Origin of the sequence: Streptomyces inhibens (assembly GCF_003389455.1) — a bacterium.
Classification (GTDB): Bacteria; Actinomycetota; Actinomycetes; order Streptomycetales; family Streptomycetaceae; genus Streptomyces; species Streptomyces inhibens.
Genome location: NZ_QUAC01000027.1, coordinates 1 through 56,717 on the forward strand (window position 1 = coordinate 1; position 56,717 = coordinate 56,717).

The 56,717-nt window shown below is 70.9% G+C and carries 51 protein-coding genes, 1 tRNA gene, 1 pseudogene and 1 riboswitch (1 of these 54 running past the window's edge); of the genes and pseudogenes, 24 read left to right on the forward strand and 29 right to left on the reverse strand.

Going from position 1 to position 56,717, the window contains the following annotated elements:
• The 4 genes from DY245_RS04190 to DY245_RS04205 all read right to left on the reverse strand — a co-directional run.
• On the reverse strand, positions 1-821 hold an 821-nt coding region (locus tag DY245_RS04190), incomplete at its 3' end, for a COG1470 family protein (protein WP_128503598.1).
• Positions 822-866: 45 nt separating this feature from the next.
• Positions 867-1,577, reverse strand: a complete 711-nt coding sequence (locus DY245_RS04195; RefSeq protein WP_128503600.1) for an LPXTG cell wall anchor domain-containing protein — start codon at positions 1,575-1,577, stop codon at positions 867-869.
• Positions 1,578-1,889: 312 nt separating this feature from the next.
• On the reverse strand, positions 1,890-2,393 hold the full coding sequence (locus DY245_RS04200) for an ATP-binding protein (protein WP_128503602.1): 504 nt from the start codon (positions 2,391-2,393) through the stop codon (positions 1,890-1,892).
• Positions 2,394-2,566: 173 nt separating this feature from the next.
• The gene (locus DY245_RS04205) at positions 2,567-2,935 is read right to left on the reverse strand and encodes an STAS domain-containing protein (RefSeq protein ID WP_128503604.1); all 369 of its coding nucleotides are present in this window, start codon (positions 2,933-2,935) and stop codon (positions 2,567-2,569) included.
• Positions 2,936-3,185: 250 nt separating this feature from the next.
• Between DY245_RS04205 and DY245_RS04210 the strand changes: the two genes are divergently transcribed.
• Entirely contained in the window at positions 3,186-4,139 is a 954-nt protein-coding gene (locus tag DY245_RS04210; RefSeq protein ID WP_425329342.1) for an RNA polymerase sigma factor SigF, read from the forward strand.
• A 141-nt stretch (positions 4,140-4,280) separates the two neighbouring features.
• Here the strand turns inward: DY245_RS04210 and DY245_RS04215 are convergent, their stop codons facing one another.
• Genes DY245_RS04215 through hutU form a run of 5 tightly spaced genes read right to left on the reverse strand, consistent with a single transcriptional unit; the run spans position 4,281 to position 11,082 of the window.
• Positions 4,281-5,567, reverse strand: a complete 1,287-nt coding sequence (locus DY245_RS04215; RefSeq protein WP_244942819.1) for an SUKH-4 family immunity protein — start codon at positions 5,565-5,567, stop codon at positions 4,281-4,283.
• A gap of 52 nt (positions 5,568-5,619) precedes the next feature.
• Positions 5,620-6,810 carry an imidazolonepropionase gene (gene hutI / locus DY245_RS04220; protein WP_128503606.1) on the reverse strand — a complete coding sequence of 397 codons (1,191 nt, stop codon included), beginning with the start codon at positions 6,808-6,810 and terminating at the stop codon, positions 5,620-5,622.
• Between the two features lie 17 nt (positions 6,811-6,827).
• Entirely contained in the window at positions 6,828-8,186 is a 1,359-nt protein-coding gene (locus DY245_RS04225; RefSeq protein ID WP_128503608.1) for a formimidoylglutamate deiminase, read from the reverse strand.
• Positions 8,177-9,394: an allantoate amidohydrolase gene (locus DY245_RS04230; protein WP_244942823.1), complete on the reverse strand. Its 1,218-nt coding sequence runs from the start codon at positions 9,392-9,394 to the stop codon at positions 8,177-8,179. The genes DY245_RS04225 and DY245_RS04230 overlap by 10 nt, the downstream gene beginning before the upstream one ends.
• A 17-nt stretch (positions 9,395-9,411) precedes the next feature.
• A complete protein-coding gene (hutU, locus tag DY245_RS04235) occupies positions 9,412-11,082 on the reverse strand; it encodes a urocanate hydratase (protein WP_128503612.1) in 1,671 nt (556 codons plus the stop codon).
• 230 nt (positions 11,083-11,312) lie between these two features.
• On the opposite strand from hutU, the gene DY245_RS04240 reads away from it, so the two are divergent.
• From DY245_RS04240 to DY245_RS04260, 5 genes are all read left to right on the forward strand, one after another.
• Complete coding sequence (locus DY245_RS04240; protein WP_181923517.1) at positions 11,313-11,819, forward strand: hypothetical protein; 507 nt, start codon at positions 11,313-11,315, stop codon at positions 11,817-11,819.
• Complete coding sequence (locus tag DY245_RS04245; protein WP_128503614.1) at positions 11,816-12,199, forward strand: transcriptional regulator; 384 nt, start codon at positions 11,816-11,818, stop codon at positions 12,197-12,199. The genes DY245_RS04240 and DY245_RS04245 overlap by 4 nt, the downstream gene beginning before the upstream one ends.
• On the forward strand, positions 12,196-13,236 hold the full coding sequence (locus DY245_RS04250) for an ABC transporter ATP-binding protein (protein WP_128503616.1): 1,041 nt from the start codon (positions 12,196-12,198) through the stop codon (positions 13,234-13,236). Before DY245_RS04245 ends, DY245_RS04250 begins: the two co-directional genes overlap by 4 nt.
• Positions 13,237-13,325: 89 nt before the next feature.
• Positions 13,326-14,306 carry an ABC transporter permease gene (locus DY245_RS04255; protein ID WP_342354169.1) on the forward strand — a complete coding sequence of 327 codons (981 nt, stop codon included), beginning with the start codon at positions 13,326-13,328 and terminating at the stop codon, positions 14,304-14,306.
• Between the two features lie 123 nt (positions 14,307-14,429).
• Positions 14,430-15,764, forward strand: coding sequence for a type III PLP-dependent enzyme domain-containing protein (locus tag DY245_RS04260; protein WP_128503621.1), 1,335 nt, complete (start codon positions 14,430-14,432; stop codon positions 15,762-15,764).
• 106 nt (positions 15,765-15,870) lie between these two features.
• On the opposite strand, the gene DY245_RS04265 is transcribed toward DY245_RS04260, so the two are convergent.
• From DY245_RS04265 to DY245_RS45780, 5 genes and pseudogenes are all read right to left on the reverse strand, one after another.
• Positions 15,871-16,203: a type II toxin-antitoxin system VapC family toxin gene (locus DY245_RS04265; RefSeq protein ID WP_128503623.1), complete on the reverse strand. Its 333-nt coding sequence runs from the start codon at positions 16,201-16,203 to the stop codon at positions 15,871-15,873.
• 80 nt (positions 16,204-16,283) lie between these two features.
• Positions 16,284-16,541 carry a hypothetical protein gene (locus tag DY245_RS04270; protein WP_128503625.1) on the reverse strand — a complete coding sequence of 86 codons (258 nt, stop codon included), beginning with the start codon at positions 16,539-16,541 and terminating at the stop codon, positions 16,284-16,286.
• A gap of 81 nt (positions 16,542-16,622) precedes the next feature.
• On the reverse strand, positions 16,623-17,735 hold the full coding sequence (locus tag DY245_RS04275; protein WP_128503627.1) for a MurR/RpiR family transcriptional regulator: 1,113 nt from the start codon (positions 17,733-17,735) through the stop codon (positions 16,623-16,625).
• 157 nt (positions 17,736-17,892) lie between these two features.
• On the reverse strand, positions 17,893-18,471 hold a 579-nt coding region (locus DY245_RS45775; RefSeq protein WP_244942820.1), incomplete at its 5' end, for an aromatic amino acid lyase.
• 1 nt (position 18,472) lies between these two features.
• Positions 18,473-19,465, reverse strand: a pseudogene (locus DY245_RS45780) (aromatic amino acid ammonia-lyase); the annotation flags it as partial.
• A gap of 196 nt (positions 19,466-19,661) precedes the next feature.
• On the opposite strand from DY245_RS45780, the gene DY245_RS04285 reads away from it, so the two are divergent.
• The 5 genes from DY245_RS04285 to DY245_RS45785 all read left to right on the forward strand — a co-directional run bounded on the left by DY245_RS04285 (position 19,662) and on the right by DY245_RS45785 (position 23,468).
• Positions 19,662-20,852: an ABC transporter ATP-binding protein gene (locus DY245_RS04285; RefSeq protein ID WP_128503629.1), complete on the forward strand. Its 1,191-nt coding sequence runs from the start codon at positions 19,662-19,664 to the stop codon at positions 20,850-20,852.
• The gene (locus DY245_RS04290; protein WP_128503631.1) at positions 20,849-21,523 is read left to right on the forward strand and encodes an ABC transporter permease; all 675 of its coding nucleotides are present in this window, start codon (positions 20,849-20,851) and stop codon (positions 21,521-21,523) included. Before DY245_RS04285 ends, DY245_RS04290 begins: the two co-directional genes overlap by 4 nt.
• A gap of 7 nt (positions 21,524-21,530) precedes the next feature.
• Positions 21,531-22,202, forward strand: coding sequence for an ABC transporter permease (locus DY245_RS04295; protein ID WP_128503633.1), 672 nt, complete (start codon positions 21,531-21,533; stop codon positions 22,200-22,202).
• A gap of 46 nt (positions 22,203-22,248) precedes the next feature.
• Complete coding sequence (locus tag DY245_RS04300) at positions 22,249-23,175, forward strand: ABC transporter substrate-binding protein (protein WP_128503635.1); 927 nt, start codon at positions 22,249-22,251, stop codon at positions 23,173-23,175.
• A gap of 86 nt (positions 23,176-23,261) precedes the next feature.
• Positions 23,262-23,468, forward strand: coding sequence for an STAS domain-containing protein (locus DY245_RS45785; RefSeq protein WP_244942821.1), 207 nt, complete (start codon positions 23,262-23,264; stop codon positions 23,466-23,468).
• 8 nt (positions 23,469-23,476) lie between these two features.
• Here the strand turns inward: DY245_RS45785 and DY245_RS04310 are convergent, their stop codons facing one another.
• A complete protein-coding gene (locus DY245_RS04310; RefSeq protein WP_128503640.1) occupies positions 23,477-24,505 on the reverse strand; it encodes a sigma-70 family RNA polymerase sigma factor in 1,029 nt (342 codons plus the stop codon).
• Positions 24,506-24,716: 211 nt separating this feature from the next.
• On the opposite strand from DY245_RS04310, the gene DY245_RS04315 reads away from it, so the two are divergent.
• Positions 24,717-25,316, forward strand: coding sequence for a class I SAM-dependent methyltransferase (locus DY245_RS04315; RefSeq protein WP_128503642.1), 600 nt, complete (start codon positions 24,717-24,719; stop codon positions 25,314-25,316).
• Positions 25,317-25,392: 76 nt separating this feature from the next.
• Here DY245_RS04315 and DY245_RS04320 read toward each other — a convergent pair whose 3' ends face one another.
• Entirely contained in the window at positions 25,393-26,436 is a 1,044-nt protein-coding gene (locus DY245_RS04320) for a LacI family DNA-binding transcriptional regulator (protein WP_128503644.1), read from the reverse strand.
• Between the two features lie 130 nt (positions 26,437-26,566).
• Between DY245_RS04320 and DY245_RS04325 the strand changes: the two genes are divergently transcribed.
• The 4 genes from DY245_RS04325 to DY245_RS04340 all read left to right on the forward strand — a co-directional run bounded on the left by DY245_RS04325 (position 26,567) and on the right by DY245_RS04340 (position 30,104).
• Positions 26,567-27,484: an amidohydrolase family protein gene (locus tag DY245_RS04325; RefSeq protein WP_128503646.1), complete on the forward strand. Its 918-nt coding sequence runs from the start codon at positions 26,567-26,569 to the stop codon at positions 27,482-27,484.
• The gene (locus tag DY245_RS04330) at positions 27,481-28,038 is read left to right on the forward strand and encodes a cysteine dioxygenase (protein ID WP_128503649.1); all 558 of its coding nucleotides are present in this window, start codon (positions 27,481-27,483) and stop codon (positions 28,036-28,038) included. The genes DY245_RS04325 and DY245_RS04330 overlap by 4 nt, the downstream gene beginning before the upstream one ends.
• A gap of 198 nt (positions 28,039-28,236) precedes the next feature.
• Positions 28,237-29,649, forward strand: a complete 1,413-nt coding sequence (locus DY245_RS04335) for a purine-cytosine permease family protein (RefSeq protein WP_128503651.1) — start codon at positions 28,237-28,239, stop codon at positions 29,647-29,649.
• 41 nt (positions 29,650-29,690) lie between these two features.
• Complete coding sequence (locus DY245_RS04340) at positions 29,691-30,104, forward strand: hypothetical protein (RefSeq protein WP_128503653.1); 414 nt, start codon at positions 29,691-29,693, stop codon at positions 30,102-30,104.
• 334 nt (positions 30,105-30,438) lie between these two features.
• On the opposite strand, the gene DY245_RS04345 is transcribed toward DY245_RS04340, so the two are convergent.
• Entirely contained in the window at positions 30,439-31,827 is a 1,389-nt protein-coding gene (locus DY245_RS04345) for a cystathionine beta-synthase (RefSeq protein WP_128503655.1), read from the reverse strand.
• A 248-nt stretch (positions 31,828-32,075) separates the two neighbouring features.
• On the opposite strand from DY245_RS04345, the gene DY245_RS04350 reads away from it, so the two are divergent.
• From DY245_RS04350 to DY245_RS04360, 3 genes are all read left to right on the forward strand, one after another.
• Positions 32,076-33,089, forward strand: coding sequence for an SGNH/GDSL hydrolase family protein (locus DY245_RS04350; protein WP_425329343.1), 1,014 nt, complete (start codon positions 32,076-32,078; stop codon positions 33,087-33,089).
• 193 nt (positions 33,090-33,282) lie between these two features.
• Positions 33,283-34,503, forward strand: a complete 1,221-nt coding sequence (locus DY245_RS04355; RefSeq protein ID WP_128503657.1) for an acetyl-CoA C-acetyltransferase — start codon at positions 33,283-33,285, stop codon at positions 34,501-34,503.
• A gap of 682 nt (positions 34,504-35,185) precedes the next feature.
• Positions 35,186-36,160, forward strand: coding sequence for a hypothetical protein (locus tag DY245_RS04360; protein ID WP_128503659.1), 975 nt, complete (start codon positions 35,186-35,188; stop codon positions 36,158-36,160).
• Positions 36,161-36,188: 28 nt separating this feature from the next.
• On the opposite strand, the gene DY245_RS04365 is transcribed toward DY245_RS04360, so the two are convergent.
• Entirely contained in the window at positions 36,189-36,548 is a 360-nt protein-coding gene (locus DY245_RS04365) for a hypothetical protein (RefSeq protein ID WP_128503661.1), read from the reverse strand.
• A 98-nt stretch (positions 36,549-36,646) separates the two neighbouring features.
• On the opposite strand from DY245_RS04365, the gene DY245_RS04370 reads away from it, so the two are divergent.
• The gene (locus tag DY245_RS04370; RefSeq protein WP_006605171.1) at positions 36,647-36,874 is read left to right on the forward strand and encodes a DUF4287 domain-containing protein; all 228 of its coding nucleotides are present in this window, start codon (positions 36,647-36,649) and stop codon (positions 36,872-36,874) included.
• Positions 36,875-37,011: 137 nt separating this feature from the next.
• On the opposite strand, the gene DY245_RS04375 is transcribed toward DY245_RS04370, so the two are convergent.
• Positions 37,012-37,899 (reverse strand): Bax inhibitor-1/YccA family protein, encoded by an 888-nt coding sequence (locus DY245_RS04375; RefSeq protein ID WP_128503663.1) that lies wholly within the window; start codon positions 37,897-37,899, stop codon positions 37,012-37,014.
• Positions 37,900-38,406: 507 nt separating this feature from the next.
• Between DY245_RS04375 and DY245_RS04380 the strand changes: the two genes are divergently transcribed.
• Both DY245_RS04380 and DY245_RS04385 read left to right on the forward strand, forming a co-directional pair.
• Positions 38,407-41,253, forward strand: coding sequence for a bifunctional glycosyltransferase/CDP-glycerol:glycerophosphate glycerophosphotransferase (locus tag DY245_RS04380; RefSeq protein WP_128503714.1), 2,847 nt, complete (start codon positions 38,407-38,409; stop codon positions 41,251-41,253).
• Complete coding sequence (locus tag DY245_RS04385) at positions 41,253-42,422, forward strand: glycosyltransferase (protein ID WP_128503665.1); 1,170 nt, start codon at positions 41,253-41,255, stop codon at positions 42,420-42,422. Before DY245_RS04380 ends, DY245_RS04385 begins: the two co-directional genes overlap by 1 nt.
• Before the next feature lie 114 nt (positions 42,423-42,536).
• Here the strand turns inward: DY245_RS04385 and DY245_RS04390 are convergent.
• Positions 42,537-42,618: transfer RNA gene (locus tag DY245_RS04390), tRNA-Leu, on the reverse strand.
• A gap of 475 nt (positions 42,619-43,093) precedes the next feature.
• On the opposite strand from DY245_RS04390, the gene DY245_RS04395 reads away from it, so the two are divergent.
• Both DY245_RS04395 and DY245_RS04400 read left to right on the forward strand, forming a co-directional pair.
• On the forward strand, positions 43,094-43,879 hold the full coding sequence (locus DY245_RS04395; RefSeq protein ID WP_128503667.1) for an ABC transporter ATP-binding protein: 786 nt from the start codon (positions 43,094-43,096) through the stop codon (positions 43,877-43,879).
• A gap of 54 nt (positions 43,880-43,933) precedes the next feature.
• Positions 43,934-46,468 (forward strand): ABC transporter permease, encoded by a 2,535-nt coding sequence (locus tag DY245_RS04400; protein WP_128503669.1) that lies wholly within the window; start codon positions 43,934-43,936, stop codon positions 46,466-46,468.
• A gap of 109 nt (positions 46,469-46,577) precedes the next feature.
• Here DY245_RS04400 and DY245_RS04405 read toward each other — a convergent pair whose 3' ends face one another.
• The 9 genes from DY245_RS04405 to DY245_RS04445 all read right to left on the reverse strand — a co-directional run.
• Entirely contained in the window at positions 46,578-47,906 is a 1,329-nt protein-coding gene (locus DY245_RS04405; protein WP_128503671.1) for a class I SAM-dependent methyltransferase, read from the reverse strand.
• A gap of 199 nt (positions 47,907-48,105) precedes the next feature.
• Positions 48,106-49,497: an NAD(P)/FAD-dependent oxidoreductase gene (locus DY245_RS04410; RefSeq protein WP_128503673.1), complete on the reverse strand. Its 1,392-nt coding sequence runs from the start codon at positions 49,495-49,497 to the stop codon at positions 48,106-48,108.
• Between the two features lie 452 nt (positions 49,498-49,949).
• Positions 49,950-50,894 (reverse strand): Ppx/GppA phosphatase family protein, encoded by a 945-nt coding sequence (locus DY245_RS04415; RefSeq protein WP_128503675.1) that lies wholly within the window; start codon positions 50,892-50,894, stop codon positions 49,950-49,952.
• The gene (locus DY245_RS04420) at positions 50,891-51,442 is read right to left on the reverse strand and encodes a DUF501 domain-containing protein (protein WP_128503677.1); all 552 of its coding nucleotides are present in this window, start codon (positions 51,440-51,442) and stop codon (positions 50,891-50,893) included. Before DY245_RS04420 ends, DY245_RS04415 begins: the two co-directional genes overlap by 4 nt.
• A gap of 99 nt (positions 51,443-51,541) precedes the next feature.
• On the reverse strand, positions 51,542-52,006 hold the full coding sequence (locus DY245_RS04425; RefSeq protein ID WP_128503679.1) for an FtsB family cell division protein: 465 nt from the start codon (positions 52,004-52,006) through the stop codon (positions 51,542-51,544).
• Between the two features lie 131 nt (positions 52,007-52,137).
• Positions 52,138-53,421 (reverse strand): phosphopyruvate hydratase, encoded by a 1,284-nt coding sequence (gene eno, locus DY245_RS04430; protein WP_128503681.1) that lies wholly within the window; start codon positions 53,419-53,421, stop codon positions 52,138-52,140.
• Between the two features lie 354 nt (positions 53,422-53,775).
• On the reverse strand, positions 53,776-54,435 hold the full coding sequence (locus tag DY245_RS04435) for a transglycosylase family protein (protein ID WP_128503684.1): 660 nt from the start codon (positions 54,433-54,435) through the stop codon (positions 53,776-53,778).
• 7 nt (positions 54,436-54,442) lie between these two features.
• A riboswitch (cyclic di-AMP (ydaO/yuaA leader) is annotated at positions 54,443-54,611 on the reverse strand.
• 249 nt (positions 54,612-54,860) lie between these two features.
• A complete protein-coding gene (locus DY245_RS04440; protein WP_244942822.1) occupies positions 54,861-55,859 on the reverse strand; it encodes a transglycosylase family protein in 999 nt (332 codons plus the stop codon).
• 310 nt (positions 55,860-56,169) lie between these two features.
• On the reverse strand, positions 56,170-56,717 hold the end of the coding sequence (locus DY245_RS04445) for a cytochrome P450 family protein (RefSeq protein ID WP_128503688.1). Its footprint extends 793 nt past the window's final position; 548 of the gene's 1,341 nt are visible here — the last part of the coding sequence; its start codon lies beyond the right edge, outside the window; its stop codon occupies positions 56,170-56,172.

The following is a 56,717-nucleotide window of genomic DNA, read 5'->3' on the forward strand; positions in this document are numbered from 1 at the left end:
AGGCCGCCCGCCCCCGCCGCCAGGGCGAGCGCCGCCCCGGCGGTGGCGCCCCACGGGACCGCCGCGTACGAGGCGGAGGCGGACCCGTGCGCGCCGCCCCGCGCCGTCACCGTGAGCCGGAGGTCCACCACGTCCAGACCGGGCGGATCCGGCCATTTCTCCGTCAGATCGACGCCCTGTCCGGGCCGCAGCGCGAGCGGCAGGGTGCGGGCCGCGCGCCGCAGCACCGGCCCGAACACCCCGTCCGCGCGCACCGTGAGCCGCGGGGTGAGCACCGTGTTGCCCCGGTTGACCAGCGTGTACCGGATGACCGCCGCGTCCCCCTGCCCGCGCACGGACACGTTCTCGACGGTCAGCGCGGAGAGCGTCGGCCCGGTCACCCGCAGATGGACCGGTACGGCGGCTCGCCCGCCGCCCTTGCCGCCGCTGGTCGCGATGAGCGCGCCGGGGTGGCCGCCGGGGGCCGCGTCGCGCGGCACGGTCACCGTGAACGGGACGCTCGCCCGGGTACGCGGCGGGACCTTCACCTCCTTCGCCGCGAGCGCCATCCACGCTCCGCTGTCGGAGCTGTGCAGCCGTACGGTGACGGCCCGGCCGGTGGGGTTGCTGAGGGACAGCCGGTCGTTCATGACGGTGCCCGGCGCGCCCTCCAGGTAGAAGTACGGTCGGTGCTGCGCGCCCGGCCCGGCGCCGTCACCGGGTGCGGGCGCGGCGGACCAGCCCGTTTCCGCCGGTGCGGCCGCGGCCGCGGCGGGGCACAGCAGCGCGGCGGCGGTCGCAAGGACCGCACCGCTGACCGCTGCGCGAGTACGGAACGGCATCGGCGGCTCCTGGTGCTCGTACGCGTGATGCGGGGACCGGGCGCGTCAGGCCCGCTGGTGGCGGCGGGTCAGCCAGAGCACACCGGCCGCACCGGCCAGCAGCACGGTGCCGCCGAGGGTGCCCAGCGCGATCGCGGAGTCCGCGGGCCCGGTCTGCGGCAGCTGCCCGCCGGAGGAGCCGCCGGCGGCCGGGCCGCCGGTGCCGCCGCCCGAGCCGCCGGACCCCTTCACATCGAGGGTCAGCGACGGTTGGGGGTGGTTGCTGGGCGTGCAGGTGGTCGTGGTGCCCAGCGCCTTGATGGTGAGCGTGGCGGCGGTGAAGGTGACCTTGCCGCTGCCCTTGGGCGTATATGTACCGCTCAAGTCACTGATCTTGATGGGAGTGTTGGCCGGTATCGCCTTGTCGTTCGGGGGCCCGGAGACCGGCACCGTACCGCTCTCCGCACCGCCCAGTTTGATCAGCGCGCTCGGCTTCATCGCGCCCTTGCCCAGCTCCACGGGGCTGGAGGAGACGCCCTTCTGGAAGGACATGACGAGCTTGTAGGCACCGCCGCTGGGGGTGCTCTTGATGTCGATGGGCGAGACCGCGCCCTTGTTTCCGATGGGTGTCTTGCACTGGTAGTTGACGTCGACGACCTCGGCGTGGGCGGCCGGTGCGGTGAGCATCACCGCGGACCCCGCGGTCATCGCCACGGCAGCGGCGAGGCCGGCGGCCCGGCGCGGGCGCCTGCCGTGCTGTTCGTAGAAGCGGGCCACGTTCCGTTCCCCTTCTCCCGGTGAGCGCACCGCCGGGTGTTACTGACGGCACATCAGATTGGCCGCTCAAGGTACGCCGGGGACCTTGTCGAGGGAAGGCAAAGCACAGCCCCGATCGCGCCGGGCCCGGGGCGGCGGGGAAAACCGGCCTCGTATACAGCGGCGCGGCGTGCGCCGTACGGGGCGGCACGGCGGCGGGCGTACGGGGTCCGTAGACGCTTGTCCGTAAACGCTTCCGCAGACGACGAAGCGCGGGCCCGCAGGCCCGCGCTCACTTCTCCCCTGCCGCTCCCCGGCCGTGTCCGGCCGCCTTCAGGACGGCGCGGCGAGCTCCGCCCAGACGGTCTTGCCCGTGCCGTCGGCGTTGCGCACCACGCCCCAGTCCAGGCACAGCCGCTGCACGATGAACATGCCGTGGCCCCCGGGACGGCCCGGACGGTGCGGGCTGCGCGGCGCCGGGGAACCCGCGCCGAGGTCGCTGACCTCCAGGCGCAGCACCTTGGAGGTGCAGCGCAGCCGCAGCTCCTCGGGCCCTTCGGCATGCAGACAGGCATTGGTGACCAACTCCGAGACGACGAGCAGTACGTCCTCGGCCGCGGCACGCTGATCGGCGTTGGCGGCCGGCAGCCAGCCCCAGTCGTGCAGGGCTTCCCGGGCGAAGTCACGGGCGCGCGCCACGGCGCCCCGGGTGCCCGCCAGGCGCAGCCGGCGGATCTGGCCCGCCGGCGCGGTGGCGGCCGGAACGGCGGCGGAAGCACCGGCGCCGCCCGACTCCGGGCCGAGATCGCCCGGCGGGTACGGCCGGGTGGTGCTCATCAGCGCTTCACCTCACCGATTCGCCTATTCACGGAGAACAGATAACTGACTGATTGCAACGGATTCAGATGTCTCCTGCCCGACCGGACCGCGAGAACACCCACTTGTTGGGTACGGAAGTTGTGACACGTACTACGTGCCCGGAATGGAACGTTCCGGGCACTGGTGTCACGTCAGTCGGCCAAGGCCGCATCGAGCGATTCGTGCACCGTGAAGACCGCCTCCGCGCCAGTGATCTCGAAAACCCGGGCAACCACCGGCTGCATTCCCGCCAGATGGACCCCGCCCCCCTCGGCCTCCGCCTTGAGGCGCGCGCCGAGCAGAACGTTGAGACCGGTGGAGTCCATGAACTCAAGGGGTGAGCAGTCCACCACCAGACGTGCATAGCCGTCGTCGACACAGCCTTCGAGTGACTCACGCAACAGATCCGCGGTGTGGTGATCAAGCTCACCCGCGACCGTCACGACCGCGCTGGCGCCGTGATGGCGGATCTCGACGTGAAGCCGCCCCCGGCTTGCACTGCCGACCGTCCCGCGGTCCATGCGCGCGCACCCCTTTTGCTGTCTCGACAACGACTGATTGCTTACGACTGCGCTCGTCGAACCCTACGCCTTCCTGACGCGCGCGGGTAGCCGAACAATCCGCATATTGCCCAATATACGGACAACACGCACTTGCCATCTTCAGGCAAAGCCAGGTAGGCGTAGAAGGACACATTCGAAACGGCCGGCTTTGGAGGCGCCGCACACCGCAGCTTCACGTAGAGGCATCGGCAGCCATATGCCGAGAACGATGGAGGAGACCATGTCACCCCGGCTCGACGAACTGCGCACCGACGACAACATCCGGCAGTCCGCATCGTCGACACCCCTGTCCGACCCGACCGGGCACATCCCTTCCCAGCCCCTCCCTGCCGAATCAGAGTCGGCAGGAATGCCTGAGATCGACGGTCTGCCCGAGATCCCGCCGTTCGACGAGGTGGGCCCGGTGGACGCGAGGGCTCTGTCCAAGACCCTCTTCGAGCGGCTCGAATCGCTCGAAGAAGGCACGCACGAATTCGCGTACGTCCGCAACACCCTGGTCGAGCTCAATCTGGCCCTGGTGAAGTTCGCGGCCTCCCGGTTCCGCTCCCGCAGCGAGCCCATGGAGGACATCGTCCAGGTCGGCACGATCGGCCTGATCAAGGCGATCGACCGGTTCGAACTCAGCCGTGGCGTCGAGTTCCCGACGTTCGCGATGCCGACCATCGTCGGCGAGATCAAGCGCTTCTTCCGTGACACCAGCTGGTCGGTGCGCGTACCGAGGCGACTGCAGGAACTGCGCCTGGACCTTGCCAAGGCGGGCGACGAACTGGCGCAGAAGCTGGACCGCGCCCCCACGGTGCACGAACTCGCCCAACGCCTCGGCATCACCAATGACGAGGTCGTCGAGGGGATGGCCGCGAGCAACGCCTACACCGCGAGCTCGCTGGACGCCCAGCCCGAGGAGGACGACAGCGAAGGCGCGCTGGCGGACCGCATCGGCTACGAGGACCACGGCCTGGAGGGCATCGAGTACGTCGAATCCCTCAAGCCGCTGATCGCCGAACTCGGCCCGCGCGACCGCAAGATCCTCTCGCTGCGCTTCGTCGCCAATATGACGCAGTCCGAAATCGGCGAGGAGCTGGGCATCTCCCAGATGCATGTCTCCCGTCTGCTCTCCCGCACGCTCGTACGGCTCCGCAAGGGGCTGATGATCGAGGAGTGAGGGACCGCGGTCCCTGCCGGTCCCCCGTGACCGGCAGCCGCCCGCGCAGAGGAGGGCCCGCCCCGGGGTTTCTCGGGACGGGCCCTCCTCTGCTGAGCGGCCCGTCCCTGCCCGTGCCCCTGCCCGTGCTACTCCCCTGGGCTAGAAACCGTCCTCGTTCAACTCCGTGATGCCTGCGACGAAGTAACTCCACATCACTCCGCCGGGGCCGTCGGAGTCCACCGTGCCCGGCGCGAGGGCGTCCATCTCGTCGAGAAACGCGCTCGGCCCGCCCTCGCCCGGGTAGGGGTGCCAGCAGGCCTCCATATGGCGGCGTACGCCCTCCAGGACGCGGGTGAAGTGGCCGAGGTCCGGGGAGAGTTGGACGAGGTCATGGTCGTCCGAGACGATGTGGACACCGCCCTCGTGGCGGTGCAGATACAGCTCGCCGTGCTCGCTGGAGCCGAGGGTGAGCAGGTCGGCGGCGGCGAGACCGTCCGGTAGCGCGACGCGGTCCAGGGCGCCCTCGCCCGGCGGCGTCATCTTCCCCGCCGGGCACGGCTCGAAGGTCGTCCAGGCGCACGCCCACCACGCCGGAAGCCCGATATCGCGCAAATGGGCCCGGCTCGCGGGGTGTTCGAGGGTGGCCGGCAGCTCGTGCTCGGGGATGCGGACGACGTCGACGGGGGCGAAGGCCTCGTCCAGCCGCTCGGCGCTCAGCGGGCCGGTGGGGGCGGGGAAGGACGGTATCCGACCGGGCGTGCCCTTCTCCGACGACTCATGGTCGATCCCGCCGCGCGGCCAGTCGCGGAGCACCGACGGGTCGGTGTCCAGCAGCGCGAGACCGCAGGTGTCCGCCACCAGATACCGCATCCGGCCGTCCTCGCCGACGAGCGGTCTGGCGCCCGCCCAGGCCTCGGGCGCGGACAGCCGCCAGTCGTCCAGGTGTTGCCCGCTCTTCACCTCGTACCGGGAGCGCAGCTCGACCGTGGCTTCCTCGGGCGGACCCGGGACCTGTACCCCGGTCTCCAGATCGAGCCAGGTGTTCTCCCAGGCCGCCTTCGTATGAAGGAGCTCACGGCCGTTGTGCGTCTGCAGCCCGAGGGTCTCCAGATAGGTCAGATTCGGGTGCGGGACATACGTGCCCGCCGGCCGCCACCAGGCCCACACCGTCCGCCACGGCATCCCCGGCTCGGCGGCCGCCATGGCCTCGGCGTACGCATCGTGCCCGAGCGCCTTGGCCGCGAAGTGCAGCCAGGACGCGAACTCGGCGCGCGGGACCTTCGCGCCGCCGAATACCGCCTCGGCCTGCTGGAAGACCTCGCGTCCGACACTGCGCCGCCCGTCGGACGCGTCGATGTACGCCCGTACCGCCGCCCGCTCGCTGCCCAGCAGCCGCGCCGGGTCGTCCAGCACGCCGTCGGTCGGTTCCGTCACCCCGTTGCTCATGCAGCCCATCGTGCCGGCGGGGTCCGACAATCGCGGGCCGGGCCTGTGGCGGTCAGGGCTCTCGGACGAGAACTCCCTTGTGCCAGACGGCCGATACGAGCGGGACACCCGGCCGGTAGGCGAGGTGGACGTGCGAGGGCGCGTCCAGGAGGGCGAGGTCGGCGCGGGCGCCGGGGATGATCCGGCCGACGTCCGTGCGGCGCAGGGCGCGGGCGCCGCCCTCGGTAGCCGACCACACGGCCTCGTCGGGCGTCATCCCCATGTCGCGGACGGCCAGCGCGATGCAGAACGGCATGGAACTGGTGAAGGACGAGCCGGGGTTGCAGTCGGTGGACAGCGCGACGGTGGCGCCGGCGTCGAGCAGCGGGCGGGCGTCGGGCCACTTTGCGCGGGTGGAGAACTCGGCGCCGGGGAGGAGCGTGGCGACGGTGTCGGACTGGGCGAGGGCGTCGATGTCGGCGGCGCTGAGGTGGGTGCAGTGGTCGGCGGAGGCGGCGCCGAGCTCGACGGCGAGCTGGACGCCGGGGCCGTGGCCGAGCTGGTTGGCGTGCACCCGCGCCTGCAGGCCCTTGGCCTGGCCCGCCGTCAGGATGGCGCGGGCCTGGTCGCCGTCGAAGGCGCCCTTCTCGCAGAAGACGTCGACCCAGCGGGCGTGCGGGGCGCAGGCGTCCAGCATCGGGCCGGTGACCAGGTCGACATAGCCGGCCGGGTCGTCGGCGTAGTCGGGCGGGACGATGTGCGCGCCGAGGAAGGTGACCTCGTCGGTGTGCGCGGCGGCGATGCGCAGCGCGCGGGCCTCGTCCTCAACGGTGAGGCCGTAGCCGGACTTGGTCTCCTGGGTGGTGGTGCCCTGGCGGAGCGCCTCGGCCATGTAGCGGGCGACGTTGGCGTGCAGGGCGTCGTCGGTGGCGGCGCGGGTGGCGGCGACGGTGGTGCGGATACCGCCGGCGGAGTAAGGGCGGCCGGACATCCGGGCGTTGAACTCCGCGGTGCGGTCGCCGGCGAAGACCAGGTGGGAGTGGGAGTCGACGAAGCCGGGGACGGCGGCCCGGCCGCCGGCGTCGACGGCGTTGTCAGTGGCGGGTGCTTTGCTGGAGGCACCGACCCAGGCGATGCGGTCGCCGTCGATGACGACCGCCGCGTCCTGGATCAGACCGAGGGGGCCTTCACCGAGGGAGGGGTCGTTGGTGACGAGCTGGGCGATGTGGGTGATGGCGGTGGTGGGCGCGGAGGTCGTCGTCATCGCGGGGGTGTTCTCCTTCAGCCGCGTACGGCGGCGATGGATTCTGCGAGGGCGGTGGGTACGTCGGGGAGAAGCGTGTGCACACCGTCGCGGACGATCTGCCGGCCGCCGACGATGGTGTGCCGCACATCCGCCGCGGAGGCGGCGAATACGGCTGTTTCGGCGGCCAGCCGGGGCAGTGGTCCGGCGGTGCGTACGGAGTCCAGTGCGATCGTGGTGAGGTCGGCGAGCGCGCCGGTGGCGAGGGTGCCCGCCTCGTCCCAGCCCAGGGCGGCGTGACCGTCGGCGGTCGCGGCGCGCAGCAGGGCGTTGGCCGTCCAGTGCCCGCGGGTGCGGGTGCGCAGCCGCTCGTCGAGCTCCATGGCGCGGGCCTCTTCGAGCAGATCGATGACCGCGTGGCTGTCGCTGCCGAGGGACAGCGGGGAGCCGTGCGCCTGGAGCTGGACGGCCGGGCCGATGCCGTCGGCGAGGTCGCGTTCGGTGGTCGGGCACATGCATACGCCGGTGCGGGAGTTGCCGAGCAGCCCGATGTCCTCGCCGGTGAGGTGGGTGGCGTGCACGGCGGTGGTGCGGGGGCCCAGCACCCCGTGGTCGGCCAGCAGCTGGGTGGGGGTGCGGCCGTGGGCGTCGCGGCAGGCGTCGTTCTCGGCGGTCTGCTCGGAGAGGTGGATGTGGAGCGGTGCCTGCCGCTCGCGGGCCCAGTCCGCGACGATGCTCAGCTGCCCGGCGGGGACGGCGCGTACGGAATGGATCGCGGCGCCGATGCGGGCGTGCTCGCGGCCCCCCGCGAGCGCGTCGGCGCGCTGTGCCCAGGCGTCGGCGGTGCCGTCGGAGAAGCGCAGCTGGAGCTGGTTGGGCCGGGCGCCGAAACCGGCGGAGAGGTAGGCGGTGTCGAGGAGGGTGATCCGGATACCGGCGTCGGCGGCGGCCGCGATCAGCGCCTCGCCCATCGCGTTGGGGTCGTCGTAGCGGGTGCCGCCGGGCGCGTGGTGGAGGTAGTGGAATTCACCGACGCAGGTGATACCGGCCAGGGCCATCTCGGCGTAGACGGCGCGGGCGAGGGCGTAATAGGTGTCGGGGGTGAGCCGGCCGGCGACCTGGTACATGAACTCGCGCCAGGTCCAGAAGGTCCCGGAGCCGACCTGGACGGTGCCGCGCAGTGCGCGGTGGAAGGCGTGCGAGTGGGCGTTGGCGAGGCCGGGCAGGGTCAGGCCCCGCAGCACGACGGCGCCGGGCGGCGGGGTGCCGGCCCCGGTGTGGACGGCTGCGATCCGCCCGCCCTCGACGTCCAGCGCGACGCCCGGCTCGACGTGCGTGCCGAGCCAGGCGTGTTCGAGCCAGTACGTCGTCGGTGTTGCCTGCGGCGTCAGTGGCACGCCAGCCCCTCCAGTACGTCGGCGAGTGCGGTGACCCCGGCGGCGCAGTCGTCCTCGTTCGCCGCTTCGGCGGGTGAGTGCGAGATACCGGTGGGGTTGCGGACGAACAGCATGGCGGTGGGGATGGTTCCGGACAAAATACCGGCGTCGTGTCCCGCGCCGGTGCCGAGGACGGGCACCGTCCGCTCCCCCGTCTTGGCGAGGATCGCGCTCAGCTCGTCCCGCAGGGCGTGCTGGAACTCCACGACGGGGGTGAAAGATTCGCGGACCACGGTCAGGTCCACTCCGTCGCGGGCCGCGCGCTCGGCGGCCGCCCGTTCGATCCCGTTGATCACGGTGTCCAGGGTGTCCTGGTCGGGGGCGCGGGAGTCCAGCCAGCCGCGGACGAGCGAGGGGATGGCGTTGACGCCGTTCGGCTCCACGCTGATCTTCCCGAAGGTGGCCAGGGCGCCGGCCAGCCGGGCCTGCTCGCGGGCGGCGAGCACGGTCGCGGCGTAGCTGAGCATCGGGTCGCGGCGGTCCTCCAGGCGGGTGGTGCCGGCGTGGTTGGCCTCGCCGTGGAAGTCGAACCGCCAGCGGCCGTGCGGCCAGATGGCGGAGGCGATGCCGACCGGGTCGCCGGACAGGTCGAGGGCGCGGCCCTGCTCGACGTGGAGTTCGACGAACGCGCCGATCCTGGCGAGCCGTTCGGGGTCCGGGCCGATGGCCTCGGGGTCGTATCCGGCGCGCTCCATGGCCTGCGGCAGGGTGGTGCCGTCGCCGTCGCGCAGCTGGTGGGCGGCCTCGGTGGTCAGCGCCCCGGCGGCGAGCCGGGAGCCGACGCAGGCCAGGCCGAAGCGGGCGCCTTCCTCGTCGCCGAAGTTGACGATCGCCAGCGGCTTGTCGAGCTCCGTTCCCCGCCCGCGAAGTTCGTCCAGCGCGGCGAAGGAGGAGACGACGCCCAGCGGGCCGTCGAAGGCACCGCCGTCCGGTACGGAGTCCAGGTGTGAGCCGGTGACGACGGCGTCGCCGGGGGCCACGTCCTGGTAGCCGGTGGCGCCGAGCCAGGCCCACTGGTTGCCGTTGCGGTCCAGTTCGTAGGCGAGCCCGCGGGCCTCTGCCTGCGCCTTGAACCACGCGCGGCAGTCGGCGTCGGCGCCGGTCCAGGCGTAGCGGCGATAGCCCCCGGAGGAGGAGTTGCGGCCGATGGGCCGCAACTCCTGCCACATCTCGTGGAACGAGGCGGTCACGCGCCCTCGCCTTCGCCCTCGCGCATCGGGATGCGGACACCGCGCTCGGCGGCCACCTCGTCGGCGCGCTCGTAGCCCGCGTCGACATGCCGGATGACGCCCATACCGGGGTCGTTGGTGAGCACCCGGCGGATCTTCTCGCCGGCGAGCGGCGTGCCATCGGCAACGGTGACCTGGCCGGCGTGGATGGAGCGGCCCATGCCGACACCGCCGCCGTGGTGCAGCGAGACCCAGGAGGCGCCGGAGGCGACATTGACCATGGCGTTGAGCAGCGGCCAGTCGGCGATCGCGTCCGAGCCGTCCTTCATGGCCTCGGTCTCGCGGTAGGGCGAGGCGACGGAGCCGCAGTCGAGGTGGTCACGGCCGATGGCCAGCGGTGCGGCCAGGGTGCCGTCGGCGACCATCTCGTTGAAGCGCTCGCCGGCCTTGTCGCGCTCGCCGTAGCCGAGCCAGCAGATGCGGGCGGGCAGGCCCTGGAAGTGGACGCGTTCACCGGCCAACTTGATCCAGCGGGCCAGCGACTCGTTCTCCGGGAAGAGGTCCAGGATCGCCTTGTCGGTCGCGGCGATGTCGCGGGCGTCGCCGGACAGCGCGGCCCAGCGGAACGGCCCCTTGCCCTCGGCGAACAGCGGCCGGATGTAGGCGGGGACGAAGCCGGGGAAGGCGAAGGCCCGCTCGTATCCGGCGAGTTGGGCCTCGCCGCGGATCGAGTTGCCGTAGTCGAAGACCTCGGCGCCGGCGTCCATGAAGCCGACCATGGCCTCGACGTGCCTGGCCATCGACTCGCGCGCCCGCTGGGTGAAGTCGGCGGGCTTCTCCGCCGCATAGGCGGCCATGTCGGCGAAGTCGATACCGACGGGCAGGTAGGCCAGCGGGTCGTGGGCGCTGGTCTGGTCGGTGACGATGTCGATCGGGGCGCCCTCGGCGAGCATCTGCGGCAGCAGCTCCGCGGCGTTGCCGAGCAGGCCGATGGAGAGCGGCTTGCGCTGGTCACGGGCCTCGACGGCGAGCTGGAGGGCGTGCTGGAGGCTGTCCGCCCTCACGTCCAGGTAGCGGTGCTCGATGCGCCGCTCGATGGCCCGCGGGTCGCAGTCGATGCAGATGGCGACGCCGTCGTTCATGGTGACGGCGAGCGGCTGGGCGCCGCCCATGCCGCCGAGGCCGGCGGTGAGCGTGATCGTCCCGGCCAGCGTGCCGTTGAACTTCTTGGCCGCGACGGCCGCGAACGTCTCGTACGTCCCCTGCAGGATTCCCTGCGTCCCGATGTAGATCCACGAACCGGCCGTCATCTGCCCGTACATGGTCAGGCCGAGGGCCTCCAGGCGGCGGAACTCCTCCCAGTTGGCCCAGTCGCCGACGAGGTTGGAGTTGGCGATGAGCACCCGCGGCGCCCACTCGTGGGTCTGCATCACGCCGACCGGCTTGCCGGACTGGACGAGCATCGTCTCGTCCTGCTTGAGCGTGGTCAGCGTGCGCACCATCGCATCGAAGGAGCGCCAGTCACGGGCGGCCTTGCCCGTGCCGCCGTAGACGACGAGCTGGTCCGGATGTTCGGCCACCTCCGGATCGAGGTTGTTCTGCAGCATGCGCAGCGCGGCTTCCTGCTGCCATCCCCGAGCACTCAGCTCCGTACCGCGCGGTGCCCGCACGGGTCGCGGTCCCGACATGGGCCGTGCCTCCCTGACGTCGAATGGATTGAGCTATTCACATACTGGAGTCACTGAATAGCACTAGTCAACAGGGCGCGAGGAGCTACCGCCCACGAGACGCGGGAACCGGCCATCCGGCTCCGGAATTTTCGACTTGCCCAGCAGGAAAGTCTGCGTTAACTTTCCTAGTGAGCAAGTTGAGAAAGTCAACGGGGAACAGCTTGGACCGCCTTGGGGAGGCGATGATCATGAGCACATCGGTGGATGCCGAACGGGCCTGGCAAGATCTGCAGCGCATCCGAGTGCCACAAGAGCGGGTGTACGACGAGATCGAGCGCTGCGCGCACGGCGGAGCCGGGGCGACGTACACCACGGCCGGAATCATGTGGGTGTTCCTCGCCGTCTCGGGCCTGGATCTGCCGCAGTGGGCGTTCTGGCTGGCGCTCACCGCCTACGTCACGGTGCTCGGCTCACTGGCCGTGATCTACAACCGCAGAACCCGCATGCGGCTGCACCGCTCGCGCCACGACTGGCGATCGGTCGCCGCCTTCGTCGCGGGCATGGTGGTGACCGGCGTGACGGTCCTGGCCTCGGGCCGTCTGGTCGAGACGCTGGCGCTGCCGTACGGCAGCCTGATCCAGGCCACCGTCTCGGCGGGCGCGTTCGTCCTCTTCGCCGGCCCGGTGAACCGCTGGGCGGTCAGCTCACTGCGCGACCGCGGCGTCAGAGCCGCGCAGAAGGGGGCGGGGCAATGAGCACTCCGAGCGGCTTCGACGAGCTGATCCACCCGTCCACCCGGCTGTCGGTGGTGGCCCTGCTCGCCGCCACGGAATGGGCCGACTTCCCCTTCATCCGCGACAGCCTCTCGCTCAGCGACTCCGCGCTCTCCAAGCAGCTGCACACGCTGGAAGAGGCCGGATATCTGGAGATACGCAAGGAGGGCGGCGGCCGCAAGCGGCGCACCAAGGTTCGGCTGACGAGCCGCGGCCGCACCGCCTTCGAAGGGCATGTGGCCGCACTCCGCGCGATCGTCGAGGGCGCGGGGCCGACGGCCACACCTACATCGCCAACGGAGCCCGCCGCAAAGGCAGCGACCGGAGAACGACACCAGCACCACGCGGAGGCAGGCCGATGACCACACCCGAGCACAGCCCCGTGGCCCCGGCCACGCCCGCCGCGGCCACGACGCCCGGCGCAGCCACGGAATCCGCCCAACCCGTCATCCGGGTGAGCGACTTGAGGATGTCGTACGGCAGCACCGATGTGCTGCACGGCGTCGACCTGGAGATCCACCGCGGCGAGATCTTCGCGCTGCTCGGCCCCAACGGCGCCGGAAAGACCACCACCGTCGAGATCCTGGAGGGCTTCCGCCGGCGTTCCGCCGGGGAGGTCAGCGTCCTGGGTACGGACCCGACGCGCGGCGGCGACGCCTGGCGCGGCCGGATCGGCCTGGTCCTGCAGTCCTGGCGCGACCACCGCCGCTGGCGGGTCGCCGAGCTGCTCAAGCACTTCGCCACGTACCACCCGGCGCCGCGCGACCCGGCCGGACTCCTGGCCCTGGTCGGCCTCACGGAACAGGCCGACCAGCAGGTCGACCGGCTCTCCGGCGGCCAGCGCCGCCGGCTGGACGTGGCGCTCGCCATCGTCGGCCGCCCTGAGCTCCTCTTCCTGGACGAGCCGACCACCGGCTTCGACCCCGAGGCCCGTCGCGGCTTCCACGATCTGGTCGAACGGCTCGCCCGCGACGAGGGCGTCACGATCCTGCTCACCACCCACGACCTGGCGGAGGCCGAGCGGCTGGCCGACCGAATAGCGATGCTGGTCAACGGCCGGATCCGGGCCTGCGGCACCCCGTCGGAACTGGCCCGGCGGGCCGCCGCCCAGGCCGAGGTCCGCTGGACGACGGCCGACGGCTCGCCCCGCCGCGAGCGTACCGAGGACCCGTCCCGGCTGGTCTGGGAACTCCACCGGGACACGGGCGGACCGATCGGCGACCTGGAGGTCCGCCGCCCGACGCTGGAGGACACCTACCTGCACATGGTGCATCGGGAGGACCCGGCCGGGGCCGGAACCGGGGACTCCGCAGGCGCCGGGATCGGTGAGACCACCGGGGCCGGGGCCAGGGGTGAGAACGAGGCCGGGGCCTCGGACGGGGAGAAGCGAGCCGCATGAGGGGGACGCAAGTGACCGCGGTGACGAACACGACCAAGAACGTGACGGGGGGCATGCAGGGGGACATGGGGGAGGACATGAGGGGGGACATGAGGCAGGGCATCACGGGGGACATGGCCGAGGGGATCGGCACGACCGACGGGACCACGGGGCAGACCACCGGCGGGACCACAGGGCAGACCACCGACGGGGCCACGCGGCAGACCGGCCCGCGCCCGCACCGCCGCTACTGGCGCGCCGGATTCCTGCGCGGCGGCATCGAACTGCGCCACCTCGTCCGCAACCCCAAGGAGATGAGCGGCCATCTGGTCAATGTCGTCGTCGCGCTGCTGCTCGCCGGCTACATCAGCGACAAAGTGCCCGGCACCCACGTCCCGATGGCCCATCTGACGCTCTCGGGCTTCGCCGCCTATCTGCTGTTCCAGATCGGGCTGGTCAACCTCCCGCAGATTCTGGTGACCGAACGGGAGGAGGGCGCTCTGCTGCGGCTGCGCGCCACGCCCGGCGGCATACCGGCCTATCTCGTCGCCAAGTCGCTGATGGTGGTCGCCATGGCGCTGGGCACCCTGGTCATCCTGCTGGGAGCCGCCGCACTGCTGGTGGACGGGCCACTGCCGCACGGGCCCGGCGGCTGGCTGACGCTGCTGTGGGTCAGCGCGCTCGGTCTGCTCGCCGTCGTACCGCTGGGGGCGGCCATCGGGGCCGTGCTGCCCAATCCCCGCGAGGCGCTTGCGTTGATCATGCTGCCCGCGATGGGGCTGCTGATCACCTCCGGTGCGATGTTCCCGCTCACCCAGCTGCCGCTGGTGGTCCAGAAGATCGCCTCCGTCTTCCCGCTCAAGTGGATGGCGCAGGGTCTGCGCTCGGCCCTGCTGCCGGACGCCGCACGCGCCGCGGAACCGGCCGGCTCCTGGGAGCTGCCGACGGTCGCCCTGATACTCACCGCCTGGGCCGCCCTCGGCTTCCTCCTCGCCATACCCCTCCTGCGCCGTGCCGCCCGCCGCGAGTCCGGCTCCCGCCTCACCGAACGCCACCGCAAGGCAGGACTCGGCGGCGCCCGCACGGCGTAGCCCGACGCACACCGGCCGCCCGCCACCCCGACCCGCCCCATCCGCATCCCCTGGCCGCCCGCCCTCCCCTGGCCATCCGGTATCCCATGGCGCCGCACCCCCGCTCAATGATGGAGTTGGCTCATGACCTTCACGGATCGAGACCGTGCCGTACAGGCAGCCGTTGCGCGGGGGCTGGTGGGGGCCGGGGAGCCCGTTGTGGGGCTGCTCGATGTTGCCGGGATTCGGCGGGCGGCGGGCGAACTCCGGGCCGCCTTCGAGGAGTTCACGGCGCCCGGAACCCCGGTTCTGCACGCCTTCGCGGTGAAGGCCGCTTCGCTCGTGCCCGTCCTGCGGCTGCTTGCGCAGGAGGGGCTCGGCTGCGAGGTGGCCAGCCCCGGTGAGCTGGCGCTGGCCCGCGCCGCCGGGGTGCCGATCGCCCGCACGGTCCTGGACTCGCCCGCAAAAACCCTCGCCGAACTGCGTGAGGCGCTGGCCCTCGGGATCGCCGTCAACGCCGACAACCCCGAGGAACTGGCCCGTATCGACGGGCTGATGTCCTCCGCGCCGAGCGCCGCACCCCTCGGTCTGCGGGTCAATCCGCAGATCGGCGGCGGCAGCATCGGAGCGATGAGCACCGCCACCGACACCTCCAAGTTCGGTGTCGCGCTGCGGGACGAGGGCGCCCGCGCATGGGTCGTACGCGCCTTCCTCGCCCGCCCGTGGCTGACCCGGCTGCACGCCCATGTGGGGTCCCAGGGCATGCCGCTGGAGCTGATGGCCGCGGGCGTACGGAGCCTGTTCGATCTTGCCGAGGAGATCAATGAGCAGGCCGGCCGGCGCCAGATCGACACCCTCGACATCGGCGGCGGCCTGCCGGTCAACTTCTCCTCGGACGCCACCACCCCGACCTACCGCGAGTACGCCGCGCTGCTCCGCTCGGCGGTCCCCGGTCTGCTCTCCGGGCGCTATGGGCTCGTGACCGAATTCGGCCGCTCGCTGCTGGCCAAGCACGGCACGGTCCTCGCCCGCGTCGAGTACGCGAAGTCGGCGGGCGGCCGCCCCATCGCGGTCACCCATGCCGGCGCCCAGGTCGCCACCCGTACGGTCTTCGTCCCCGAGGCCTGGCCGATCCGGGTCGCGGCCTACGACGCCGAAGGCCGCCCCAAGACGGGCGAGCCGGTCGCCCAGGACATCGCGGGGCCGTGCTGCTTCGCCGGCGATCTGGTCGCCGAGAACCGCCCGCTACCCCTCCTGGAGTCCGGCGATCACGCCGCCCTCCTGGACACCGGCGCGTACTACTTCTCCACCCACTTCGCCTACAACTCCCTCCCCCGCCCGGGGATTTACGGCTATGCGGCCGCCGACGACGGCACCGTCCGCTTCGCGACCGTCCGCACCCCGCAGACCGTGGAGGAACTCACCGCGGAGAGCGGCGGGGCACATACGGAGGCACTGCGCGATCTGGGGAGGCCGTAGCCGGCAGTCGAGAGACGGCAGCCTGGCAGCCAGGAGGCGTTGGCGCGCGCCGCCACCCCTCAGCGGCCGACCGGGGAATCCGCCGGGCAGGGCGGCGCCGCGGCGGTCAGGGGAGCAAGGAGAACGCCGTGACGTGCTGCGGGCGGACAGCGGAGAAGTGGCGGCGGTCGATCGTGGCGATCTCGCTGAGCCCCAGGCGCTCGGCCACGGCGACGACAGACGCGTCGACGCTCCCCAGGGGGAAGTCGGCGTACTTGCGGAGGAGTTCGCCGACCCGCGTGTAGTCGGTGGGCTCCAGGTCCACCACTTCCAGCGTGCCGAGGGCGAACAAGTCGATGAAAATGGCCTCGTCCTGGGCGCCCAGCCGGCTCTCGATGAGCCAGGCGGTTTCCGTGACCACAGGAGCCGGTACGAGCAGGCGTCCCCGAAAGGCGCTCACCTATTCCGCGCACCGCCGGTGATCGTTGTCGCCGTCGTCGGCGATCGCATACAGCACGCCGGTGTCCAGAATCAGCGCCCTCACGTCAGGCGCCCCTCGTCGATCGCCTCCTGCACGATCTCACGGTGCCGCACAGCCGTATCGGAGTGGCCTGACCTGCCCATTCCCACGAATGCCGCGAACCCGGGCCGCTCAATGGAGGGCGGCAGCTGGTCCTCTTCCACGAACGGGGCGAGCTCCGGATCGGCATCAGCCAGCGCGCGCACATGCCGGATCTTCTCCGCGGGAAGCCGGTCCAGCAGGTCACATAGGTGTGCGTAGTCTTCCGCTGCGGTCATATGCCGAACGTACGCCGAGCCGCCCGGGCCTCCCCCGGATAAAACGGCCGCCACCCGAACGGGTGGCCCCCCGCCGCCCCCTCACTCCACGAACAGCCCCCGCGCCGCCGCCTTCGCGTCGAACTCCTCCAGGCGGGCCTGGGCGTCGGGGAGGGCGTCGCACATCGCCTCCAGGAGGACGCGGCCCAGGAGCATGGGGGCGCAGGCCGTGTCGAAGGCCAGGCCGGTGCCGACCGGGGCCGGGAGGAGGAGGTCGGTGTGGTGGGCGACGGGGGCGAAGACGCTGTCGGCGACGGTGACGACGGTCAGGCCGGCCGTGCGGGCGTATTCGAGGGCGTCGACGACCTCGCGGGGATGGCGGGGCAGCGCGAAGCAGAGCAGGGCGCTCGCCCCGGCCCGTACGGCGGCGTCAACGCGGTCGGCGAGCATGGTGCCGCCCTCGTCCAGGAGGCGGACGTCGGGGTGGACCTTGCGGGCGAAGTAGGTGAAACCGGCGGCCTGGGCGGTGGCGGCGCGCAGGCCGAGGACGGGGAGCGGGCGGGAGGCCGCGAAGAGGCGGCCGGCCTCGATCACCGGGGACGGGTCGGCGAGGGCGGTGGCGAGATGGCGGAGGTTGTCGATCTCCGCCTGTACGGCCTGCTGGTACTCGTTGTACGAGCCGGTGTCACCGGGCTTCTCGGCGGGTGCGACCTCGCGCAGATGACGGCGGAGCGCCGGGTAGCCGTCGAAGCCGAGCGCGACGGCGAAGCGGGTGACGGACGGCTGGCTGACGCCGGCCAGTTCGGCCAGTTCGACGCTGGAGAGGAAGGGCGCATCGGCGGCCCGGCGGACCATGCAGTGCGCGATCCGGCGTTGGGTGGGTGTCAGCCGGTGGCCCTCGAAGAGTTTTTGCAGACGGGCGGCGGTGCCGGTGGCCGCACCGGCGGCGGTGCCGGTGCCGGTACCGGTGGCCGCTTCGGTGCCGGTACCGGCCTCCGTGCCTGTGCCGGCCTCCGTGACGGTCACCGCCTTCGTGGCAGTCACCGCCTCCGTGACGGTCACCGCCTCCGCGGCCGGTGCCCGGTCGCCCCCGCCCTTCGACTCGTCACCCCGCGACGCGCGATCCCCCGACGCGCGATCCCGCGACACGTCACCCCTCGACCCGTCGTCGGCCGCGCCGCCGATGCCACCGCCGTTGTCCCCGTCCCCGCTCATCGCCTCTTCTTCCCGGCCCGTTCGTGCGGGGCCTTGTCCTGTGTCGACCGACTGTACGGAATTCCTGGCCCGCGCCGGTCCGGGCTACGCGTACGGTTCCGGCCGTACGGGATCATCCCGGCCCGCGGACGCCGCGACGCATGCTCCCCGGCACCTCTCACAACCCCGCCAGCTCGTCCAGCAGCCCCGTCGCCACCGCGACATCGTCCGTCAGCGGGCGGTCCTCCATCCGCGGGTCGAGGGCCTCGGCGGCCAGCGCGAAGGCGGCGGCGAGCGGGAGGCCGGGCTCGGGTTCCAGGGAGCGCATGCGCAACGCCCTTACCGCGGCGACCAGTTCGCAGGCGAGGACCTGGCGGTAATACGTGCAGGCGCGCAGGGTCTGACGGGCGCCCAGTGAGGCGAAGCTGGCCTGTTCCTCGACGCCGCGGGAGAGGACGGCGTGGCCGAGCGAGGCGGGGTGGGAGACCGCGCGCATCTCGCCGAGCGCCGCGCCGGCCGCGTACTCCAGGATCATCACGCCGGAGCTGGCCGGCGCGGCATCGCCCAGGAACGGGCGCAGGCGGGTGAAGTCGGGCTCGGAGAGCGCGGCGAGGCGGGCGGTGGACAGCCGGGCGGTCTGCAGCACGGCCAGCCGGAAGGCGTCCAGGGCCAGCACCGCGTGTGCGGCGTAGAAGTTGCCGTGGTGGTAGGCGGCCTGGTCCTCGATGCTGATCAGCGGGTTTTCGGCGGCGGCGTTNCAGCACCGCGTGTGCGGCGTAGAAGTTGCCGTGGTGGTAGGCGGCCTGGTCCTCGATGCTGATCAGCGGGTTTTCGGCGGCGGCGTTCACCTCGACGGTGAGTACGGCGTCGAGGGTGTCGGCCGCGTCCAGCGCCGGGCCGTGTATCTGGGGGATGCAGCGGAAGCCGTAGGGGTCCTGGATGCGGCCCAGGGGCGGGGTGGGGCGGGGCGGGATGCCGGAGAGCGTGCGGATGCGCTCGGCGGCGGCCGCGGAGCCGGGGTGCGGGCGGGCGAGCATGACCGGCTCGGCGAAGGGTTCGTACGAGCCGCCGACCGCGAGGAGGGAGAGCGCGGCGATGGGGAGCGAGGCGGCCAGCAGCCGGCGCAGTTCGTCGAGGGCGAGCGCGGACTGGCCCAAGGTGAGTGCGTTGCTGCTGATCAGGGCGAGGGCGTCGTTGTTGTCGAGGGCGATGGGCGCGGGGGCCCGGCCGCCCCGGTCGCAGTGCCAGGGGTGTTCGCCGGCCAGTGCGAGGCCGGTCTGGGCGAGCGCGGCGAGGTCGCCGGTGCCGACCGCGCCGTGTTCGTTGACGACGGGGTGCGCGCCGGAGTCCAGGGCGGCCAGCAGGGAGGTGATGACGGCGGGGTTGAGGCCGGCGCCGCCCGCCAGCAGCTGGTTGGCGCGCACCGCGAGCATGGCGCGGACCTCGCGGCCGGGCAGCGGGTCGCCGATCGCGCCGGCGTGGCTGCGCAGCAGCCGTAGTCCGTGTTCGGCGTCGGCGGCCCCGACGTCCTCCGTACGGTTGGCCCCAACGCCGGTGCTGCGCCCGTAGACCCGGCCGGTGGCGGCGAGGCGGCGGGCGGTGTCCCAGGATTCCTCGGCGCGGGCAAGTGCCTTGGGGTCGGGCGCCGCGGGGTGCGCGGTGCGCTCCGCGAGGGCGGCGATATCGGCGGTGTGCAGCCCGGTGCCGTCGAGTGTGATGCGCCGGCCGGCCCGTCGACCGCTGTCCAGCATATGAGAAACCAAGGGGCTCAACTCCCTCTTATAACGCGCTTTGTGGACGGAAGTCCGACACCTCGTTCCGTACGGTGAATCGAAGTAACAGGCAATTAATGGGCGATGTAACAGGCGATTTACCCGCGCCTATTGACTTCTATTCACGCGCCTAAGACTCTGCATGACACTATGCAGGCCGGGCAAGGGGCAGCGGATGATCAAGTTCGACGCAGTCAGCAAGCGATACCCGAATGGCACAACCGCCGTGGACGATCTGTCCCTGGATCTCCCCGAGGGCGGCGTCACCGTCCTCGTCGGATCATCCGGATGCGGCAAGACGACCACCCTGCGGATGGTGAACCGCATGGTCGAGCCGACCTCCGGCACCATCAGCGTCGGCGGCCGCGACATCCTGGAGGCGGACGCCGCCGAGCTGCGCCGCGGCATCGGCTACGTCATCCAGCAGTCCGGCCTTTTCCCTCACCGTACGATCCTGGACAACATCGCGACGGTCCCGCTGCTGCTGGGCTGGGGCAGGCGCAAGGCGCGCGCCCGGGCCGCCGAGCTGCTGGAGCTGGTCGGTCTGCCGACCGACGCCGGCAAGCGCTATCCGCACCAGCTCTCCGGCGGCCAGCAGCAGCGCGTCGGCGTCGCCCGCGCACTCGCCGCCGACCCGCCCGTCCTGCTGATGGACGAGCCCTTCGGCGCGGTCGACCCGGTCGTGCGCACCCAGCTCCAGAACGAGCTGCTGCGGCTCCAGGAAGAACTGCGCAAGACCGTCGTCTTTGTCACCCACGACATCGACGAGGCGGTCCGCCTGGGCGACCGGATCGCGGTCTTCCGCACCGGCGGCCGGCTCGTCCAGTGCGCCGAGCCCGCCGAGCTGCTGGCCCGCCCCGCCGATGATTTCGTCGCCGACTTCCTGGGCGCCGAGCGGGGGCTGAAGCTGCTCTCGCTCACCACCCTCGCGGAGGTGCCGTACGCGCCCGGCCAGGCGATACGCGCGGACGAGCCGGTCGACAAGATCTCCCGCGACGGGGCGCGCTGGCGTCTGGTGACCTCCCCGCGCGGCGAACCGCTGGGCTGGCTGGACACCGACACACTGCCCAGCGGCGGGACGGCCGGCGAGGCTCGTCTGGAGGCCGTACGGGCGCTGCGGGACACCGACTCGCTGCTCTCGGCGCTCAACGAGGCGGTCTCCTCCCCGGCCGCCGCCGTCGCCCGGGTCACCGCCGACGGCATCCTGACCGGCCTCACCTCGCGCGACGCCATCCACGAGCGGGCCGGCCGCAGCCACGCGGAGGCAGGACGGGCGGCGGCCACCAAGGAAACCGCCCCTGACGCGCCCGCCACCAAGAACGCCACGCTCCGCAAGACCGCCCCCACCGCGGAGCGCCCCGCATGACCATCGAATGGGGCTGGTTCCCCGACCATGCCGACGAGATGACCCGCCTGACCGCGGACCACCTCGCCACCGCCGTGCCCGCCGTCCTCCTCGGCCTGCTGATCGCGCTGCCGCTGGCGGTCCTCGCGCACCGCGTACGGCCGCTGCGCGGCTTCGTCCTCGGCGCGTCCAACATCCTCTACACCATTCCCTCCCTCGCCTTCTTCGTCCTGCTGCTGCCGATCACCGGTCTGACCCGCACCACCGCGATCGTCGGTCTGACCGCATACACCCTGGTCGTGCTCGTACGGAACACCGTCGAGGGCCTGGACGCGGTCCCGGTCAAGGCCCGCGAGGCATCGAAGGCAATGGGGACCAAGCCGCTGCGCACCCTGCTCACCGTCGAGCTGCCGCTCGCCCTCCCGGTGATCATGGCGGGCGTACGGGTCGCCACGGTGATGTCCATCTCCCTTGTCAGCGTGGCGAGTTACATCGGATACGGCGGCCTCGGCCAGCTCTTCACCGACGGCTTCCAGCGCAACTACCCCACCCCGGTCATCGCCGGCGTGATCCTGACCCTGCTGCTCGCCCTGGTCGCCGACGCGCTGCTGGTGACCGTCCAGTGGCTGTGCACCCCCTGGCGGCGCGGCACCTCCCGGCAGCGCACCTCCAAGCTGTGGAAGCGGGCGTGACGTACCGATGCTCGAACTCCTGAAGAACCTCGCCTCCTGGCTGACCAGTCCGGCCCAGTGGTCGGGCCCCGAGGGCATCGCCACCCGCGTCCTGGAGCACCTGGAGTACTCGGTGCTCGCCACCCTGGCCGCGGCCGTGATCGCGCTGCCGATCGGTCTGCTCATCGGGCACACCGGCCGCGGCGCCTTCCTCGCCGTCAACCTCTCCTCCTTCGGCCGGGCGCTGCCCACCGTCGGCCTGGTCACCCTGGTCTTCCTCGCCGGCGGACTGAGCGTCTGGCCGGTGTATGTGTCCCTGGTCGCGCTCGCCGTGCCCGTGATCATCACCAATACGTACGCGGGCATGGCCGCCGTCGACCCCGAGGTCAAGGACGCCGCCAAGGGCGTGGGACTGCGCGGCCGCCAGATCCTGTGGCAGGTCGAACTCCCGCTGGCCCTCCCCTTGATCATGACCGGCGTACGGCTGGCGACCGTGCAGGTCGTCGCCACCGCCACCATCGCCGCCTACGTCAGCTTCGGCGGGCTGGGCCGCTATGTCTTCGACGGGCTGGCGCAGCGCGACCTGGTGCAGGTCCTGGGCGGTGCGGCCCTGGTCGCCGTGCTCGCCGTCGCCGCCGACCTGGCCCTGGGCGGCCTGACGCGGCTGCTGTTCCGCGGCCGCCCGGCCGCCGCCCGCTGAGCATCCGCCGCCCCCGCCCCTACGTACGTCCCGAGGAGCTCCGCCCATGAACCGTCGTACCGTCCTGACCGCCCTCCTCGCCGGCGCCTCGGCCCCGCTGCTGGCCTCCTGTTCCTCCGGCATCACCTCCCTCAAGGGGGACGGCGCCGGCGGTGACAGCGGCAACAGCAGCGGCGGACTGACCATCGGCACCGCCAACTTCACCGAGAACCAGATCCTCGGCTACCTGTACGCGGGCGTGCTGAACGCCGCCGGGGTCAAGACCACCGTCAAGCCCAACCTCGGCTCCCGCGAGATCGTGGTGCCCGCGCTGCGCTCCGGCGATATCGATCTGCTCCCCGAATACCAGGGCAGCCTGCTGCTCTATCTCGACAAGAAGGCCACCGAGACCGAGGCGGGCGCGATGCAGAACGCGCTGGCCACCGTGGTGCCGGACGGTCTCGAAGTCCTCCCGTACGCGGCCGCCGAGGACCGCGACAGCTTCGCGGTGACCCAGGAGACCGCCGACCGCTACGGCCTGAAGACGCTCGCCGATCTGCGCAAGGTCAACGGCAAGCTGGTGTTCGGCGCCGCCGCCGAGATGAAGAAGCGGGTCGTCGGGGTCGTCGGCCTCAAGGACCAATACGGCGTGGAATTCAAGGAATTCAAGGCGCTGGACTCGTCCGGGCCGCTGGTCAAGGGCGCGCTGAAGAAGGGCGATATCGACGTCGCCAATGTCTTCACCACCGATGTCGACATCGTGGAGAACGGCTGGGTGCTGCTCGCCGACCCCAAGAATCTGATCCCCGCCCAGCACATCGTCCCGCTGATCGCCTCCCGCAAGGCCGACTCCAAGGTCCGCAAGGCGCTCGCCCGCCTCGGCAACACCCTCACCACGCCCCAGCTCACCGAGCTCAACCGCCTTGTCGACAAGGAGAAGCGCGACCCGGACCGGGTGGCCGACGCCTGGCTGAAGAAGCACAAGCTGGGCTGAGGCGGGGCGGGCGGCCGGATCACCGTCCGCCGGCGGACGGCCGGGCTGCCGCACGATCCGGCTCCTACGCACACCCGCGCACGACGGTGCTCTGCGACGTACGCGCCCTGAAGGCCCCCGGCACCACCACCGTCGAGGCCCTGCTCCGCCTCCAGCTCACCGCCCGTCGGCTGGGGCACGGCATCCGGCTGCGCCACGTACCCGAAGCGCTCCGGACTGTCCTGACGGTGACGGGGCTGACCGAAGCCCTGCCCGTCGACCGCGCCCGGAAAGCGCCGCCCATCCCTCCCTGAACGGGCCGCTATGCCTCTTCGGCCTGGCCGCCGTACCGGAGCGGCAGACCGAACAGCGGGAACAGCCGCTCGGTGTCCAGGAACGAATTGAGTGCGGTGATCCGTCCGTCCGCCGTGTCGATGACCTGGATCGCCCAGGGCTCGCCGTCCGCGCGGTACTGCCCGAACGCCGGCCGGCCGTTCGCGGCGGCGACGGCCACCAGATGCGACCCCTCGCAGCCGTGGCCGGGACCGCGCAGCCACTTCAGGATGTCCTCGCGGCCGCGCAGCCACAGTGCGTACGGCGGCATGGAGAGCGTGGAGTCCTCGTGCAGCAGGGCCGTGAGGGCGTCCATGTCGAAGCGTTCGAAGGCGTCGACATAGCGGCCCAGCAGGGCCTGCTGGGCGTCGTCCAGGGGGCGCGGCGGTTCGCCGGCGGTGTCGCCGGACGCGGCGAGGGTGGCACGGGCCCGCTGCAGCGCACTGTTGACCGAGGCGACCGAGCTGCCCAGCAGCTCGGCGACCTCGCTCGCCGACCAGCTGAGCACCTCCCGCAGGATCAGCACCGCCCGCTGCCGTGGCGCCAGCCGCTGGAGCGCGGAGATGAACGCGAGCCGGACCGACTCCCGGGCGACGGCCGCCTCCGCCGGGTCCCCGGCGGACGCCAGCACCCGCTCGTCCGGGACCGGCCCGATCCAGGTCGCCTCGGGCAGACCCGCCCCGACCGGTGTGTCCACGCTCGACGGGGAGGCAAGATCCATCGGCCGGGCCCGGCGCCGGCTCCCCTTGAGCAGGTCCAGGCACACATTCGTGGCGATCCGGTACAGCCACGACCGCAGCGACGCCCGGCCCTCGAAGCGGTCGTAGCTCCGCCAGGCCCGCACCATGGTCTCCTGCACGGCGTCCTCGGCCTCGAAGGCGGACCCCAGCATCCGGTAGCAGTAGCCGGTCAGCTCGGTACGGTGCGCCTCCAGCCGGTCCGCCAACTCCCCGGCGGGCGCGCCCTGTTCGGCAGCGTCCGCCGCTGTGTCCCGGCTCGCCGCCGTGGCTTCGCTCATCGAGGACCGCTTCATCGAGGACCCGCCCCTCCGCCCGTCGGCCGACCACCGGCACCGCGCCCCGACGGTACCGGAGCACCCCGCACCAGTCTGCTCCCCCGGCGGGAGGCCCGCAGCCGGAGACCCACTTCGGAGACGTACGGCCAAAGACGTACAGCCGGAGCTTCGCATTCCGGGGCCCGCCCGCGGCACGCCGCCCTAAGGTGCGCGCATGACCGACCACACCGCCACCACCCGTGACACATACGACGCCATCGCCCCCGCGTACGCCCGGCGCTGGCGCTCCGCCCCGCCCCAGATAGCGGCCGAGGCCGACCGCCTCGTCGCACTGCTCCCCTCGGGCGCGAGGATCGCGGACATCGGCTGCGGACCCGGCCACCACACCTGCCTGCTGCGCGACCGGGGCTTCGAGGTCACCGGCTTCGATCTCTCCCGCGAGATGCTCGCCGCCGACGCCGTCCCCGGCCTCGTCCAGGCGGATATGCGCGCCCTTCCCCTGGCCCGTGCCGCCGTCGACGCGGTCTGGTGCGTGGCCGCGCTGCTCCATGTCCCGCGCCCCGAAGTCCCCATGGCACTGGGCGAGTTCGCCCGTGTCGTACGACCGGGCGGACCGCTCGTCCTGAGCCTCGCCGAGGGCGACGGCGACGGCTGGGAACCCGTCCCCTACGCCCCGGACCTCCGCCGCTGGTATGTCCAGCACCGCCTGGCCCCGCTCACCGCCCAGCTCGCCACCGCGGGCTTCACCGTGACCGGCCACACCCGCTGGTCCACCCACCGCGACTGGCTGATGGTGCGGGCGCGACGGGTATGAGAACGCGGGCGCCGCACCCAAAAGCCCGCTGGGCACCGCGCCCGAAGACTCGCCGGTCACCGCGCCCGGAGGACCGCTACTCCGCCACCCGCAGCGCCGACCCCCGCTCCGACAGGCGCGGGGCGCACAGGATGCGTTTACGGCGGACCCGGCGGCCCTCGATCGCGGCGACCGCGAGGCGGGCGGCCTCCTTGGCGATGTCGGTCAGACCCCAGTCGACGGTGGTCAGGGGCGGGGTCAGGACGCGGGAGACGGGGTGGTCGTCGAAGCCGACGACGGAGATGTCGCGGCCGACGGTCAGCGAGGCCTCGGCGGCGGCCGCGTAGACGCCGTACGCGATGGAGTCGGAGAAGCAGAAGACGGCGGTGGGCGGGGCGAGGCCGGCGGAGGTCTGCCGGCGGCCGTCCGGGCTGTTGGTCAGCACCCGGCGGGCGATCGCGGTCGCCTCGCCCAGCTCCTGGGCGCAGGGCAGGACTTCGACCTCGATACCGAGGCGGTCGGCGGCCTCGCGCACATAGACGTCGGCGGGCCGGTCGGGGGTGGAGGGGCCGGTGGGGGTGAGGACGGTGACGCGGCGGTGGCCCAGGCCGCGGAGGTAGTCCAGGACGGCGTCGATGCCGGCGCGGTTGTCGAAGAGCACCTCGCCGGCCGTACGGGCCCGGCTCAGCGCATCGCCGATGGAGACCACCGGCACGGCGTCGGCGATCTTCGACCAGCCTTCGGCGGACGGGTCGACGGGCGAGACCAGCAGACCGTCCACGCGCTGGTCGCGCAGCTGCTTGGCGAGCGCGAGCTCGCGCTCGGGGTCGCCGCCCGCGTCGAGGATCAGCGCATAGCGGTCGCCGGCCAGCAGCTCGCGCCCTATCGCGGCCATCAGCTGCTGCTGCCAGAGGTCCTGAAGATCGCCGGCGAGTACGCCGACCGTGCTCGTACGGCCGCTGGCGAGGGCGCGGGCGATCGGGTCGGCCTCGTAGCCGAGCTCGGCGGCGGCCTTGCGCACCCGCTCCTCGGTCTCCTTGGAGACATGCTTGCCGCGCAGCGCGTAGGAGACGGCTGCGGTGGAGAGTCCGGTGGCCTCGGCCACCTCGCGGAGGGTGGTGCGCTTATTGGGCCTGGCCATGTCCGGAAGCCTACCCAAGGAGGGCGCGGCACCTCGCCACCGAGCCGTTACGCCCTTGACAGCGAAGCCTGTTAACCGCTTCACTTAAACGCATCAGTTAAGCGGTTAAGTGAAGCGGTTGAGGAGGCTCGTGCCCACCGACGTCCACCAGCACATCTGGCCGCCCGAGTTCGTCGCGCTGCTGCGGGCGCGCACCGCCCCACCGCGGCTCGACGGCTGGACGCTACACCTGCCCGGGGAACCTCCGTACGCCGTCGGCCCCGCCGACCACGACATCGCCGCCCGCGCCCGGCTCGCCCGCGCCGACGGCCTCGATCTGGCCCTGGTGTCGCTCTCCAGCCCGCTCGGCATCGAATATCTCCCGCCCGAGGAGGCCGCACCGCTGCTCGCCGCCTTCCACGACGGCGCGCTGGACCTGCCCGCCCCCTTCGGCGTCTGGGCCTCGGCCTGCCTCTCGGCCCCCGAACCGGACACCGAGGCGCTGCGGCGCGAGCTGACCCGCGGCTGCGTGGGGCTCCAGCTGCCGGCCACCGCGCTGCTCGACGCCGCGGGCTGGGCCCGCTGCGCGCCGCTGCTGGATGTCACTGCCGAGCTGGACAAGCCGCTGTTCATCCACCCCGGCGCGGCCCCTCCCGCCGACGCCGGCGCGCCCGCCTGGTGGCCCGCCCTGGTCCCCTACCTCCAGCAGATGCACGCCTCCTGGTTCGCCTTCCGCGCCTTCGGCCGGCCGCGCCACCCGGATCTGCGGGTCTGCTTCGCGGCGCTGGCCGGTCTGGCGCCGCTGCACGGCGAGCGGCTGGTCGCACGCGGCGGCGGCCGGGACCGCGGCCGGGTGGACGCAGGCGCCTTCTACGAGACGTCCTCGTACGGAACCCGCGCGGTGGACGCACTCGTACGGGCCGTCGGCATCGATGTGGTCGTCAGCGGCAGCGACCGCCCGTACGCCGAACCCGTGATCCCCGACCTCGGCGCGGATGCCGCCGTCCACGCCCTGCGTACCGCCAACCCGGCCCGCCTGCTGGGCCCGATGAAAGGAGCCCGTTCATGACGTACCGCACCTCCCAGGCCGACGCCGCCCGTGAGGTCCCCGACGGCGAGCAGCCGTTCACCACACTGCCCGAGCGCAATCTCGAAAAGCACGAGCTGCAGGCCCTGGTCGACGAGCTCGCGGCCCGCCCGGACCTGTGGCGCGAGCAGGTCGCGTTCTCCGACAGCGAGCGCCACTACGCATCCCTGTACCGCGATGAGTTCGTCGACGTCTGGCTGCTGTGCTGGACCCGGCAGAACGACACCGGCTGGCACGACCACGACATCTCCTCCGGGGCGGTGCGCGTCGTCCAGGGCGTACTGACCGAGTCCAACCCCCGGATCGGCGGCGAGCATCTGGCCACCGCCGTCGGCGCGGGCGCCTCCTTCTGCTTCGGCCCCGACCACATCCACCGCCTCACCGGTGCGACCGACGACGCGGTCTCCGTCCACGCCTACTCGCCGCCGCTGTGGCGCCTGGGCCAGTACGACATCACCGGGGACGGGCTGATGCGACGGGTGTCGGTCTCGTACGCGGACGAGCTGCGGCCGATGGGCGAGGTGCCGGCGGCCTGAGGCCCGGCCTCGCCCCGGGGCCTGACGCTCGGCCCCTCCTCGCGGCCTGACGCACGACCCCCGCCCCCGGGCCCGACGCGCGCCCCCGCCCGGGGCCGGACGCCGCTCGTTACCTCTAATTAACTCCCACCTATTGACCTTCCATTCATCGCCGTTGATCCTGCATGAATCCATACAGGCAAACGCGAGGCGGCATTCATGGCAGGTGTGGTGGAACAACGCTCGATCGACGTCGTCCCCGACGACGAACGGCACGGCAGCGCGGTCAGCCAGTTCACGCTCTGGCTGGGCGCCAATCTCCAGATCACCGCCGTCATCACCGGCGCGCTAGCCGTCGTCTTCGGGGCGAACGCGTTCTGGTCGCTGATCGGGCTGCTGCTCGGCAACCTCCTGGGCGGTGCGGTGATGGCACTGCACTCCGCGCAGGGACCGCGGCTCGGACTGCCGCAGATGATCACCTCGCGGGCGCAGTTCGGCGTCCGCGGGGCGGTGGTCCCACTGGCGCTGGTGATCGTGATGTACATCGGCTTCTTCGCCAGCGGCAGCGTGCTGGCCGGCCAGGCGGTCGGTGAGCTGACGCACCTCGGCGAGACGCCCGGGATCGTGCTCTTCGCCGCGGTCACCGCCGTCGCCGCGGCCATCGGCTACCGCCTCATCCACACCCTCGGCAAGATCGCCGGGCTCGTTTGCGCACTGGCCTTTGTCTACCTCGGCATCCGGCTCGTACAGCGCGCCGACATCGGCGCGCTGCTGCACGACCACCGCTTCGGGCTGCCGGTCTTCCTGCTCGCCGTCTCGCTCTCGGCCTCCTGGCAGCTGGCGTTCGGCCCGTACGTCGCCGACTACTCGCGCTACCTCCCGCGGCACACCTCGACGCGCGCCACGTTCTGGTGGACGCTGTCCGGCTCGGTGATCGGCTCGCAGTGGTCGATGACGTTCGGCGCGCTGGCGGCCGCCGCGGCGCCCGCCGCGTTCGTGGGGCACGAGGTCGGCTACATCGTCGGCCTCGGCGGCGCCGGGCTGATCGCCTCGTTCCTCTACTTCGTGATCGCCCTCGGCAAGCTCACCATCAACATCCTCAACACCTATGGCGGCTTCATGTCGCTGGTCACCAGCGTCAGCGGCTTCCGCGGGCAGCGCACGCTCTCGCCGCGCGGCCGCGCCGCCTACATCGCCGGGATCATGGTGGCCGGCACCGCCGTCGCCCTCCTGGGCAAGGACTCCTTCCTGACGTCCTTCAAGGACTTCCTGCTCTTCCTGCTCACCTTCTTCACGCCCTGGTCGGCGATCAACCTCGTCGACTACTACCTGATCTCCAAGGAGCGCTACGACATCCCGGCGCTCAGCGACCCCGGCGGCCGCTACGGCGCCTGGAACGCCCGGGCGCTGACGGTCTACGCCGTCGGCGTGCTCGCCCAGCTCCCGTTCCTGGCCACGCACTTCTACACCGGCCCGCTGGTGGAGCCGCTGGGCGGCGCCGATATCTCCTGGCTGATCGGACTCGCCGTACCGGCCGTCCTGTACTGGCTGGCCGTCCGCCGCGACACCGCGCGCATCCCGGAACCCGCAGCGCACGACGGCGAAGCGGCCCCCGCCGCATTGGGGGGCTAGCCCTACCGCGCCGCCCGCCCGCCGACCGTAATCTCACCACCATGGCGACACACGACCCCGATCTGCGGAAAGAACTCGACGCGACCCTTCAGACCCGCAAGGAGCTGGGGCCGGAGTACGAGTCGGAACTGGTGGAGTCCTTCTTGGAGAAGCTGGACAAGAACGTCGACCGGCGGGTGCGGCGGCAACTCGCCGAGCAGCAGGTGCAGGTGGCGCGCGGCGACCGGCCGCCGCGCCGGGAGGTCGCCGGCCGGGACTTCTGGGAGCGGTTCGGGGTCGCCGCCCTCTCACTGGTGCTGGCCGTCCCGCTGTCCGCGATCGCCGCGGTCAATGCCGGGCTGCCGGGTCTGCTGGTGTGCTGGGCCGGGATCGTCGGCGTCAACGCCGTCCACAGCGTGGGCCTGCGGAATCTGCTGCGGCCGCGTACGAACCACCAGGACGGGGAGTGGGACTGACGCTCCGCCAGGACGGCGAAGGCAAGAGAGGTGTTGCGGGGACCGCCGGCACCCCGGCGGAGCCGGGGGCGGGACGACGGCGGTCCCCGCAAGGGACGCGATCCGGGTCAGGGCCGGTCTTCGCATCCGGGTGGCGATCATGGAGGTCCGGGAGCCGCTCCGGAGGTCCGTATCGCCATGGACATCAATGTGCCTGACGAGTGTTAAGCCCGTGCTGCGAGCACATGACGCATACGTACACCTTGCGGCGACGGCCCGTTTCCTGACGGCCACTTGACGCCGTGCCGGATCCGGAAGGGGCGGCCGCCACGCGGGCGGCCGCCGGGGTCCGCCGCTACTTTCCGGCTTCGCGCGCCAGGTAGGCCAGCAGGTCCTGCCGGCTCACCACGCCCTTCGGCTTGCCCTCGACGAGGACGATCGCCGCATCCGCGTTCTCCAGGACCGCCATCAGGTCGGCGACCGGCTCGCCCGAGCCGACCTGCGGCAGCGGCGGGCACATGTGCTTCTCCAGCGGGTCGCTCAGCGAGGCGCGCTGGGTGAACAGCGCGTCCAGCAGCTCCCGCTCGACGACCGAGCCGACGACCTCGGCGGCCATCACATCAGGGTGCCCGGCGCCCGGCTTGACGATCGGCATCTGCGAGACGCCGTACTCGCGCAGGACCTCGATCGCCTCGCCGACGGTCTCCTCCGGGTGCATGTGCACCAGCGAGGGCAGCGCGCCCTCCTTGTGCGCCAGCACCTCGCCGACCCGGGCGGCGGGGCCGCCCTCCTCCAGGAAGCCGTAGTCGGCCATCCACTCATCGTTGAAGATCTTGGACAGATAGCCGCGGCCGCTGTCGGGCAGCAGCACGACCACCACATCGTCCGGGCCCAGCCGCGAGGCGACCTCCAGCGCGGCCACCACGGCCATCCCGCAGGAGCCGCCGACCAGCAGGCCCTCCTCCTTGGCGAGCCGCCGGGTCATCTGGAAGGCGTCCTTGTCCGAGACCGCGACGATCTCGTCCGCGACCGTACGGTCGTAGGCCGTCGGCCAGAAGTCCTCACCGACGCCCTCGATCAGATACGGGCGCCCGGAGCCGCCGCTGTAGACCGAGCCCTCCGGGTCGGCGCCGATGACCCGGACCGCACCGTCGCTGGCGTCCTTGAGATAACGGCCGGTGCCGCTGATCGTGCCGCCGGTGCCGACGCCCGCCACGAAGTGGGTGATCCGCCCGTTCGTCTGCGCCCACAGCTCGGGTCCGGTCGTCTCGTAGTGCGAGCGCGGATTGTTCGGGTTGCTGTACTGGTCGGGCTTCCAGGCACCGGGCGTCTCACGCACCAGCCGGTCCGAGACGTTGTAGTACGAGTCCGGGTGCTCGGGGTCCACGGCGGTCGGGCAGACCACCACCTCGGCGCCGTACGCCCGCAACACATTGATCTTGTCCGTGGACACCTTGTCCGGGCAGACAAAGATGCACTTGTAACCCTTTTGCTGGGCCACGATCGCGAGCCCGACGCCGGTGTTCCCGGACGTCGGCTCGACAATCGTGCCGCCCGGCTGCAGCTCACCCGACTGCTCGGCGGCCTCGATCATCCGCACCGCGATCCGGTCCTTGACCGAACCGCCGGGGTTGAAGTACTCGACCTTCGCCAGGACGGTGGCCTGGATGCCTTTGGTCACGTTGTTGAGCCGCACGAGCGGGGTGTTGCCGACTAGCTCAATCATCGAATCGTAAAACTGCACGGTGGTCTCCGCGGTCGGGGGCACGCTCTCCTGCGCCCGTGCCGCCAGCCTATTGCCCGGGTCCGTTCGGGCGTGTCTTTCGGCCCGGGGAGCGGACCCGCCGTGAGCTGATGGACACGCCGGGGAAGGATGCGTTGCGTTCCGTGCGGGAACGGGCAACACCCTGTGGAGGAGTTCTTGCTGTTTCAAGAGCGCGTCCGGCCCCCGGGCCGTGGCGCGCACGCGCTGCACGGGGAGGTGCCCGGCCCATGCCGATGACGATGTCCAGGGCGAGAGTGGCCCGGCGGATCGCCACCGCCGCCGCGTTCGGCGGGGGCGGGGTCGGCCTGCTCGGCGTCGCCACCGTGGGAGTGCTGCTGACCGAGGTCCGGCTGGCCCGCCGTACGGTCGGCGGCTCCAGCGACATTCCGCCGTGCGCCGACGGCCGCTACGGCGCCGCCTTCGGCCACCGCACCGACCGGCCACCGCTCCGGCTCGGCTTCCTCGGCGACTCCACCGCCGCGGGCCAGGGCGTGCACCGCGCCTCGCAGACGCCGGGCGCACTCCTCGCCTCCGGCCTGGCCGCGCTCTCCGAGCTGCCCGTCGACTTCCGCAATGTGGCGCTGCCCGGCGCGCAGTCCGACGATCTGCCGCGTCAGGTGGCCCTGATGCTGGCGGACGGCACCGGGACCCCGGACGTCTGCGTCATCATGATCGGCGCCAACGATGTCACCCACCGGATGCCGCCCGCCCAGTCCGTACGCCATCTGTCCGAGGCGGTGCGCGCCCTCAGCGCGGCCGGCTGCGAGGTGGTCGTCGGCACCTGCCCGGATCTGGGCACCATCGAGCCGGTCTATCAGCCGCTGCGCTGGGTGGCCCGGCGGCTCTCCCGGCAGCTGGCCGCCGCCCAGACGATCGGTGTGATCGAGAGCGGCGGCCGGACGGTCTCGCTGGGCGATCTGCTCGGCCCCGAGTTCGAGGCGCATCCGCGGGAGCTGTTCGGGCCGGACAACTACCACCCGTCGGCCGAGGGCTACGCCACCGCCGCGATGGCTCTGCTGCCGACGCTGTGCGCCTCGCTCGGCCTGTGGCCGGAGGAGGAGCGTCCGGAGCCCGCCCGCGGCGAGGGCATCCTGCCGGTCGAGCAGGCGGCCGCTGAAGCCGCTTCCGAGGGCGGTACGGAGGTCACCGCCTCCCGCGCGCCCTGGGCGCTGCTCAAGCACCGCAGGCGCCGCCAGCTGCCGACGGAGGAGCCCACAGACCGGTCGTCCGTCACGGGATGACGGGGCGGCCGCCGGGCAGGCGCGAAGCGGTACGGGAGGGCCCGTACGGGAATACCCGGCGGCCCTTCCCCGTTCCCATAAGCGCCCGCTTAGAAAAGAGGTCCGCATCACAGCACGGACCCCGTGACCTCAGCACTACGTGCAGGTAACTTCCCTCACAGTCCGCCCTTTCCCGCGCACTTGGAGCCGTGTGATGCCCGAAGCCGTGATCGTCTCAGCCGCCCGCTCCCCGATCGGCCGCGCCTTCAAGGGCTCGCTCAAGGATCTGCGTCCGGACGACCTGACCGCGAAGATCATCGAGACCGCCCTCGCCAAGGTCCCCGAGCTGGACCCGAGGGACATCGACGACCTGATGCTCGGCTGCGGCCTGCCCGGCGGCGAGCAGGGCCACAACCTCGGCCGCATCGTGGCCGTCCAGATGGGGATGGACCACCTCCCGGGCTGCACCGTCACCCGTTACTGTTCCTCCTCGCTCCAGACGACCCGGATGGCGCTGCACGCCATCAAGGCCGGCGAGGGCGATGTCTTCATCTCGGCCGGTGTCGAGATGGTCTCGCGCAGCGTCAAGGGCAGCTCCGACGGTCTGCCCGACACCCACAACCCGCTGTTCGCCGACGCCGAGGCCCGTACCGCGGCGCGCGCCGCGCAGGAGGGCGCCGACTGGCACGACCCGCGCGAGGACGGCCTGATCCCGGACGCGTACATCGCGATGGGCCAGACCGCGGAGAACCTCGCCCGTCTCAAGGGCGTCACCCGCCAGGACATGGACGAGTTCGGCGTGCGGTCCCAGAACCTCGCCGAGAAGGCCATCAAGGACGGCTTCTGGGAGCGGGAGATCACCCCCGTCACGCTGCCCGACGGCACAGTCGTCTCCACGGACGACGGCCCGCGCGCCGGTGTCACCGTCGAGGGCGTCTCCGGCCTCAAGCCGGTCTTCCGCCCCGACGGCCTGGTGACCGCCGGCAACTGCTGCCCGCTGAACGACGGCGCCGCGGCGCTGGTCATCATGTCCGACACCAAGGCGCGCGAGCTGGGCCTGACCCCGCTGGCGCGGATCGTCTCCACCGGCGTCTCGGGCCTGTCCCCCGAGATCATGGGGTACGGCCCGGTGGAGGCCAGCAAGCAGGCGCTCCGGCGCGCCGGCCTGTCGGTCTCCGACATCGACCTGGTCGAGATCAACGAGGCGTTCGCCGCCCAGGTGATCCCCTCCTACCGCGACTTGGGCATCGACCTGGACCGGCTGAACGTCAACGGCGGCGCGATCGCCGTCGGCCACCCCTTCGGCATGACCGGCGCCCGCATCACCACCACCCTCATCAACTCCCTTCAGTGGCACGACAAGCAGTTCGGCCTGGAGACGATGTGCGTGGGCGGCGGCCAGGGCATGGCGATGGTCATCGAGCGGCTGAGCTGAGCTGCAGCGGAGGGTAGGGGGCGGGCGCGAGGAACGAGCGCCCGGCACCTGCCCGCAGCGGAAGCGAAGCTCAGCGCGACCAAAAGCACGAGCGGCTGAGCTGAGCGGAGGGCGGGGACTCCGCCCCCCGGCTCGTTCGAAGGGTGTGCGCGGGAAAACGGACCAACTTCCGCCCCGCGCACACCCTTCGCTGTCGTATGAACACGGGCGGCGACACGGCGTGACCTGCGTCACGCGTTAACAAGATCGCGACCCAATCTCCCCCAGGATTGTGACCAACGCCCTGGGGGAGAAGCGTTCTTGCAGGTCAGCATGGGGTCACCCCAATGTATGAGGCCTGTCGCCCCCAGCATTTCGGGACATAGTGCACTGGGAGCGGTCGCCGACGCCCGGCAGCCTGATGTAGGAAGTCGGAGAACATTCTGCTAACGGGAGTACGCCGGTGAGCGAGCCGCCACCAGGAGTAGCCCCGTGAGCGAGCGCATCAAGGGGCTCACCCCGACCCAAGGCCGGGGGAAGTCCGTTCGGCGATGCGCGGCCCGTGGGATCCGGGCCGCCGAGCGAAGTGGGGAGGACGCATGAGCGAGCGCCACATGGGGGTCACCCCGGCCGAAGGCTGGGGGCCAATCACCGAACGGTGCGCGTCTCGCACATGCGAGACCGAACAAAGAGAGGTTTCGGCATGAGCGTCACCACCCTCGTCCTGCTGCTGGCCGCGGTCGTCGCCGTCACGCTGGGCGCCGTCGCCCTGCACACCGCCCGCGCGCTGCGCCGCCAGATCGCCGAGCTGCACGCCGAGCTCGTCGCCGCCCGTCAGGACGCCGCCGCGCGCACCGGGACGGCAAACGCAGCAGACGCAGCCACCGCGACCATCCCGGCCGCCCGCACCACCCCGGCCGTCGAGACCCCGCTCGCGGACATACGTGCCGCGGTCGCGGACGCACTCGCCGAGGAGCGGGAGCGCGAGCTGGCCGAGGCGCGCGCCTTCTGGGCCGCGCAGGAGGCCAGGGACGCCGCCGACGCCCCGTCCCTGCTGGGCGGTCTGGTCGGCCTCGGTGACGAGGGCCCGCTGGACGCCCGCGCCGACCAGCGCGAGCTGCCCGAGCGGCCGGAGCTCGACCGGTTCGACACCCAGCCGTTCCTGCCCCGCCAGGCGGACCTGGCCGGCCTGGAGCCGCTGCTTGGTCCGGACGCCCTGGAGGCGATGGACACCCTGGAGTCCATGGAGGCGCTGGAGGCCCTGGACGCTCCGGAGTTGGAGCCCGTCGAGGAGACCGAGTCCGCCGAGCTGGCCGCCGCGCGCCGGCGCCACCCCTCGCACCCGGACTTCTCACCCTCCCCCGTGATCGGCGACCACGAGCGCACCGTCGCGCGCCTGGAGGAGCTGGCCCGGCAGGCCACCCCGCTCGCGGACGTCCGCCCCGGCCCGCTGGGCACCCTGGATGTCTACGTCTTCGCCGACGGCACCACGCTCTGTCTGACGCCCGGACAGCGCGAGACCGCGGACCGCGTCGCCGGCGCACTGCACTCCGGCCGCGCCCCGGTGCTGCTGGGCGGCTCCGGTATCTCCGGCGCGTACGCGCTGACCTTCTCCTGGGGCGAGAGCCGCGACGAGAGCGTCTACATCCTCGCCGACCGCGTCATCGCCTCGCTCTGACCCGGCGCGGCGGCGCGAGAGGCGCGCCCTAGCAGCGTTCCGCCGCCGCCCTGACCCCTCGCACGGCCTCCGCCAGCTCTTGGGCGGGGGCCACTTTCGCGTCAGAGTCGGCCGGCGCGTCGGCCACCCGGGCCGCCGCGGCCCGCAGCGCCTCGACCAGATCATGGCCGGCCACCGCCAGCTGATCACCGGCCGCGAACATCCCGGCGTCCGGCAGCTCGCGCGGCGGCTCCCCCGGCCGCTCGATCAGCTGCGCACGGGTCGCCAACTGCCGCGCCAGCGCAAGCCCTTCGGCCGCGGCGCCTTGGCCGAGCCTGCTCTGCGGCATCGACCTGAGGCGGTCGGCGAGGGCGTCCACGGCGGTCTGCAAGGGGGTCACGTCAAGCACGCAGTGAGCCTATGCGCCACTCCCGGGTGGTTGCCAACGGCGGAACGCTCAGGCACGGTGTGCTGAAGAACCAGCATCGACCGCGTCCGGAGGCGCCGATGTCTCAGCTCTTCTCCGAAGAGACCCACCGGAACATGCTCTCCCGTATCCCGCACTGCACCGGCCGGGAAATCTCCGACTGGCTCCGCACCGTTGACGAAGGCCCCGCTCTCTTCCGTTTCGACGAAAAGGTCAGCTGGCTCCGTGGCGAGCACAACCTCGCCTACGGACATGCCAAGGCGATCGTCCATGAACACGACCTCAGGCGCGCCGCGCGCAAGTTCTGATCCGCGGTGACGGGCTCAGCGCCCCTTCCGGCACTGAACGCGCCGCACGCACCATACTCAACCCACTCAACGACGAAGGGCCCGCAGGCTGCTGCCCGCGGGCCCTTCGTCGCGCGCAGCGAGCGCGCCGTGCGAGGTCAGTCGCCCCGGAGGATCGAGATCAGCCGCAGCATCTCCATGTAGATCCACACCAGGGTCAGCGTCAGACCGAACGCCGCGAGCCAGGACTCCTCGCGCGGCGCACCGTAGGCGATGCCGTCCTCGACCTGCTTGAAGTCCAGGGCCAGGAACAGCGCGCCGAGGACCACGCCCACGACGCCGAAGAGGATGCCCAGGCCACCGCTGCGGAAGCCGAGGCCCTCGCCGCCGCCGAACACCATGAACATCAGGTTGACCAGCGACAGCAGGACGAAGCCCATGGCCGCGATCATCACGAAGCGGGTGAAGCGGGCGGTGACCCGCACGATCCGCGTCTTGTAGGCGACCAGCATGGCGACGAAGACCGCCATCGTGCCCAGCACCGCCTGCATGGGGGCGCCGTTCATCTTCGGCAGGTCGTTGATGAAGCCGCTGAGCGCGCCGAGGAAGAGACCCTCCAGCGCCGCGTACGACAGGATCAGCGCGGGCGACGGCTTGCGCTTGAAGGACTGGACGAGCCCCAGCACCATCGCGACCAGGCCGGCGCCGATGGCGAAGCCGAGGTTCTCGGTCAGGAACAGCCAGCCGACGGTGGCGCCCGCGACGACCGTGCCGAGCGTCATGCCCGTACGCGCGACGACATCGTCCATCGTCATCGGGCGGGTCTGCGGGGTGTACTGCGGCGGTGCCTGGGTGACGGGCTGCTGGCCCTGGGCGTACGGGTTGTCCGTGCCCTGCGCGTAGGGGTTGCCGCCCTGCGCGTAAGGGTTCGTGCCGGCGTACGGGTTCGCGGTGGGGCCCCCGGCCTGCGGCGGTGCGTTGAAGCCCGCGTAGCCGGTGTCGCGGCTGAACCCCCGTCGCGAGAAGACCGGGTTGCTGCTCCTCATCTCACTCCTCCATGGCCGCCCTGCGCGGCCTTGACGGCAAGCGTAATGGCTTGGCAAAGGCGCGTCGCTAGTTCTTGAGCAGGATCTTTCCCTGAGCCCGGGCTGACGCCTCCGCCATGGGGAGGACGTATGGGAGGCCCCGGACGTGCCCGGACCGGGGGCTGACGACGCCACCGTTGCCGTCTTGTGTTGTCGTCGCGTACCGCCGATTGCCGTCGTGCGCTGGCGTCGTGACGGAATCCGATGAATGTCTGATCGCAACGGACGTCACATACCCCGCAGGCAACCGATTCACGGGAGCGGCCGTCTTCCCTGCTGGCCCGGAACCAGCCCTGGTGGGCGGATCTCCAGAGATGACGCATGGTCAAGATCCGAACACCGGAGTGCCCCTTCCCGGTGCGCCGACAGCTCACTGTCCGTAGCGCTATGGGTGCGATCGGTTTATCGCGAGGGTACAGATGGGGCTATTCTGGCGGGAAACAGCAGCGAAAGAGGGTTGAGGTGCCTGTGCCTGACGTCTCAGTAGTCGTCATCGTCTACAACGACGCCGACCGGTTGCCGACCGCGGTCCAGTCCGTGCTGGATCAAACGCTCCGGGACGTCGAGGTGGTGATCGTCGACGATTGCAGCACCGACCGTTCTTTCGAAGTGGCGCAGCACCTCGCGGCCGCCCATCCGGGGCGCGTCAGAGCCTTCCAGCTGCCGGAGAACAGCGGTGCCGGAGGCGAGCCGCGGAACGTCGGCATCCAGCACACCGAGGGCCGCTACGTCATGTTCCTGGACAGCGATGACGTCCTGGAGGTCAACGCGTGCCGGAATATGCTGGAGGCCGCGGAGGAATCCGGGTCGGACATCGTTTCCGGTCTGTGCGTCCGGCTGCACAAGGACACCCGCAACCAGAAGCGGGACGAGTGGTATTCCTGGCTGTACTCCACGACCCGCACGCTGGAGTCCGTCACGGAATTGCCGGACCTGTTTGTGTGGGACACCCTTTCCACCAACAAGTGCTACCGCCGGGATTTCCTTGTCGAGAACGATCTCCGATTCCCCAAGGGGATGTTCTACGAGGACCTGATGTTTATCGCCGATGCCTATCTCGCGGCGCGGCGCATCACCTTGATTCCCAATCAGGTCTATTTCTGGCATGTGTTCGAGCGGGCCGCCGTGAAGTCGGTGACGAACCGGCGCCACGAAATGACGAACTATGCGCACCGGCTGGAGATCCACCGGCGTATCGACGCTCTGCTGGCCGAGCGCGGGCTGACCGAGATGAAGCTCGCCAAGGACGTCAAATTCCTCAAGCACGATCTGGTACTGCATCTGCGGGATCTGCCGTTCCGGGACGATTCCTACCGCCGGGAATTCGCCGAACTCTCCCAGGAATACCTCGCAAGCATTGCTCCCGAGGCGTATGCGCGCGTCCAGCCGATACAGGCCATCTGCGCGTATCTGCTCCAGCAGGGTGACTGGGACAATCTGATCCCGGCCGTGGACACCCTCATCAACCGCGACAAGGTCTCCTCGCCGCTCGCCGAGCACGACGGCCGGATCTACTGGTGCGACGGCCACTTCGATGACGCGTTCGGGCGCGACGTGCTGGACGTGACCGACATCGGCTACCACGAGAAGCCGGTCAACCAGCTGTTCCTGCGCAATCAGCTGACCCGCTTCAGCGCGTCCGGCAGGACCGTCTCGCTGGCCGGGCGGATCACCAATCCGCTCGGCGTCATCCCCGCCGGCGCGCAGCTGAAGGGTGAGCTGGAGTTCAGCGCACGGCGGCGCAGTCTGCAGTCCTTCCAGTTCCCGGTGCGGGCGCTGCGCCATGAAGGTGACACCGTCTTCTGGGAGACCGCGGCGGACCTCACCGCCAAGCTGCGCCCGCTGGGCATCGTCGACACCATCTGGGACGTACGTCTGCGCCTGGCCGTGGACGGGGCGCGCACCACGACCCGGCTCACCGTCGCCGACACCGAGCTGTCCGGCGGGCTGCCGGTCCGGCCGCGGCTGACGCGGATGGTCGCCGATCATCTGGAGCCGCATGTCTCGGCCAAGGGCCATCTGGCGTTCCGCCTGGTCAGCGAGGGCCGCAACGGCGAGCGGGTGCAGGAACTGATCACCCGCGGAGTGCGCGGCAAGCCGGGGACGCTGGCCAAGACCGGCTATCGCAAGGCGAAGGAGCTGCGCAAGAAGGTCACCTCCGGCGACAACAAGCTCCGCGCCTATCACGAGGTGTTCAGCCGGCTGCCGATCAAGAAGCGCACGGTGGTCTTCGAAAGCCACCTGGGCAAGCAGTACAGCGACAGCCCGCGCGCCATCTACGAGGAAATGCGCCGGCAGGGCCTGGACTTCGAGGCGATCTGGTCGTACAGCGGGTCCCCGAAGGCGTTCCCGAAGGACGTCACGCTCGTCCGGCGCTGGTCGCTGCCGTATCTCAAGGCGCTGGCGCAGGCCGAGTTCTGGGTGGACAACCAGAGTTACCCGCTCAAGCTCACCAAGCGCCCGGAAACCACCTACATCCAGACCTGGCACGGCTCGGCGCTGAAGAACATGGGCTTCGACCAGCCGACGCTGAAGGCGCAGACCCGGCAGCAGCAGGCGGAGCAGCAGCGTTCGCTGGACCGCTTCGACCGTTTCCTGATCCGCTCCGAGCACGATGTGCACACCCTTGCCCGGGCCTTCCGGCTCAAGGAGAAGACGCTGCTGCGGGTGGGTTACCCGCGCAATGACGCGCTGGTGCGTACCCGGAAGCGGGAAGCGGAGCTGGGGCAGCGTGAACGCGGGCCGCTGGCCGCGCAGTTGGGCATTCCCGACGACAAGACCGTACTGCTTTACGCGCCGACGTTCCGCAAGGCGGGGGGCCGGCACGGGCGCTTCGAATTGCCCTTCGACGTGGAGCGTTTCGCCGACCAGTTCGGCGACCGCTATGTCCTCCTGGTGCGCTCGCACTACCTCAATCATGTGGTGCTGCCACCGACCGTGGAGGGCCGGGTCATCGACGTCTCGGCACGCCACGATGTGACGCCCCTGCTGGCGCTGGCCGACGGGCTGATCACCGACTATTCGTCGGTGATGTTCGACTATGCGCTGCTCGACCGGCCGTTGGTGTTCTTCACCTACGACTACGACGAGTATGTGCACGAGGGCCGGGGCACCTACTTCGATCTGCTGGAGCATGCGCCGGGTCCGGTGGTCCATACCGAGGACGATTTCCACGAGACGATCAAGTCGTTCGAGACGCAGGCTCTGGAATACGCGAAGAGCCGCAAGGAATTCGTCGCCAAGTTCGGAGAATACGACCAGGGCGACGCCGCTCAGAGCATCGTCGATCAGTTCTTTGCGCAGTGGAGCCGTTGATGACCGAGTCGTACGCAGCCGAGCCGCGGGACATCTTCTTCGTCTCCAACAGCGTCAACGAGCTGGGCGGCATCACCAGTTGGTCGCACCAGATGGCCCATCTGTTCAGCGAGCGGGGCCACCGGGTGCACATCGTCGGCGTGGTGCCGCCGCCCGAGGGGCGGGTCCACGAGCTGGCCGACGATCTGCCGTTCCAGACCACCACGCTCTACGCCGAGCACCCGCCGACGGTCCGCCCCGTCCGCGGCCTCAAGGGCCGGCTCAACGTGGCCGAGCAGCGCCGCCGGGCCGCCCGGGAGGCCGGGATGCACGAGCAGGCGGCCAAGATGAGCGCGCTGTTCCGGGCGGCGAAGCCGGGCGCAGTGGTGATCGTCACGCAGGTGTGGGCGATGGAGTGGGTCGCGCTGGCCGACACCGCGGGTCTGACGGTGATCGGGATGAGCCATGAATCGTTCGACACCTGCCGCAAGTCGTCCCGCTTCGGCCGGGTCAAGCGGTTTTACCAGGACGTCGACCGGATGCTGACGCTCACGCGTGAGGACGCCGACCGCTGGATCAGGCAGCGGATGGACAATGTCGGCTTCATGCCGAACCCGCTACCCTTCTTCCCTGACGTCCCCTCAAGCCGGTCCCGCAAGTGCGTGGTCAGCATCGGCCGGCTGCACGAGGAGAAGGGCGTGGACCTGCTGCTGGAAGCCTGGGCGAAGGTCGCGCCGCAGCACCCGGAGTGGACGCTGCGGATCTACGGCTCCGGCGAGGAAGAGGGGGCGCTGCGCAAGCAGGCCGCCGAGCTGGGCATCGTCTCCTCCGTCGACTGGATGGGGCGCACGAGCGATGTGCCCGGGGCGCTGCGGGAGAGCGCGGTGTTCGCGCTGAGTTCGCGCGGTGAGGGCTTCCCGCTGGCTCCCATGGAGGCCATGGCGACCGCCGTGCCGTGTGTGGCCTTCGATGTGGCGCCGGGCGTCCACGAGATCATCTCGGACGGCGAGGACGGCTTCCTCGCTCCCCCGGGCAATATCACCGAATTCGCCCGGCATCTTGACGCCCTGATGTCCGACAAGGACCTTCGGGACGCGATGGGCGAAGCGGCCCGCGAGAACATCCAGCGGTTCTCCACGGATGAGATTGTCGGCCGCTGGGAGAGCTTGTTCGCACTCGTGGAGCGCTGAGCCGAGAACACACAAAGCGAGGAGAGGCCCGCCGGCTTTCACCGGCGGGCCTCTCCTCGTTGAATTTTCAGGTAAGTCGTAAGCCCTGTCTTTGACCCCGCTGCTCGCGGGGAGTGCCCGGAGCCGGACTTGAACCGGCACGGCCCGTAGGCCAGCGAGGTTTAAGCTCGCCGTGTCTGCATTCCACCATCCGGGCCTGGGATCCCCCATGCCGCCTCAAAGAGGGCAGCACGAGCGTAGCCCGCAGCGCACGACGCAGATCGGCCGCTCTTCCCGAGGTTGTCTTATTTTATTGGCAACTGAGGGTGCATCAGCGCCAGGTACACGCCTTCGGCACATGCCTGAAGCCCACCTTCGCCATGGCGCGCCCGGACACAAATTCGGGCCCGAATTGACGGAAACTCGACGCCCCCTCGACGACCCCGTCACCGCTGCGAGGCCACCCGCCCGGCCGACCCTGACGCGCCATCGGCATCAGGGGCGGTCTCCTCCCCAGGTATGACCACGCGCAGCGCGGCTACTTCCCAGGGGTGGTCAAGGACGGTCACAGGGGTTGACGTCCGCCGCCCTTGAGCTGGCCCACGATGGAAAGCGTCCGCTTCCGTCCGCGGCATGCGCCGTCCCGGCCGCCGCGGATCAGATGGTCCCCGTCCCGACAGGAGCTCCTTCCCGTGACCACCACCACCCACTCCGGCGTCTCCACCACCGGCCACGCCACCGCGGTGGCCGCCCGCGCCACGGATCTCACCAAGGTCTACGGGCAGGGCGAGACCAAGGTGGTCGCCCTGGACGCGGTCTCCGTCGACTTCCGGCAGGCCCAGTTCACCGCGATCATGGGCCCCTCCGGGTCCGGCAAGTCGACGCTGATGCACTGCATGGCCGGGCTGGACACGATCTCCGGCGGCTCCGCCAGGATCGGCGACATCGAACTGACCGGGCTGAAGGACAAGAAGCTCACCCAGCTGCGGCGCGACAAGATCGGCTTCATCTTCCAGGCGTTCAATCTGCTGCCGACCCTGAACGCCCTGGAGAACATCACCCTGCCCATGGACATCGCGGGCCGTAAGCCGGACCGCGCCTGGCTGGACCGCGTCGTGGAGACCGTCGGCCTGGCCGGCCGCCTCAAGCACCGCCCCAGCGAGCTCTCGGGCGGCCAGCAGCAGCGGGTCGCGGTCGCCCGCGCACTCGCCTCCCGGCCCGAGATCATCTTCGCCGACGAGCCGACCGGAAACCTCGACTCGCGCTCCGGCGCCGAGGTCCTCGGCTTTCTGCGCAACTCCGTGCGTGAACTGGGCCAGACCGTGGTGATGGTGACCCACGACCCGGTCGCCGCCTCCTACGCGGACCGCGTGGTGTTCCTGGCAGACGGCCGGATCGTCGACGACATGCCCAACCCGACCGCCGACATGGTGCTGGAGCGGATGAAGGGCTTCGACGCCAAGGGCCGTACGAGCTGACCAGCGGCAGCCGCCAACCGTACTTCGGACCTCTCCTCCAGGACTGACCCACTCATGTTCCGTACCGCCTTGCGCAATGTGCTTGCGCACAAGGCCCGGCTGCTGATGACCGTCCTCGCCGTGATGCTCGGCGTGGCCTTCGTCTCCGGCACCCTGGTCTTCACCTCGACCATCTCCGACGCGTACCAGGCCAGCTCCCAAAAGGGCTACGACAACGTCGACGTGGCCATCTCGCCGCGGTCCCAGGACAGCCACAGCGGTGCGCCCGGCGCGGTCCCCCGCCTCGACCAGAAGCTGCTGGACAAGGCCGCCAAGGTGCCCGGCGCCGCCTCCGCCACCGGCACCGTCTCCGGCTTCACGGCCATCGCCGACAAGAAGGGCGAGCTGATCGGCGACGGCTTCTCCACCCTCGGCGGCAACTACTTCCCCGGCAAGGACGGCCAGGACGCCCGCTATCCGATGCGCGGCGGCACCGCCCCCAAGGGCCCGCACGAGTTCGCGCTGGACGCCCACACCGCGGACAAGGCCGGCTACAAGGTCGGTGACACCGTACGGATCTCCGTCGACGGACCGGTCCGCGAGCAGAAGCTGACCGGCATCTTCACCACCGACGACGGCACCGTCGCGGCCGGCGGCAGCCTCGCGCTGTTCGACACCCCGACCGCCCAGAAGCTGTTCGCGACGCCCGGCGGGTTCAGCGAGATCGACGTCAAGGCCGCCGCGGGAACGTCCCAGACGGCCCTGAAGTCGGCGATCGACAAGGTCCTGCCCAAGGACGGCGCCGAGGCCACCACCGGCAAGCAGCTCGCCGACGAACAGGCCAAGGGGATCGCCCAGAGCATGGACGGCATGAAGAACGGCCTGCTGGCCTTCGCCGGGATCGCGCTCTTCGTCGGCATCTTCATCATCGCCAACACCTTCACCATGCTGGTCGCCCAGCGCACCAAGGAGCTGGCACTGCTGCGCGCGGTCGGCGCCAGCCGCCGCCAGGTGACCCGCTCGGTGCTGCTGGAGGCGTTCGTCGTCGGCGCGGTCGCCGCGGTCGCGGGCCTGGCCGCCGGTATCGGCATCGGCGCCGGACTGCGCGCGCTGATGAGCAGCACCGGCGCTACGGTCCCCGACGGACCGCTGGTGATCGAGCCGTCCACGGTCCTGGCCTCGCTGCTCGTCGGCATCGTGGTGACCGTCCTGGCCGCCTGGCTGCCGGGCCGCCGCGCCGCCAAGATCCCGCCGGTCGCCGCGATGAACAGCGTGCACGCCACCGCCACCACCAAGTCGCTGGTGGTCCGCAACACCATCGGTGCGCTGTTCGCGGGCGCCGGTGCGGCCGGTGTCCTGGTCGCCACCGGCATGGACGACGGCAAGGTCGTGATGGGCGGCGGCGCGGTGCTGCTGCTGATCGGCGTGTTCGTCCTGACGCCGCTGCTGTCGCGTCCGCTGATCGCGCTGGCCTCGCCCGTACTGCGCGCCTTCGGGATCGCCGGCTCCCTCGCCCGGCAGAACGCGGTCCGCAATCCGCGCCGTACGGCCGCCACGGCCTCCGCGCTGATGGTCGGGCTGACGCTGATCACCGGTCTGACGGTGATCGCGGGCAGCGTGCAGAAGGGCATCGACAAGATGGCCACCGACTCGCTCAAGGCCGACTACGTCGTCTCCATGGCGAGCCATACGCCGCTCTCCCCCGACGTCGCGAAGAAGATCGCCGGCCTGGGCGAGGTCACCGCGTCCAGCCCGCTGCGCAACTCCCCGTCCCGTATCGGCACCGACACCGCGTATCTGACCGGCGTCAACGGCAAGGACTTCGGCAAGCTCACCCGGCTCGACTTCACCAAGGGCTCGCTCGGCGAGCTGCGCGGCGACCGGGCCGTGGTGGACGACGTCACCGCCAAGGAGAAGGGCTGGCAGCCCGGCTCCCGTATCCCGGTGACGTACGAGGACGGCAAGAAGGGCACGCTGACCGTCTCGGGTGTCTACCAGGGCAACCAGATGATCAACGGCATCGTCCTCGACAACGCCACCCTGGCCCCGCACCAGAAGCAGATCACCGATATGCAGGTGATGGTCAAGACGGCCGGCGGCCCCACCGACGCCACCAAGGACTCGCTGGTCAAGGCGCTCGGCAAGAATCCGGCGATCTCCATCGCGGACAAGCAGGACGTCTCCGACGGCATCGCGAAGATGTTCAACCTGATGCTGAACATGCTCTACGGGCTGCTGGCCATGGCCGTGATCGTCGCGGTGCTCGGCGTCATCAACACCCTGGCGATGTCGGTCTTCGAACGCTCCCAGGAGATCGGCATGCTGCGCGCCATCGGCCTGGACCGGCGCGGCATCAAGCGCATGGTGCGGCTGGAGTCGCTGGTGATCTCGCTCTTCGGCGGGGTGCTCGGCATCGGCCTGGGCGTGTTCTTCGGCTGGGCGGCCGGTGAGCTGATCGGCGGCTCGCTGTCGACGTACGAGCTGGTGCTGCCGTGGGGCCGGATGGGCATCTTCCTCGCCATGGCCGCGCTCGTCGGCGTCCTGGCCGCGCTGTGGCCGGCGCGCAGGGCGGCCCGGCTGAACATGCTGGCCGCGATCAAGGCCGAATAGCGCGGCACCGCGCTAGGACGCGCCGCGCCGATAAGTGCTCCGCCCGCCCGCCGCCCTCCAAGGGAGACGGGCGGGCGGAGCACGTCGTGCACACAAGCCGCGGCGCGCGTCAGCTCCGCCAGTCGCGCGCCCGAAGCGGCATCCCCGCGTCCCCGGACTCCCGGGTACGGACGGCCAGCACCTGGTTGACTCCTATCCGGTTCCGCTCGAAGGACAGCGCACACGCGGCCATGTACAGCCGCCACACCCGCGCCCGCCCCTCGGACGTGAGCCGCACCGCCTCGCCCCAGTGGTTCTCCAGATTGGCGACCCAGGAGCGCAGCGTCAGCGCGTAGTGCTCCCGGATCGCCTCCACGTCCCGTACCTCGAACCCGGCGTCCTCCAGCTGGCCGACGGTCCGGCCGACCGGCGCCAGCTCACCGTCCGGGAACACATACCGGTCGATGAACTCATCGACGTGGTACGCCTCCTCGTCCGCCACCGGCCGCCGCGCGATCTGGTGGTTGAGCAGCCGCCCGCCGGGCCTGAGCAACGCGTACAGGGCGTCGGCGTACTCCGCGTAGCGGGCCCGGCCGACATGCTCGGCCATCCCCACCGAGGAGATCGCGTCGAACGGCTCGTCGTGGATCTCGCGGTAGTCCTGCACCCGGATCTCGACCCGGTCGGCGAGCCCGGCCTCGGCGATCCGCTTACGGGCCAGGGCCGCCTGCTCCTCGGAGAGGGTGATGCCGACCGCCCGTACGCCGTACTCACGGGCCGCGTGCAGCACCATCGAGCCCCAGCCGCAGCCCACGTCCAGCAGCCGCTGGCCCTCCTGGAGGCCGAGCTTGCGGCAGATCAGATCGAGCTTGTCGCGCTGGGCGTCCTCCAGGGTGGCGACAGTGTCTCCGGCGGTCTCGGCGCTCCCCCAGTAGGCGCAGGAGTAGACCATCGACGGGCCGAGCACCAGCGCGTAGAAGTCGTTGCCGACGTCGTAGTGGTGGCTGATGGCTTCCTTGTCGCGAGGCAGCGTGTGCAGCGGTCCACGGCGCCGTCTGACCTCCTCGGCGGGCGGTGTCGGCGGGACCGGGGCGCCGGCCAGCATCAGCAGCTCCCGGGCCGCGGAGCGGATCTCCGGGCGGGCCAGGGCGCGCAGCACGGCGGCGCGGCGCGGCTTGGGGGCGTCGCCGCCGCGCTCCCAGATCAGTCCGGCCAGCAGATCGAGCGCTTCGTAGAGATCGCCCTGGACGTCGATGTCGCCGGCCACCCAGGCGCGGGCCAGGCCCAGCTCGCCCGGCTTGAACAGCAGCCGGCGCAGCGCGCGGCGCCGGCGGATGACCAGTGTGGGTGCCCCCGGCGGGCCGGACTCGCTACGGTCCCAGGCGCGGATCCGCACCGGGAGCGGGGTTCCCAGCACCTCCTCGGCGAGCTTGGTGAGCCGCCCAGCGGCGTCGGCCATGTCGCACACCTCCGTGTTGACGAGTCGGGCAAAGAAGTTTCACCCACCACGTAAACGCCAATGGGGCGTCCAGATAGTCCCGTTCGCACGTAAGAGAACAACAAATCGGCGGCTCTTCGCCACGGCGCACACGCCAAAGGGCGCCCGCCCCACGGATGGCGGACGCCCTTCGGGCTGGTCGGAGTACCCGACCGGTGGTTCAGGAAGCCTTGGCCTTCGGCTTGTCGCCGCCGGCGGCCGCGGCTGCCGGAGCGGGGGCCGGCTTGGCCGCCTCGTAGAACTCCTCGCGGGGGTTCTCCATGGCGCCGAGCGAGACGACCTCGCGCTTGAGGAACGTGGCCAGCGTCCAGTCGGCGAAGACCCGGATCTTGCGGTTGAACGTCGGCATCGCCATGCCGTGGTACGCGCGGTGCATGTACCAGGCGAGACGGCCCTTGAGCTTGATCTTCATCTTGCCCATGACGATCATCGCAACGCCCTTGTGCAGGCCGAGACCGGCGACCGCACCCTTGTTGGCGTGGCTGTACTCCTTCTGCGGGAAGCCCCGCATACCGGAGATCACGTTGTCGCCGAGGACCTTGGACTGCCGCAGCGCGTGCTGGGCGTTCGGCGGGCACCAGGCGTTCTCGTTGCCGTTCTTGCGACCGACCAGGTCGGGGACCTGCGCGTTGTCGCCGGCCGCCCAGATGTAGTCGGTGCCCTGCACCTGGAGGGTGGCGCCGGTGTCGACATGGCCGCGCGGGCCGAGCGGCAGACCGAAGCGGGACAGCGCCGGGTTCGGCTTGACGCCCGCGGTCCACACGATGGTGTTGGAGTCGACCTCAAGGCCGTTGTTGAGCACGACGTGACCGTCGACGCAGGAGTCCATGCCGGTCTTGAGGTAGATCTCGACGCCGCGGCCCTCAAGGTGCTCCTTGCCGTAGGCGCCGAGCTTCGGGCCGACCTCGGGGAGGATCTTGTCGGCGACGTCGACCAACAGGAAGCGCATGTCCTCGCGCTTCACGTTGTTGTAGTACTTCGCGGCATCGCGGGCCATGTCCTCGACCTCGCCGATGGTCTCCGCGCCCGCGAAGCCACCACCGACGAAGACGAAGGTGAGCGCCTTGCGGCGGACGTCCTCGTCGGTCGTGGAGTCGGCCTTGTCCAGCTGCTCCAGGACGTGGTTACGCAGGCCGATGGCCTCTTCCACGCCCTTCATGCCGATGCCGTTCTCGGCGAGGCCGGGAATCGGGAAGGTGCGGGAGACCGCGCCCATCGCGATGACCAGGTAGTCGAAGGGCAGCTCGTACGCCTCGCCGACCAGCGGGGCGATCGTGGCGACCTTGCGGTCCTGATCGATGGTGGTGACCCGGCCGGTGAGAACCTCCGCCTTGGGCAGCACGCGTCGTAGCGGAACCACGACGTGGCGGGGGGAGATGCTGCCGGCTGCAGCTTCAGGGAGGAAGGGCTGGTACGTCATGTACGAGCGCGGGTCGACGACCGTGACGGTCGCCTCGCCGTACCGCATCTTCTTGAGGATGCGACGTGCCGCGTACAGGCCTACGTACCCACCGCCTACAACGAGGATCCTGGGACGCTCCGTGGTGCTCATGCAATCGAGTATCCACCCCCACATGGGGGGTCGCTCGTGAGCCCCTTCACAAGCACTCGGGGGGCATCTGCTACACTCCGCCGGCTTCGTGACCGACGCCATAGTGCGGAATGGAACCACCGTGTTACGCGAGGCGTTGGAGACCCCCGTTGATCAGGGCTTGTGGGCCCTCGGGCGGCCGAACCAAGCCCTCCGCGGGTGCATCGCCGATCCGCCGGCGACCGCACAATCTCCGGGTCGAGGGGTCCTAGGACCTTCGAATGAGGGTCGGATGATCAGATTGTTCGCCCAACGGGAGGCTTTTTCATGTGAAGGATTTCACGAACTTTCTTTCGGGGCCCGTCCGCCGGACCCCCTGAAGGCACCTGAAAGCCGCTCAGACGGGCAGGTCACCCGCTCAAAAAGCCACTTGGTGGAGACCGTTGCCGGCCTCCACCCGTCCCCTCGGCGCCTCAGTCGGCGATGCTCCAGGCGATGCCGTCCAGGATGTCGTGCTCGCTGACGACGACCTCCTCGGCGCCCGTCCGCTCCATGATCGACAGCAGCACGAGCGCGCCCGCGGCGATCACATCGACCCGGCCCGGGTGCATGACCGGGATGGCCGCACGCTCGGCATGGGTGGAGGACAGCAGATCGCCGGTGATCTCACGGACCTTCGCCAGGGAGACCCGGGAGTGGTGGATGGCCTCGGAGTCGTAGTGGTCGAGGCCCAGGGCGATGGCGGCGACGGTGGTCACCGAGCCGGCCAGGCCCACCAGGGTGGCGGCCTCGCTCAGCGGCACGGCCTCCTCGGCCCGGTCCAGCGCCGCGGCGATATCGGCCTTTATGGCGGTGATCTGGCCCGCGGTGGGCGGGTCGCTGATCTCCCCGCCGTGCAGCAGATGCCGCTCGGTCATCCGTACACAGCCGACATCGACCGAGCGCGCGGCCCGTACGTGGTCATCGCCGAGGACGAACTCGGTCGAGCCGCCGCCGATGTCCACGACCAGGAAGGGCTTGGAGAGGTCCGAGCGGCCCGTGAGCTCCTTGGTGGCGCCGTTGAAGGAGAACTCCGCCTCCTGGTCGCCGGTGATCACCTCGGGCTGCACACCCAGGATGTCCACCACACCGCGGACGAAGTCCTCGCGGTTCTCCGCGTCCCGCGAGGCCGAGGTCGCCACGAAGCGGATCTGCTCGGCGCCCAGGCCCTTGATCACCGCGGCGTACTCCCGGCAGGCCGCGAAGGTGCGGTCCAGCGCCTCCGGCGCCAGCCGTCCGGTGCGGTCCACGCCCTGGCCCAGCCGGACGATCTGCATCCGGCGGTCCAGGTCCTTCAGCTCACCGGTAGCCGGGTCCGCGTCCGCGACCAGCAGCCGGATGGAATTCGTACCGCAGTCGATGGCGGCGACCCGCTTCACTGGGCGTCTCCTTCGGGAGCGTCCTGGGTGTCCTGGCACGGGGAGACGCACGGCCCCTTCTTCCACCACTCCGGCAGCATCGCGAGGGCCTCGTCACCGAGCGGGTTGACCCCCGGGCCGGCCGCCAGCGAGTGGCCGACCAGGACGTGCAGGCACTTGACCCGGTCGGGCATACCGCCCGCGCTCGGGAAGCCCTGGAGCACCTCGATGGCGTCCCGCCGCCGGATGTAGTCCTCGTGGGCCGCGCGGTAGGCGGCGGCAAGCGCAGGGTCGGTCGCCAGCCGCTCGGACATCTCCTTCATCACGCCGTTGGCCTCCAGCGTGCCGATCGCGGAGGCCGCGCGCGGGCAGGTGAGGTAGTAGAGCGTGGGGAAGGGCGTGCCGTCCTCCAGGCGCGGCGCCGTCTCGACGACATCCGGCTGTCCGCAGGGGCAGCGGTGCGCGATGGCGCGCAGTCCGCGCGGCGGGCGGCCGAGCTGCTCCTTGAAGGCGGCGATGTCCGCGGCGGTGGGCTCGGTGGGCTCGGTCTGGGGCGGGGGGGTGTCCATGTGCGCTTTCGGTGAGGTGAGTGAGGGGGTGGCGGTGCGGGCCGCCCCTTGTCGACAGTACGGGCTGCCGCTCGCGGGCGGTACGGGCCGGGGCGTGTCCTACCGTTTGCCGGCCGGTTTGTCAGCCGAGTCGACGGCGTCCCACAGATTCTCGTACCAGGGGCGCTGCGCCGCTTGCGCCCCCTTCGGTGCGGAGGTGACGCCGGTGCCGTCCTGGACGATGAATCCGGTCTCGCCCGGCATGACGTAGTGCAGATGGCGGCGGGCCTGCTGCCGTACGTACGCCGGGTCCTGCCAGCGGGCCTTCTGCTCGCGCAGCCGGTCGAGTGCGGCACCGGCGTCCTGGGCCTTACGGCGCTGGTCGGCGATGTCCGAACGCTGGGAGACGTACTGCCTTATGGGATACGCGAGGGCGACGACCAGGGAGCACATCACCAGGGCCAGCAGGGCGGCGCGGCCGGTGAGGCGATTGCGGCGGGCCGGGCGGGCGCGGTAGACGCGGGCGGCGGCCTGCTCGCCGAGCGCCTTGAGTCGGGTCGCGGTCGAGAACCGGTCCGCGGGCACGTCGTCTCCCCTTCACTCCCTGACGCCTGACTGCTGAAGCAGGTACGTCCCCGGCAACGGTACGGGACCGCCACCGGGGACGTACGGGGTGCTGGGCGGTTGGCTCGCCCGATTAGCCCTTGCCGCCGTGATCAGCCCTGGCGGAACCGCGGGAAGGCGGAGCGGCCGGCGTAGACCGCGGCGTCGTCGAGGATCTCCTCGATGCGCAGCAGCTGGTTGTACTTGGCGACGCGCTCGGAGCGGGCCGGGGCGCCGGTCTTGATCTGGCCGCAGTTGGTGGCGACGGCGAGGTCGGCGATGGTGACGTCCTCGGTCTCACCGGAGCGGTGCGACATCATGCACTTGAAGCCGTTGCGCTGGGCCATCTCGACGGCGTCCAGGGTCTCGGTCAGCGAGCCGATCTGGTTGACCTTCACCAGCAGCGCGTTGGCGGAGCCCTCCTCGATGCCGCGGGCGAGGCGCTCGGGGTTGGTGACGAAGAGGTCGTCGCCGACGAGCTGCACCTTGGCGCCGAGCTTGTCGGTGATGACCTTCCAGCCGGCCCAGTCGTCCTCGAACAGCGGGTCCTCGATGGAGACCAGCGGGTAGGCCGCCACCAGCTCCTCGTAGTACTCGGTCATCTCGGCGGCCGAGCGGTCCTTGCCCTCGAACTGGTACTTGCCGTCCTTGTAGAACTCGGAGGCGGCGACGTCCAGCGCGAGCGCGATGTCCTGGCCGGGGGCGTAACCGGCTTCCTTGATGGCTTCGAGGATGAGGTCGAGGGCCTCGCGGTTGGAGCCCAGGTTCGGGGCGAAGCCGCCCTCGTCGCCGAGTCCGGTGGCCAGACCCTTGGCCTTCAGGACCTTCTTGAGGGTGTGGTAGACCTCGGCGCCCCAGCGCAGCGCCTCGGAGAAGGACTCCGCGCCGATCGGGGCGATCATGAACTCCTGGATGTCCACGTTGGAGTCGGCGTGCGAGCCGCCGTTCAGGATGTTCATCATCGGGACGGGCAGGACATGCGCGTTCGGGCCACCGAGGTAGCGGAACAGCGGGAGGTCACTGGCCTCGGAGGCGGCGTGCGCGACGGCCAGGGAGACGCCGAGGATGGCGTTGGCGCCGAGCGAGCCCTTGTTGTCGGTGGCGTCCAGGTCGAACATCGCCTGGTCGATCAGCCGCTGCTCGGTCGCGTCGTAGCCGACGAGCTCCGGGCCGATCTGCTCGATGACGGCCAGGACGGCCTTCTCCACACCCTTGCCCAGGTAGCGGTTCGGGTCGCCGTCGCGAAGCTCGATGGCCTCGAAGGCACCGGTCGAGGCGCCGGACGGCACGGCGGCACGGCCCGTGCTGCCGTCGTCGAGGCCGACCTCGACCTCGACCGTGGGATTACCTCGCGAGTCGAGAATTTCGCGGGCTACGACGACGTCGATGGACGGCACGTTGTCTCCTTCATGGGTGTCTGGAGTTCTGCAGCACGAGCCTAACGGCCTTGGGTGCGTCCGCTTGCCCTTGGCCCGCTCCGTGGGACGGAATGGCCCGAAAAACTTCCCAAATGCCCAGTTCACGGGACGTTTAGGCGCATTGTTCGCCGAACGGGAAAAGTCGCGTGTGAGGGCTGGTCAGGGACGTGCGGCCGGATCGGGTACGGCGCGGGGTCCGGGCCGGTGTGCGGCCCGGGTGCGAGAAACCCCGCCGCGGCGCGCTGGGGGGAACGGCGCGCCGGGCGGGGCGGTCTCACGGAGGAAAAGCGGGGCCCGCCGCCCGGGCCCGCAAAATCCCGGTGAGGGGACGGATCAGATGCTGAGCTTCTGGCCCGGGAGGATCAGGTTCGGGTTGCCGCCGATGACGGACTTGTTGGCCGCGTAGACCGACTTCCAGTTGGTGCCGTGGGCCTTGGCTATCTTGGCGAGGGTGTCGCCCGCCTTGACGGTGTAGTTGCCGTGGCCGTTCGACTTCTTCGCGGCCGGCTGCGCCTTCTCCTGCACGGGGGCCGGGGTCTTCTTCACGGCGGCGGTGTTCTTCTGCGGCGCGGACTTGGTCTGCGCGGAGGAGCCGGAGGGGTTGACGTCGGCGGCGGGGCCACCGGCGGTCAGGCCGCCGGCGGAGGCGCAGGACCAGGCGCCCGGGCCCTGGATGGCGAGGAGCTTCTCGGCGGCGGCGATCTGCTGGTCCTTGGTGGCCAGGTCGGCGCGCGGCGCGTACTTGGTGCCACCGGCGGCGGCCCAGCTGGAGTTGGAGAACTGCAGGCCACCGTAGTAGCCGTTACCGGTGTTGATCGACCAGTTGCCACCGGACTCGCACTGGGCGACCTTGTCCCAGGTGGCGACGGAGGCGGCGGAGGCGGAGGTGGCGCCCATCAGCGGGACGGCGACGGCGGCACCGGCGACACCGGCGAGCGTGGCGACGCGGACGGCCTTGGAGGGACGACGGTGCTTGCCCTTGTTGATCAGCATGGTTCGTTCGTTTCCTCACCGACGCCTACGAGGTGAGCTGTCGGGTTCGGGCTGTGAGTGCCCGGCCGGGTGCACATGGCGCACCCGGCTTCACCCCAAGCCGGCTGACCCGCTTTCGCGGGCGGGGCCGGCACTTACCTTGGTTCCCCCGCTCCTGCCTTCGGCGCTTGCGCGTCAACTGCCTTCGATCACCGGCAGGATTCGGCGTGTGATCGACGGGCCCGCTTTGGCGAGCGGTCCCGACCGTAAGCAGCAACCCCCTTGATGTTCAAACCCCACCATCTGAACCAAGTTGACCGTTTTCGATCACAGGTTGGTCACATATTCGCAGGTGAAGCCCGTTATGACGGCAATGAGCAGACTGGGGGCGCGACGGGCAACGAGAGCCTTGTCTCACTTTCACGAAATAGGACGAAGGCGGCGAACTAGCCTTCCTTGTGCCCGAGATCGAGCAGCTGACCCGGCTTGATCAGGTCCGCGTCGGAGCCGACGACGCCCTCGTTGCGCTCGTACAGCGCGGGCCATCCGCCGGGCAGCCGATGGGCCTGGGCGATGGCTGACAGGCTGTCACCCGGGCGCACGGTGTAGTCGCCGTCGGCCGCCGGGCCCGTACGGTGCGCGTCATCGCCCCGCGAGGCGTGCCGGCCGCCGGACGACCGGTCGCCGTCGCCCTCGTCGCCCGCATCGCCGCGGTGCTTGCCCTTCGCGGGCGTTTCATCCGGTATGCCGGCATTGTCGGTACGTCCGCCGCCGTCGGCCGGGTCGGCGGAGTGCGAGGCGTCGCCGTCCTCCTCGCCGGGCTTCGTGGAGCCGGACGGCTCCGGGGTGCGGTCCGCGCCCTGGGTCGCGTCGCCGGAGCCGGCCGAATCCGAGTCGTCGGGCGCGGACGGCGAGGGCGTCGTGCCGGACGGCTCGTCGGTCTGTCCGTCGGCCTGGCCATCGGCCTGTCCGTCCGTCTGCCCGCCGGTCCGCCCGTCGTGCGACCCGGAGGAGTCCGAGCCGTCGGGCTCGTCGGACGCATCGGGCCGGTCCCAGGGATCCGAGGAGCCTTCGGCATCCGACGGGTCGGGCTGCGGGGTGGCGGTGCTGCCCGGGTTGACCTTCGGCGCGCGGCCGTCCTTGGTCAGTCCGGCGTTGACGGCGCAGCTCGGCCAGACGTCCGGGCCACGGTCGTCGAGGATCGACTCGGCGACCGCGATCTGCTGGGCGCGGCTGGCGAGGTCGGGGCGCGAGGCATAGGCCGAGCCGCCGTAGTTGTCCCACATCTCCTGGGTCAGCTGCAGCCCGCCGTAGTAGCCGTTGCCCGAGGCCGAGCTCCACACGCCGGCGCTCTCGCACTGGGCGACCTTGTCCCAGGTCGCGGTGTCGGCGGCGTGGGCACCGCTCGCGCCGAGCAGTGGCAGGGCGATACCGGCCCCGGTCACTCCCGCCGTGACAAAGATGGCCGGTGCCTGACGGGGGCGACGGTGTCGGCCGTTCCCGGAACGCATACGGATGCCTTTCGCGCAGCGGTTGAGTTGTCGACGATCCGTTCGAAGCGCTGTCCGGCCGGCCGATACGGCCGAGGCACACCAATAATCCGGTTCGCCCCGTCATCACATCGCCCGATCGGGTGAAGCCTGTCGATCGTCGGTCGAAAGGTAGCCGGGGTCACGGGTAGTCACAAGTCGGTGTAGCGCAGATCACGTAAAGGTCACGCGGGTGACGCTGCGTCACATATGACTGCGTCCCAGGTCAGGGCCGCTCGGGCGTGAACTCCACGGGCAGGGACCGCAGTCCGCGCATGATGAGCCCGCCGCGCCAGCGCAAATCGTCAGGTTCCGCGGCAAGTCGGATGTCCGGGAGCCGGGTCAGCAGCGTGGCGAGGGCGGTCTGTCCTTCGAGCCGGGCGAGCGGTGCGCCCAGGCAGTAGTGGATGCCGTGCCCGTATCCCAGATGCTGGTTGTCACGCCGGGTCAGATCGAGAACATCCGGCTCGGCAAAGCGCGCCGGGTCGCGGTCCGCGGCGGCCAGCACCACCAGGACCGGATCGCCCTCGGCGATCGTCTGCCCGCCGAGCGTCAGCTCCTTGGTCGCGAACCGCCAGGTCGCCAGCTCCACCGGCCCGTCGTAGCGGAGCAGTTCCTCGATGCCGGTGGTCAGCAGCTCGGTGTCGCCCGCCGCGATCGACTTCTGCAGCAGCTCGCGCTGGGCGGGGTGGCGCAGCAGCGCATAGATGCCGTTGCCGATGAGGTTGACGGTGGTCTCGAAGCCGGCGAAGAGCAGGATGAACGCCATCGCGG

What these genes read in the sequence shown, in the direction of transcription:
- hutI (WP_128503606.1), bottom strand. Translation starts at nt 6,810, where the DNA reads ATGACGACGACCTCCGCGCCCACCACCGCCATCACCCACATCGCCCAG.
- DY245_RS04320 (WP_128503644.1), bottom strand. Translation starts at nt 26,436, where the DNA reads ATGGCCAGGCCCAATAAGCGCACCACCCTCCGCGAGGTGGCCGAGGCC.
- DY245_RS04240 (WP_181923517.1), top strand. Translation starts at nt 11,313, where the DNA reads ATGAGCACATCGGTGGATGCCGAACGGGCCTGGCAAGATCTGCAGCGC.
- DY245_RS04330 (WP_128503649.1), top strand. Translation starts at nt 27,481, where the DNA reads ATGACGTACCGCACCTCCCAGGCCGACGCCGCCCGTGAGGTCCCCGAC.
- DY245_RS04310 (WP_128503640.1), bottom strand. Translation starts at nt 24,505, where the DNA reads ATGAGCGAAGCCACGGCGGCGAGCCGGGACACAGCGGCGGACGCTGCC.
- DY245_RS04360 (WP_128503659.1), top strand. Translation starts at nt 35,186, where the DNA reads ATGAGCGTCACCACCCTCGTCCTGCTGCTGGCCGCGGTCGTCGCCGTC.
- DY245_RS04410 (WP_128503673.1), bottom strand. Translation starts at nt 49,497, where the DNA reads ATGAGCACCACGGAGCGTCCCAGGATCCTCGTTGTAGGCGGTGGGTAC.
- DY245_RS04250 (WP_128503616.1), top strand. Translation starts at nt 12,196, where the DNA reads ATGACCACACCCGAGCACAGCCCCGTGGCCCCGGCCACGCCCGCCGCG.
- DY245_RS04210 (WP_425329342.1), top strand. Translation starts at nt 3,186, where the DNA reads ATGGAGGAGACCATGTCACCCCGGCTCGACGAACTGCGCACCGACGAC.
- DY245_RS04420 (WP_128503677.1), bottom strand. Translation starts at nt 51,442, where the DNA reads ATGGACACCCCCCCGCCCCAGACCGAGCCCACCGAGCCCACCGCCGCG.
- DY245_RS04355 (WP_128503657.1), top strand. Translation starts at nt 33,283, where the DNA reads ATGCCCGAAGCCGTGATCGTCTCAGCCGCCCGCTCCCCGATCGGCCGC.
- DY245_RS04370 (WP_006605171.1), top strand. Translation starts at nt 36,647, where the DNA reads ATGTCTCAGCTCTTCTCCGAAGAGACCCACCGGAACATGCTCTCCCGT.
- DY245_RS04200 (WP_128503602.1), bottom strand. Translation starts at nt 2,393, where the DNA reads ATGAGCACCACCCGGCCGTACCCGCCGGGCGATCTCGGCCCGGAGTCG.
- DY245_RS04335 (WP_128503651.1), top strand. Translation starts at nt 28,237, where the DNA reads ATGGCAGGTGTGGTGGAACAACGCTCGATCGACGTCGTCCCCGACGAC.
- DY245_RS04255 (WP_342354169.1), top strand. Translation starts at nt 13,326, where the DNA reads ATGAGGCAGGGCATCACGGGGGACATGGCCGAGGGGATCGGCACGACC.
- DY245_RS04300 (WP_128503635.1), top strand. Translation starts at nt 22,249, where the DNA reads ATGAACCGTCGTACCGTCCTGACCGCCCTCCTCGCCGGCGCCTCGGCC.
- DY245_RS04405 (WP_128503671.1), bottom strand. Translation starts at nt 47,906, where the DNA reads ATGGCCGACGCCGCTGGGCGGCTCACCAAGCTCGCCGAGGAGGTGCTG.
- DY245_RS04230 (WP_244942823.1), bottom strand. Translation starts at nt 9,394, where the DNA reads ATGTGGCAGGAGTTGCGGCCCATCGGCCGCAACTCCTCCTCCGGGGGC.
- DY245_RS04215 (WP_244942819.1), bottom strand. Translation starts at nt 5,567, where the DNA reads ATGAGCAACGGGGTGACGGAACCGACCGACGGCGTGCTGGACGACCCG.
- hutU (WP_128503612.1), bottom strand. Translation starts at nt 11,082, where the DNA reads ATGTCGGGACCGCGACCCGTGCGGGCACCGCGCGGTACGGAGCTGAGT.
- DY245_RS04400 (WP_128503669.1), top strand. Translation starts at nt 43,934, where the DNA reads ATGTTCCGTACCGCCTTGCGCAATGTGCTTGCGCACAAGGCCCGGCTG.
- DY245_RS04270 (WP_128503625.1), bottom strand. Translation starts at nt 16,541, where the DNA reads ATGACCGCAGCGGAAGACTACGCACACCTATGTGACCTGCTGGACCGG.
- DY245_RS04340 (WP_128503653.1), top strand. Translation starts at nt 29,691, where the DNA reads ATGGCGACACACGACCCCGATCTGCGGAAAGAACTCGACGCGACCCTT.
- DY245_RS04295 (WP_128503633.1), top strand. Translation starts at nt 21,531, where the DNA reads ATGCTCGAACTCCTGAAGAACCTCGCCTCCTGGCTGACCAGTCCGGCC.
- DY245_RS04275 (WP_128503627.1), bottom strand. Translation starts at nt 17,735, where the DNA reads ATGAGCGGGGACGGGGACAACGGCGGTGGCATCGGCGGCGCGGCCGAC.
- DY245_RS04245 (WP_128503614.1), top strand. Translation starts at nt 11,816, where the DNA reads ATGAGCACTCCGAGCGGCTTCGACGAGCTGATCCACCCGTCCACCCGG.
- DY245_RS04285 (WP_128503629.1), top strand. Translation starts at nt 19,662, where the DNA reads ATGATCAAGTTCGACGCAGTCAGCAAGCGATACCCGAATGGCACAACC.
- DY245_RS04435 (WP_128503684.1), bottom strand. Translation starts at nt 54,435, where the DNA reads ATGCTGATCAACAAGGGCAAGCACCGTCGTCCCTCCAAGGCCGTCCGC.
- DY245_RS04350 (WP_425329343.1), top strand. Translation starts at nt 32,076, where the DNA reads ATGCCGATGACGATGTCCAGGGCGAGAGTGGCCCGGCGGATCGCCACC.
- DY245_RS04290 (WP_128503631.1), top strand. Translation starts at nt 20,849, where the DNA reads ATGACCATCGAATGGGGCTGGTTCCCCGACCATGCCGACGAGATGACC.
- DY245_RS04315 (WP_128503642.1), top strand. Translation starts at nt 24,717, where the DNA reads ATGACCGACCACACCGCCACCACCCGTGACACATACGACGCCATCGCC.
- DY245_RS04205 (WP_128503604.1), bottom strand. Translation starts at nt 2,935, where the DNA reads ATGGACCGCGGGACGGTCGGCAGTGCAAGCCGGGGGCGGCTTCACGTC.
- DY245_RS04260 (WP_128503621.1), top strand. Translation starts at nt 14,430, where the DNA reads ATGACCTTCACGGATCGAGACCGTGCCGTACAGGCAGCCGTTGCGCGG.
- DY245_RS04385 (WP_128503665.1), top strand. Translation starts at nt 41,253, where the DNA reads ATGACCGAGTCGTACGCAGCCGAGCCGCGGGACATCTTCTTCGTCTCC.
- DY245_RS04375 (WP_128503663.1), bottom strand. Translation starts at nt 37,899, where the DNA reads ATGAGGAGCAGCAACCCGGTCTTCTCGCGACGGGGGTTCAGCCGCGAC.